The organism is Bradyrhizobium sp. NBAIM08 (genome assembly GCF_020193935.1).
Lineage (GTDB): Bacteria > Pseudomonadota > Alphaproteobacteria > Rhizobiales > Xanthobacteraceae > Bradyrhizobium > Bradyrhizobium yuanmingense.
This window is the reverse complement of record NZ_JADYVR010000004.1, coordinates 446,242-502,286: the sequence shown is the minus strand read 5'-3', so window position 1 is coordinate 502,286 and position 56,045 is coordinate 446,242. Positions and strand designations below refer to the sequence as shown.

General features: G+C 65.3%; 51 protein-coding genes, 1 other RNA gene and 1 pseudogene (2 of these 53 only partly in view). 25 read left to right on the top strand and 28 right to left on the bottom strand.

What is annotated here, in order from left to right; genetic code table 11:
* The 3 genes from I6F37_RS17065 to I6F37_RS17055 form a co-directional block, all read left to right on the top strand.
* Positions 1–269, top strand: partial view of a HugZ family protein gene (locus I6F37_RS17065; protein WP_036026441.1) — the end only. The gene continues 481 nt to the left of window position 1, outside the view; only the last 269 of its 750 coding nucleotides appear in the window; the start codon falls outside the window, past its left edge; the stop codon is at positions 267–269.
* Between the two features lie 64 nt (positions 270–333).
* Positions 334–2,922 (top strand): CHAT domain-containing tetratricopeptide repeat protein, encoded by a 2,589-nt coding sequence (locus I6F37_RS17060; RefSeq protein ID WP_036014233.1) that lies wholly within the window; start codon positions 334–336, stop codon positions 2,920–2,922.
* A gap of 286 nt (positions 2,923–3,208) precedes the next feature.
* Positions 3,209–4,825: a phosphoenolpyruvate carboxykinase gene (locus I6F37_RS17055; protein ID WP_225152071.1), complete on the top strand. Its 1,617-nt coding sequence runs from the start codon at positions 3,209–3,211 to the stop codon at positions 4,823–4,825.
* Positions 4,826–5,000: 175 nt separating this feature from the next.
* Here the strand turns inward: I6F37_RS17055 and I6F37_RS17050 are convergent, their stop codons facing one another.
* The 3 genes from I6F37_RS17050 to I6F37_RS17040 all read right to left on the bottom strand — a co-directional run bounded on the left by I6F37_RS17050 (position 5,001) and on the right by I6F37_RS17040 (position 8,776).
* Entirely contained in the window at positions 5,001–5,816 is an 816-nt protein-coding gene (locus I6F37_RS17050) for an acyl-CoA thioesterase II (protein ID WP_036014176.1), read from the bottom strand.
* A 3-nt stretch (positions 5,817–5,819) separates the two neighbouring features.
* On the bottom strand, positions 5,820–6,161 hold the full coding sequence (locus I6F37_RS17045) for a hypothetical protein (RefSeq protein ID WP_036014232.1): 342 nt from the start codon (positions 6,159–6,161) through the stop codon (positions 5,820–5,822).
* Between the two features lie 98 nt (positions 6,162–6,259).
* On the bottom strand, positions 6,260–8,776 hold the full coding sequence (locus I6F37_RS17040) for a glycogen/starch/alpha-glucan phosphorylase (RefSeq protein ID WP_225152069.1): 2,517 nt from the start codon (positions 8,774–8,776) through the stop codon (positions 6,260–6,262).
* A gap of 203 nt (positions 8,777–8,979) precedes the next feature.
* Here I6F37_RS17040 and I6F37_RS17035 point away from each other — a divergent pair, with 203 nt between their 5' ends.
* Positions 8,980–9,213, top strand: coding sequence for a hypothetical protein (locus tag I6F37_RS17035; protein ID WP_225152067.1), 234 nt, complete (start codon positions 8,980–8,982; stop codon positions 9,211–9,213).
* A 23-nt stretch (positions 9,214–9,236) separates the two neighbouring features.
* Here I6F37_RS17035 and I6F37_RS17030 read toward each other — a convergent pair whose 3' ends face one another.
* Positions 9,237–10,100 carry a LysR family transcriptional regulator gene (locus tag I6F37_RS17030; protein WP_036014167.1) on the bottom strand — a complete coding sequence of 288 codons (864 nt, stop codon included), beginning with the start codon at positions 10,098–10,100 and terminating at the stop codon, positions 9,237–9,239.
* Positions 10,101–10,209: 109 nt separating this feature from the next.
* On the opposite strand from I6F37_RS17030, the gene I6F37_RS17025 reads away from it, so the two are divergent.
* On the top strand, positions 10,210–11,121 hold the full coding sequence (locus tag I6F37_RS17025) for a DMT family transporter (RefSeq protein ID WP_036014164.1): 912 nt from the start codon (positions 10,210–10,212) through the stop codon (positions 11,119–11,121).
* A gap of 115 nt (positions 11,122–11,236) precedes the next feature.
* Here I6F37_RS17025 and I6F37_RS17020 read toward each other — a convergent pair whose 3' ends face one another.
* The 6 genes from I6F37_RS17020 to I6F37_RS16995 form a co-directional block, all read right to left on the bottom strand.
* Complete coding sequence (locus I6F37_RS17020; protein WP_036014162.1) at positions 11,237–12,007, bottom strand: TIGR02186 family protein; 771 nt, start codon at positions 12,005–12,007, stop codon at positions 11,237–11,239.
* Complete coding sequence (locus tag I6F37_RS17015; RefSeq protein WP_225152064.1) at positions 12,004–12,921, bottom strand: sulfite exporter TauE/SafE family protein; 918 nt, start codon at positions 12,919–12,921, stop codon at positions 12,004–12,006. The genes I6F37_RS17020 and I6F37_RS17015 overlap by 4 nt, the downstream gene beginning before the upstream one ends.
* 196 nt (positions 12,922–13,117) lie before the next feature.
* The gene (locus I6F37_RS17010) at positions 13,118–14,053 is read right to left on the bottom strand and encodes a transporter substrate-binding domain-containing protein (RefSeq protein ID WP_036014158.1); all 936 of its coding nucleotides are present in this window, start codon (positions 14,051–14,053) and stop codon (positions 13,118–13,120) included.
* An 89-nt stretch (positions 14,054–14,142) separates the two neighbouring features.
* Complete coding sequence (locus I6F37_RS17005; protein WP_036014156.1) at positions 14,143–14,733, bottom strand: SCO family protein; 591 nt, start codon at positions 14,731–14,733, stop codon at positions 14,143–14,145.
* A gap of 24 nt (positions 14,734–14,757) precedes the next feature.
* Entirely contained in the window at positions 14,758–14,952 is a 195-nt protein-coding gene (locus I6F37_RS17000; protein WP_036014155.1) for a hypothetical protein, read from the bottom strand.
* Between the two features lie 145 nt (positions 14,953–15,097).
* A complete protein-coding gene (locus I6F37_RS16995; protein WP_036014153.1) occupies positions 15,098–15,619 on the bottom strand; it encodes a hypothetical protein in 522 nt (173 codons plus the stop codon).
* Between the two features lie 281 nt (positions 15,620–15,900).
* On the opposite strand from I6F37_RS16995, the gene I6F37_RS16990 reads away from it, so the two are divergent.
* The 7 genes from I6F37_RS16990 to I6F37_RS16960 all read left to right on the top strand — a co-directional run bounded on the left by I6F37_RS16990 (position 15,901) and on the right by I6F37_RS16960 (position 23,690).
* Positions 15,901–17,559 (top strand): FAD-binding dehydrogenase, encoded by a 1,659-nt coding sequence (locus I6F37_RS16990; protein WP_225152063.1) that lies wholly within the window; start codon positions 15,901–15,903, stop codon positions 17,557–17,559.
* 3 nt (positions 17,560–17,562) lie between these two features.
* Positions 17,563–18,480 carry a PHB depolymerase family esterase gene (locus tag I6F37_RS16985; RefSeq protein WP_036014144.1) on the top strand — a complete coding sequence of 306 codons (918 nt, stop codon included), beginning with the start codon at positions 17,563–17,565 and terminating at the stop codon, positions 18,478–18,480.
* A gap of 128 nt (positions 18,481–18,608) precedes the next feature.
* The gene (locus tag I6F37_RS16980; RefSeq protein WP_036014142.1) at positions 18,609–18,959 is read left to right on the top strand and encodes a RidA family protein; all 351 of its coding nucleotides are present in this window, start codon (positions 18,609–18,611) and stop codon (positions 18,957–18,959) included.
* A 113-nt stretch (positions 18,960–19,072) separates the two neighbouring features.
* Positions 19,073–19,438, top strand: a complete 366-nt coding sequence (locus I6F37_RS16975; protein ID WP_036014140.1) for a nuclear transport factor 2 family protein — start codon at positions 19,073–19,075, stop codon at positions 19,436–19,438.
* A gap of 250 nt (positions 19,439–19,688) precedes the next feature.
* Positions 19,689–22,274, top strand: a complete 2,586-nt coding sequence (locus I6F37_RS16970; protein WP_036014138.1) for a ligase-associated DNA damage response DEXH box helicase — start codon at positions 19,689–19,691, stop codon at positions 22,272–22,274.
* Positions 22,275–22,316: 42 nt separating this feature from the next.
* Positions 22,317–22,988 carry a ligase-associated DNA damage response endonuclease PdeM gene (gene pdeM, locus I6F37_RS16965; RefSeq protein ID WP_050995974.1) on the top strand — a complete coding sequence of 224 codons (672 nt, stop codon included), beginning with the start codon at positions 22,317–22,319 and terminating at the stop codon, positions 22,986–22,988.
* 270 nt (positions 22,989–23,258) lie between these two features.
* On the top strand, positions 23,259–23,690 hold the full coding sequence (locus I6F37_RS16960; protein ID WP_036014134.1) for a hypothetical protein: 432 nt from the start codon (positions 23,259–23,261) through the stop codon (positions 23,688–23,690).
* A 61-nt stretch (positions 23,691–23,751) separates the two neighbouring features.
* Here I6F37_RS16960 and I6F37_RS16955 read toward each other — a convergent pair whose 3' ends face one another.
* Together I6F37_RS16955 and pyrE are read right to left on the bottom strand one after the other, a co-directional pair.
* On the bottom strand, positions 23,752–24,555 hold the full coding sequence (locus I6F37_RS16955) for a DUF2865 domain-containing protein (RefSeq protein ID WP_036014132.1): 804 nt from the start codon (positions 24,553–24,555) through the stop codon (positions 23,752–23,754).
* A 217-nt stretch (positions 24,556–24,772) separates the two neighbouring features.
* Complete coding sequence (pyrE, locus tag I6F37_RS16950) at positions 24,773–25,336, bottom strand: orotate phosphoribosyltransferase (protein WP_036014130.1); 564 nt, start codon at positions 25,334–25,336, stop codon at positions 24,773–24,775.
* Positions 25,337–25,520: 184 nt separating this feature from the next.
* On the opposite strand from pyrE, the gene I6F37_RS16945 reads away from it, so the two are divergent.
* The gene (locus tag I6F37_RS16945; protein WP_036014128.1) at positions 25,521–26,147 is read left to right on the top strand and encodes a glutathione S-transferase family protein; all 627 of its coding nucleotides are present in this window, start codon (positions 25,521–25,523) and stop codon (positions 26,145–26,147) included.
* Positions 26,148–26,153: 6 nt separating this feature from the next.
* Here I6F37_RS16945 and I6F37_RS16940 read toward each other — a convergent pair whose 3' ends face one another.
* From I6F37_RS16940 to I6F37_RS16930, 3 genes are all read right to left on the bottom strand, one after another.
* On the bottom strand, positions 26,154–26,789 hold the full coding sequence (locus tag I6F37_RS16940) for a LysE family translocator (protein ID WP_036014126.1): 636 nt from the start codon (positions 26,787–26,789) through the stop codon (positions 26,154–26,156).
* A 270-nt stretch (positions 26,790–27,059) separates the two neighbouring features.
* Positions 27,060–30,158 carry a DNA polymerase I gene (gene polA, locus I6F37_RS16935; RefSeq protein WP_036014123.1) on the bottom strand — a complete coding sequence of 1,033 codons (3,099 nt, stop codon included), beginning with the start codon at positions 30,156–30,158 and terminating at the stop codon, positions 27,060–27,062.
* Between the two features lie 248 nt (positions 30,159–30,406).
* Positions 30,407–31,474, bottom strand: coding sequence for an acyltransferase family protein (locus I6F37_RS16930; protein WP_036014121.1), 1,068 nt, complete (start codon positions 31,472–31,474; stop codon positions 30,407–30,409).
* A 203-nt stretch (positions 31,475–31,677) separates the two neighbouring features.
* Between I6F37_RS16930 and I6F37_RS16925 the strand changes: the two genes are divergently transcribed.
* From I6F37_RS16925 to I6F37_RS16910, 4 genes are all read left to right on the top strand, one after another.
* The gene (locus tag I6F37_RS16925; RefSeq protein ID WP_036014119.1) at positions 31,678–32,994 is read left to right on the top strand and encodes a UDP-glucose/GDP-mannose dehydrogenase family protein; all 1,317 of its coding nucleotides are present in this window, start codon (positions 31,678–31,680) and stop codon (positions 32,992–32,994) included.
* 118 nt (positions 32,995–33,112) lie between these two features.
* Positions 33,113–35,587 (top strand): ATP-dependent helicase HrpB, encoded by a 2,475-nt coding sequence (hrpB, locus tag I6F37_RS16920; RefSeq protein WP_225147242.1) that lies wholly within the window; start codon positions 33,113–33,115, stop codon positions 35,585–35,587.
* Between the two features lie 127 nt (positions 35,588–35,714).
* Positions 35,715–36,227: a TIGR02281 family clan AA aspartic protease gene (locus I6F37_RS16915; protein ID WP_225152061.1), complete on the top strand. Its 513-nt coding sequence runs from the start codon at positions 35,715–35,717 to the stop codon at positions 36,225–36,227.
* A gap of 194 nt (positions 36,228–36,421) precedes the next feature.
* Positions 36,422–37,921, top strand: coding sequence for a phosphomannomutase/phosphoglucomutase (locus tag I6F37_RS16910; protein WP_225152059.1), 1,500 nt, complete (start codon positions 36,422–36,424; stop codon positions 37,919–37,921).
* A gap of 162 nt (positions 37,922–38,083) precedes the next feature.
* Here the strand turns inward: I6F37_RS16910 and I6F37_RS16905 are convergent, their stop codons facing one another.
* The 4 genes from I6F37_RS16905 to I6F37_RS16890 form a co-directional block, all read right to left on the bottom strand.
* Positions 38,084–38,593 carry an Lrp/AsnC family transcriptional regulator gene (locus I6F37_RS16905; protein WP_025032510.1) on the bottom strand — a complete coding sequence of 170 codons (510 nt, stop codon included), beginning with the start codon at positions 38,591–38,593 and terminating at the stop codon, positions 38,084–38,086.
* A 97-nt stretch (positions 38,594–38,690) separates the two neighbouring features.
* Complete coding sequence (locus I6F37_RS16900) at positions 38,691–39,608, bottom strand: sugar kinase (RefSeq protein WP_036014111.1); 918 nt, start codon at positions 39,606–39,608, stop codon at positions 38,691–38,693.
* Positions 39,609–39,620: 12 nt separating this feature from the next.
* A complete protein-coding gene (gene nudC / locus I6F37_RS16895; RefSeq protein WP_036014109.1) occupies positions 39,621–40,565 on the bottom strand; it encodes an NAD(+) diphosphatase in 945 nt (314 codons plus the stop codon).
* Between the two features lie 10 nt (positions 40,566–40,575).
* A complete protein-coding gene (locus tag I6F37_RS16890) occupies positions 40,576–40,995 on the bottom strand; it encodes an HIT domain-containing protein (RefSeq protein ID WP_036014107.1) in 420 nt (139 codons plus the stop codon).
* Positions 40,996–41,195: 200 nt separating this feature from the next.
* On the opposite strand from I6F37_RS16890, the gene ffs reads away from it, so the two are divergent.
* The 5 genes from ffs to I6F37_RS16865 all read left to right on the top strand — a co-directional run bounded on the left by ffs (position 41,196) and on the right by I6F37_RS16865 (position 44,697).
* Positions 41,196–41,292: signal recognition particle sRNA small type (ffs, locus tag I6F37_RS16885), an RNA gene on the top strand.
* Positions 41,293–41,387: 95 nt separating this feature from the next.
* Positions 41,388–43,223 carry a DNA polymerase III subunit gamma/tau gene (locus I6F37_RS16880; protein ID WP_036014106.1) on the top strand — a complete coding sequence of 612 codons (1,836 nt, stop codon included), beginning with the start codon at positions 41,388–41,390 and terminating at the stop codon, positions 43,221–43,223.
* A gap of 26 nt (positions 43,224–43,249) precedes the next feature.
* A complete protein-coding gene (locus I6F37_RS16875) occupies positions 43,250–43,570 on the top strand; it encodes a YbaB/EbfC family nucleoid-associated protein (protein ID WP_157283374.1) in 321 nt (106 codons plus the stop codon).
* A gap of 1 nt (position 43,571) precedes the next feature.
* Positions 43,572–44,174 carry a recombination mediator RecR gene (recR, locus tag I6F37_RS16870; protein ID WP_036026497.1) on the top strand — a complete coding sequence of 201 codons (603 nt, stop codon included), beginning with the start codon at positions 43,572–43,574 and terminating at the stop codon, positions 44,172–44,174.
* 88 nt (positions 44,175–44,262) lie between these two features.
* The gene (locus tag I6F37_RS16865; RefSeq protein WP_036041781.1) at positions 44,263–44,697 is read left to right on the top strand and encodes a hypothetical protein; all 435 of its coding nucleotides are present in this window, start codon (positions 44,263–44,265) and stop codon (positions 44,695–44,697) included.
* A 134-nt stretch (positions 44,698–44,831) separates the two neighbouring features.
* Here the strand turns inward: I6F37_RS16865 and I6F37_RS16860 are convergent, their stop codons facing one another.
* The 3 genes and pseudogenes from I6F37_RS16860 to I6F37_RS16850 form a co-directional block, all read right to left on the bottom strand.
* On the bottom strand, positions 44,832–46,193 hold the full coding sequence (locus I6F37_RS16860) for an MFS transporter (RefSeq protein WP_225152056.1): 1,362 nt from the start codon (positions 46,191–46,193) through the stop codon (positions 44,832–44,834).
* 195 nt (positions 46,194–46,388) lie between these two features.
* A pseudogene (locus tag I6F37_RS16855) lies at positions 46,389–46,690 on the bottom strand (GIY-YIG nuclease family protein).
* A 133-nt stretch (positions 46,691–46,823) separates the two neighbouring features.
* The gene (locus tag I6F37_RS16850; RefSeq protein ID WP_225152054.1) at positions 46,824–48,023 is read right to left on the bottom strand and encodes a DNA recombination protein RmuC; all 1,200 of its coding nucleotides are present in this window, start codon (positions 48,021–48,023) and stop codon (positions 46,824–46,826) included.
* A 169-nt stretch (positions 48,024–48,192) separates the two neighbouring features.
* On the opposite strand from I6F37_RS16850, the gene def reads away from it, so the two are divergent.
* The 3 genes from def (at position 48,193) to truA (ending at position 50,597) form a co-directional block, all read left to right on the top strand.
* Complete coding sequence (gene def, locus I6F37_RS16845; protein ID WP_225152052.1) at positions 48,193–48,720, top strand: peptide deformylase; 528 nt, start codon at positions 48,193–48,195, stop codon at positions 48,718–48,720.
* A gap of 77 nt (positions 48,721–48,797) precedes the next feature.
* Positions 48,798–49,721, top strand: a complete 924-nt coding sequence (fmt, locus tag I6F37_RS16840) for a methionyl-tRNA formyltransferase (RefSeq protein ID WP_225152050.1) — start codon at positions 48,798–48,800, stop codon at positions 49,719–49,721.
* Between the two features lie 138 nt (positions 49,722–49,859).
* The gene (truA, locus tag I6F37_RS16835; RefSeq protein WP_057027809.1) at positions 49,860–50,597 is read left to right on the top strand and encodes a tRNA pseudouridine(38-40) synthase TruA; all 738 of its coding nucleotides are present in this window, start codon (positions 49,860–49,862) and stop codon (positions 50,595–50,597) included.
* Between the two features lie 173 nt (positions 50,598–50,770).
* Here the strand turns inward: truA and dapE are convergent, their stop codons facing one another.
* The 6 genes from dapE to argB form a co-directional block, all read right to left on the bottom strand.
* A complete protein-coding gene (dapE, locus tag I6F37_RS16830) occupies positions 50,771–51,937 on the bottom strand; it encodes a succinyl-diaminopimelate desuccinylase (RefSeq protein WP_225152048.1) in 1,167 nt (388 codons plus the stop codon).
* A complete protein-coding gene (locus I6F37_RS16825) occupies positions 51,934–52,578 on the bottom strand; it encodes a DUF805 domain-containing protein (RefSeq protein ID WP_225152046.1) in 645 nt (214 codons plus the stop codon). Before I6F37_RS16825 ends, dapE begins: the two co-directional genes overlap by 4 nt.
* 146 nt (positions 52,579–52,724) lie before the next feature.
* On the bottom strand, positions 52,725–53,570 hold the full coding sequence (gene dapD / locus I6F37_RS16820; protein WP_225150856.1) for a 2,3,4,5-tetrahydropyridine-2,6-dicarboxylate N-succinyltransferase: 846 nt from the start codon (positions 53,568–53,570) through the stop codon (positions 52,725–52,727).
* Positions 53,571–53,769: 199 nt separating this feature from the next.
* Complete coding sequence (locus I6F37_RS16815; RefSeq protein WP_036014081.1) at positions 53,770–54,459, bottom strand: pyrimidine 5'-nucleotidase; 690 nt, start codon at positions 54,457–54,459, stop codon at positions 53,770–53,772.
* 194 nt (positions 54,460–54,653) lie between these two features.
* Complete coding sequence (locus I6F37_RS16810; RefSeq protein WP_036026517.1) at positions 54,654–55,640, bottom strand: DUF1036 domain-containing protein; 987 nt, start codon at positions 55,638–55,640, stop codon at positions 54,654–54,656.
* Positions 55,641–55,801: 161 nt separating this feature from the next.
* Positions 55,802–56,045, bottom strand: partial view of an acetylglutamate kinase gene (argB, locus tag I6F37_RS16805; RefSeq protein ID WP_036014067.1) — the 3' portion only. The gene runs 644 nt beyond the window's last position; 244 of the gene's 888 nt are visible here — the last part of the coding sequence; its start codon lies beyond the right edge, outside the window; its stop codon occupies positions 55,802–55,804.

Here is a 56,045-nt window from a genome sequence, read left to right as displayed (position 1 = left end):
TGCTGGCGGCGGAGGAGGGCGCCGTCGAGCACATGAACGCCGACCATCGCGACGCCCTCAATCTTTATGCCACGAAGCTGCTCGGCGCCACCGAGGGCGACTGGCGCTGTACCGGCTGTGATCCTGAAGGCCTCGACATGCAGGTCGGCCAGGCAACGCTGCGGCTGGACTTCCCGGAGCGGGTGACGGATGGCACGGCGCTTCGCAAGATGCTGGTCCGTCTCGCTGGCGAAGCGCGCACGAAGGTGGACCAGGGCGCAACCGCTTGAACGCGGCTACCGATCGCCGCGACCCATGACCGTGATGGTTTTCGGGCTCGCAGCGAGAGGGGTCATGACGCGTCAACGTTTGGCATGGACGGCGGCTCTCGCGCTCGCCATCACCACCTTGCTCGCCACGCCAGCCCTTGCGCAGAAAGGTCTCGCCGCCGAGAGCGCGCGGCTCACCGCGCTCATCGGTGCCGGAAAATATTCGGAAGCGCTGCCGTTGGCGCAGGCGATGGTCGCCAGCCTGGAGAAGGACAACGGCCGCGATCTCTCGGGCGCGTTGAACAATCTCGGCCAGGTCCATGCCGGTCAGGGACGGGACGATCTGGCTGAGCCGCTCTACAAGCGCGCGATCGCACTCATGGAAAAATCGCTCGGCTCCGACAACGCCCTGGTTGCGGCCGAGCTGACCAATCTTGCCGCGCTCTATCAGCGGCAGGGTCGCTTCGCAGAGGCCGAGCCGCTGTTCAAGCGTGCACTTGCCGTGCGCGAGAAGGCGCTGCCGCGCGAGCATCCCGACGTCGGTCAATCCCTCAACAATATCGCCACGCTCTACGCCAAGCAGCAGCGTCCGGCCGATGCCGAGCCACTGTTCCGCCGTGCGCTCGCGATCTATCAGAAGGCTGCCGGTCCCGAGCATCCCGCGGTCGCCACGGTCCTGAACAACATCGGACAGGTCGAGCGCGACCTCAATCGCGACGCCGGTGCCGAAGCGCCGATCAAGCGCTCGCTCGCGATCCGCGAAAAGGTGCTGGGGCCTGAACACCCCGACGTCGCGCGCTCGCTCAATAATCTCGCCGGGCTCTACCAGCACCAGCAGCGTTTTGCCGATGCCGAGCCGCTGTATCGTCGCGCGCTGGCGATCCGCGAACGCGCGCTCGGGCCGGATCACCCTGATGTTGCGACTTCGACGAGCAATCTTGCCGACTTTCTGCAGGCGACGGGGCGGACGGCGGATGCCTTGCCGTTGGCGCAGAAGACGCTTGCGGCCAATCGTGCGCAGCTGCGCGTCGTGCTGCCGATCCTGTTCGCGGCACGGCAGCAATCGCTGCTGCCGAGCGAGAAGGCGCTCGACGATGCGCTCGCTGCGATCCAGCGCGGCACGCAATCCTCTGCCGCTTCTGCCGTGAACAAGCTCGCGGTGCGGCTCGCCGCCGGCAGCGACCGGCTCGCCGAGCTCGTGCGCAAGGATCAGGATCTCGCGGCCGAGTCCGAAGCGCTCGACAAGGCGATCATCGCTGCAGTGTCGAAGCCATCGGCGCAGCGCGACGTCGCGGCCGAGCAGCGCAGCCGCGTGCGGATCGCGGCGATCGCGGGCGCGCGCAATGGATTGCAGAAGACGCTCGCCGTCGAGTTTCCCGACTATTCCTCGCTATCCAACCCGCTGCCGCTGACCGTCAAGGACATCCAGCCGCTGCTGGCGTCCGACGAGGCGATGGTGGTCTATTCCGTCGTCGACAGGCGGAGCTATGTCGTCGCGATCACGCGCGAGAGCGTCGACTGGAAGGAGATTCCGCTCGGAGCGGACGCGGTCGCACAGAAGGTCACGGCCTTCCGCAGCGGGCTCGATGTCGGCAAGGCGCGCGATGCATCCGGCAAATCGGGATTGTTCGACCTCGGTCTTGCCAACGAGCTCTATGTCGCGCTGCTCGGCCCGGTTGAGGCGCTGACCAAGGACAAGCGCAACCTGCTGGTCGTGCCGTCGGCGGCATTGACCGCATTGCCGTTTCATCTGCTGGTCACAGAGAAGCCACAGGCTGCGATCCCGGACCGGCTCGAGGGCTATCGCAGTGCTGCCTGGCTGCTGCGGCGTCAGGCCGTTTCGGTCCTGCCGTCGGTGATCAGCCTGAAATCGCTGCGCGCTTTTGCCCGCAGGGATCAAAGCGTCAAGCCGATGACCGGTTTCGGCGATCCCGTGTTCAACCCTGCAGCCGAAGGGCCTGCCGACCGGCGTGCCGCGAACGGCAAGGTCGCCGCACGCAGCATCGCGACGATCGCCTATGCCGACTTCTGGCGCGGCGCAGGCGTGGATCGTGCGCGGCTGGCCCAGGCGCTGCCGCAGCTGCCCGATACCGCCGACGAATTGAACGCGGTGGCGAGGGACGTCGGCGCTGCCGAGGCTGACATCCATCTCGGCCGCGACGCCAGCGAAACGACGCTCAAGCGTGCAGCGCTTGCCCAATACGGCATCATCTACTTTGCCACGCACGGCCTTGTCGCCGGCGACGTCAAGGGATTGGGGGAGCCCTCGCTGGCGCTCTCCATCCCCGACCAGCCGACGGAGCTCGACGATGGTCTTCTCACCGCGAGCGAAGTGGCCCAGCTCAAGCTCAATGCCGATTGGGTTGTGCTGTCTGCCTGCAACACCATCGCGGGCGACAAGCCCGGTGCCGAGGCGTTGTCGGGATTGGCGCGCTCGTTCTTCTACGCAGGTGCTCGCGCGCTCCTGGTGTCGCATTGGGCCGTGGATTCGGAGGCTGCGACCCGCTTGACCACGTCGACGTTCGAGCTGCTGAAGAACGAGCCAAAGCTCGGCCGCGCCGAAGCCTTGCGCCGCGCGATGTTAACCTATCTCGACGACGCCTCGTCGCCGCGCAACGCTTATCCCGCGATGTGGGGACCGTTCGCGTTGATCGGAGAGGGCGAGGTAAGATAGGGGTGTTGACGCAGTGATTGTGCGTCGCAATAACCTGACATAACGCGCAGATGTGCATTTGGTTGCGCGATCATCCGCACTTTCTCGATGCGGCCTTTCAGAGCTGACATGCGCGGCGTTTGGCGCGGTCCTTGAATAAACCAAATCCTGCGGGATCAGCTTGGCAACGCCGGCGTTCATCATTATTAGGTCGTTCAGCCGAGGCCGAACGGCCCATATTCACGGTGATCGCGACGGCGCCAAACTTGGCCGCGCTTGATGTCGCGGGTTCTAGGAGGGATTTTTCGTGCAAGAGACGGGCGTGCGCAACGGTGCCTTCGGCGCCGACAAATTCGGCTTAAAGAATCTCAAGCAGGTTCACTGGAATCTGGGTGCGCCACAACTCTATCAATACTCGCTGGCAGCGGGTGAGGCGGTGCTCTCCGCCGACGGCGCGCTCTGCGCCGACACCGGCGAGTTCACCGGGCGCAGCCCGAAGGACAAGTTCACGGTGCGCGACGCCACCACCGACAAGAAGATGTGGTGGGCCGGCAACCAGTCGATCACCGCAGAGCAATTCGAGACACTCTACCAGGATTTCCTAAAGCACGCCGAAGGCAAGCGCCTGTTCGCGCAGGACCTCTATGGCGGCGCCGACCCGGCCTACCGGATCAAGACGCGCGTCTTCACCGAGCTCGCCTGGCACTCGCTGTTCATCCGCACGCTGCTGATCCGCCCCGAGGCGATCGAGCTGCCGACCTTCGTGCCGGAGCTCACCATCATCGACATGCCGAGCTTCCGCGCCGATCCTAAACGCCATGGCTGCCGCTCGGAGAACGTGGTCGCGATCGATTTCGCCCGCAAGATCGTCCTGATCGGCGGGTCTTATTATGCCGGCGAGATGAAGAAGTCGGTCTTCACGACGCTGAATTATTATCTGCCCGAGCGCGGTGTGATGCCGATGCACTGCTCGGCGAATGTCGGCGCCAACGGCGACACCGCGATCTTCTTCGGCCTGTCGGGCACCGGCAAGACGACGCTGTCGGCCGATCCCAACCGCACGCTGATCGGCGACGACGAGCACGGCTGGGGCCCGAACGGCGTCTTCAATTTCGAAGGCGGCTGCTACGCCAAGTGCATCAAGCTGTCGCAGGAAGCCGAACCTGAGATCTATGCCGCCTCGACCCGCTTCGGCGCGGTGCTCGAGAACTGCGTGCTCGATGAGGACACCCGCGTCGTCGATTTCGACGACGGCTCCAAGACCGAGAACACGCGTTCGGCCTATCCGCTCGACTTCATCCCGAACGCCTCGCGCACCGGCCGCGCGCCGCAGCCGAAGAACGTGGTGATGCTGGCCGCCGACGCCTTCGGCGTGCTGCCGCCGATCGCCAAGCTCTCGCCGGCGCAGGCGATGTATCACTTCCTGTCCGGCTACACCGCCAAGGTCGCCGGCACCGAGCGCGGCCTCGGCAACGAGCCGCAGCCGGAATTCTCGACCTGCTTCGGCTCGCCCTTCCTGCCGCTCGATCCATCCGTCTACGGCAACATGCTGCGCGACCTCATCGCCCAGCACAATGTCGATTGCTGGCTGGTCAACACCGGGTGGACCGGCGGCAAGTATGGTGTCGGCTCGCGCATGCCGATCAAGGTGACGCGCGCGCTGCTCACCGCCGCGCTCGACGGCTCGCTTCGCAACGTCGAATTCCGCACCGACAAGTATTTCGGCTTTGCGGTCCCGACCGCGCTGCCGGGGGTGCCGGCCGAGATCCTCAACCCGGTCAACACCTGGAAGGACAAGGACGAGTTCGACAAGACCGCCCGCGCCCTGGTCGGCATGTTCCAGAAGAATTTTGCCAAGTTCGAAGCACAGGTGGACGCCGAGGTGCGCGCGGCTGCCCCGGACGTGAAGCTGGCCGCGGAGTAAGGTCGCTCGGTCTTGGATGCGAAGAGGGCGGCCTCGCGGCCGCCCTTTTTGCTTGTGGCGAGATCCCTCCACCGTCATTGCGAGGAGCCCTTGCGACGAAGCAATCCAGACCGCCTCCGCGGAAAGATCTCTGGATTGCTTCGCTGCGCTCGCAATGACGAGTTCGCGGAAGCAGCTACGCCTTGAAATACGCGATCTGCGTCGTGGTCGCGAGCAGCCGCCCGTTCGGCGACCACAGCTCGGCGTTCTGGTCGGCGTAGCTCTTGTGCATGATCTTCGAATCCGCCGTCGCCAGCACGCGCGTGATGTCTTCAGCCGCGAGCTCCTCGGCGTCGGTGTGGAAATAGGTCGTCAGCGACACCGTGCCGAACGGCACCAGCTCGCGCCGGGCGTGGAAAATGCGGCCGAAGAAGGCGTCCGACATCGACATCAGCGATAGCATGTCGAGCTTGCGCGGCGTGCGGTCGCTGATCCAGATCTTCGAGTAGGTGCTGGCGGGCTCGGCCTGCGGCGGGCCGATCCGCATCTCGCCCTCGACGAAGCGGAATTCATACTGGTTGGCCCAGGATGCCGAGATCTTCGGGAATGGCAGCGTCTGCTCGAACGGCTTGGCATCCGGATATTGCGCCACCCTGTGCTCCCAGGACGGACGGCGCTCGGCGAACACCGCGGTGGCGAGCGTTGCGACCTCGCCGCCGCCCTGGCTGAGCTCGACGCTCCAGTGCTGGCTGGAGCGGTTGGCCTTGACGAGGCGCACGTCGAGATCGAACGGACCATTGGCGATCGGCGCGCAATAATTGACGGTGAGGGCCAGCGGATCGCCGGCGGCTTGCGGATGCTCGATCAGCGCCCGCAAAATGGTCGCGGCGGTGGCGCCGCCGAACGGGCCGACAAAGGCCCAGTAATCGTCGCTGGTGTGCCCCTGCCAGCTGCTGTCACCAGCGGTGATGCGCGTGGCCTCGTCGAATGGGTGCAGGAGCTTGGCGTGCATGGGTTAGACCTCTACTGAGCTTCCGTCCCAACGACGAAACTCCATCGTCTCGTCATCGGGGCCATATTGCCGCGAACTCAAGGCATCATCCGCTGGATCGTCTGTAACCCAGACGTCTGTGATCGAGCCTCCTATGCGCTTTACAGCGATGATGCTCTTGCCGCTCGTCAGGTGGGCGACGAAGTCGTCGATGGCAGTTTCCTCGTCCTTCCCGGAGAGACTGGCGAGGATGCTGCCGTGCGTGTGCCAGGGGAAGCCGTCGAAACCCAGCGTCCAGTCCCCATCGGGACAGATGACGAGGAATCGAAACTGCCCATCCGGGGTGACATACTCGCCGACAGGCACGATCAACTCCGGCCAGAAAAATCTCAAGCCGTGATATGATGGCTATCCTGCTAAAGCAATAACCTCGCAGGTAAGGCCGCTTCCACGCCGCGGAAAAATCAGCCTGCGGCGTCGCGCAGGTTCGGCAGCAACGGCGTGGTCGGATTGACCGGCACGTTCCAGATTTCCTCGGCATATTCGCGGATGGTGCGGTCGGACGAGAACCAGGCCATGCGCGCGACATTGAGGATCGAGGCGCGGGTCCAGGCTGGCTTCACCTGCCAGCGAGCATCGACCGCGCGCTGCGCCTCGTAGTAGGAATCGAAATCGGCGCTGACCATGTAATGGTCGAGATAGCGCAGCGCGTGCGCGATGGATTCGAAGCGGCCGGGGTCGCCGGGCGAGAACTCGCCAGCGCCGATCGCGTTGATAGCACGCTGCAGCTTCGGCGACCTGCGGATCACGTCGGAGGCATCCAGCCCCTGCTTGCGCCGGATCATCACGTCGCCGGCCTCCATGCCGAAGATCGCGATGTTCTCGGTGCCGACATGGTCGCGGATCTCGATATTGGCGCCGTCGAGCGTGCCGATGGTGATGGCCCCGTTCAGCGCCAGCTTCATGTTGCCGGTGCCGGAGGCTTCCATGCCCGCGGTCGAGATCTGCTCGGACAGATCGGCCGCGGGAATGATCACCTCGGCGAGGCTGACATTGTAGTCGGGCAGGAACACGACCTTGAGCTTGCCGCCGATCGCGGGATCGTTGTTGACGATTTCGGCGACGTCGTTGATCAGCTTGATGATCAGCTTGGCGTAGCGATAGCTCGCCGCCGCCTTGCCGGCGAAGATCTTCACCCGCGGCACCCAATTGCCGTTGGGCTCGTCCTTGATCGCCTGGTAGAGCGCGACCGTCTCGATGACGTTGAGCAATTGGCGCTTGTATTCGTGGATGCGCTTGATCTGCACGTCGAACAATGCGCCCGGGTCGACCCTGATGCCGAGCCGTTCGCCGATCAGGCGGGCGAGCTGGGCCTTGTTGTGGTGTTTGACGCTGCGGAACTTCTTCTGGAACTCGACGTCGCTGGCGCGCGCCTCGATCAGCGAGAGCTGGGTCGGATCGTCGAGCACGGCATCGCCGCAGCTCTCGCGCAACAAATCCGTCAGCTTCGGGTTCGCCAGCATCAGCCAGCGTCGGAAGGTGATGCCGTTGGTCTTGTTGGTGATGCGTCCGGGATAGAGATGGTTGAGGTCGTGGAACACGGTCTCGCGCATCAGGTCCGAATGCATCGCCGAGACCCCGTTGATGCGGTGCGAGCCGACGAAGGCGAGTTGGCCCATGCGCACGCGGCGGCCGCTCTTCTCGTCGATCAGTGACACTGAGGCGCGGAAGTCGATGTCGCCCGGGCAGCGCGCTTCGGCGAGCGCCAGATGCTGCACGTTGATGCGGTAGATGATCTCCAGATGCCGCGGCAGCAGCCGCTCGAACAGCTCGACCGGCCAGGTCTCCAGCGCCTCCGGCAGCAGCGTGTGGTTGGTGTAGGAGAGGGTGGCGACCGTGATCTTCCAGGCCTCGTCCCAGCGGAAATTGTGGAGGTCGACGAGGATCCGCATCAGCTCGGTGACGGCAAGGCTCGGATGGGTGTCGTTGAGCTGCACCGCGACCTTGCCGGCGAGGTTGCGCAGCTGGCCGTCGGAGGCGAGATGCCGCTTCACCAGGTCCTGGAGTGAGGCGGAGACGAAGAAATATTCCTGGCGCAGCCGCAGCTCGCGGCCCGCCGGGCTCTCGTCGTTCGGATAGAGGAACTTGCAGATCGCCTCCGCGCGCGCCTGCTCGGCGCTGGCGCTGACGTAATCGCCTTTGTTGAAGGCATCTAACTTGAGCGGATCGGGCGAGCGCGCCGACCACAGCCGCAGCGCGTTGACGTGGTGGCCGCGCCAGCCGACGATTGGCGTGTCATAGGCGATTGCCTGCACGGTTTCAGCAGGATGCCAGATCGAGCGGTCGCGGCCCTTGTCGTCGACATGCTCGACGCCGCCGCCGAAATTGACGTCGTAGATCACCTCGGGTCGCTGCAATTCCCAGGGATTGCCGAAGCTCAGCCATTCGTCGGGATATTCCTGCTGCCAGCCCTGATTGATGATCTGGCGGAACAGGCCGTAATCGTAGCGGATGCCGTAGCCGATCGCGGGGATCGACAGCGTCGCCATGCTCTCCATGAAGCAGGCGGCGAGCCGGCCGAGGCCGCCATTGCCGAGCGCCGCATCCGGCTCGCATTTGCGCAGCTCCGGCAGCGAGACGCCGAGATCGCCGAGCGCGACCTCGAAGATCTTGAGCAGGCCCATGTTGTTGAGCGCGTCGGTAAAGAGCCGGCCGATCAGGAATTCGAGCGAGAGATAGTAAACCCGCTTGCGGCCCGCGTCGTAGCTGTGCTTCTCGGCCGTGAGCCAGCGATGCACGATGCGGTCGCGCAGCGCGAGCGCCGCGGCCTGGTACCAATCGTGCCTGGTCGCCATGCCAGCGTCCTTGCCGATGGCAAGGCGCAGCTTTGCCAGGATTGCGCCCTTGATCTCGGCCAGCGCGAGTTCGTCGATGGGCTGCCCGGAGGCCGGAAAACTGGGCTGGAACGATGAATCCTGCAAAGCCGTTACTTCCTAGGTCGAAACAACTCTTAACTGTACGCGTCCTGCCCTTGCACCGGAACTGTCGCCCGCGAGGCCGTGCACTGCGCTGGCGCAAATTTATGCAAGGAATGGGCCGAATTGGGAACCCGGAGGAGCACGGAGAAACCCAGATTCGGTGCTAGATTACGAAAGATTCAGCCATCAGTGTGGAGAAGCGGACCGTGAGACTGCTGATCGAAATCGCCACTGCGGCCCTGCTCGTCGTCTGCATCAGCGCCACCAGCGCGGCGTTCGCCGCCAGCACGACCGGTCGCAGCGCCGACGGCCTCAGCTGCGGCTTCACGGTGCCGCAGAAGGCGTCGCCCGCAGCCCGCTGCGCTGCGATCAAGCGCCAATGCGGCGGCAAGTTCTACGCAAGCGCGTGCGGCGACAAGCTGATATCCGCAGCGAATTGAGAGCCGTAGGAGCTTTGGTGAGCTCAAGCCGCCTTGCTCTGCACCGTATCGCAAAACTCCGCGAGACGGTCCGCAAGCCGCAGCGTCGCCGGGCTCGCATCCGGCGAAGCCATCAGTGCAACCTCGGTCTTGCTGATCGGCGCAAAGCCGTCCTTCGCCGTCAGCACGCGGTGGTCGGTCTGGATCGCCATCTCCGACAGGATGCTGAGGCCCATGCCGGCGGCGACCGCGGCCTGAATGCCGGCGAGGCTCGATGAGGTGTAGGCGGTGTGCCAAGCGCGGCCGGCCGTTTCCAGCGCGTGGATGGCGCCGGCGCGGTAGATGCAGCCGAGCGGAAAGCCGATCAGCGGCACCGACGGCACGTTGACGTCGACCGGGTGGCTCTTGCTGGTGACCCAGTGCACCCGCTCCGGCCACACCGCGATCGCGTCCTTCGCGCCAGCCTCGCGCTTGTAGAGCGCAAGGTCGAGCTCGCCGCGTTGGAGATCGCGGGCGAGATGCTTGCTCTGGTCGGCGCGCACGTCCAGCCGCAATCCCGGATGCGAGCGCGAGAACGCGCCCAGCAGTTTTGCCAGCCGGTATGCGGCAAAGTCCTCGGGGATGCCGAGCCGGATCGCGCCATCGCTATCAGGCTGGCGCAGCACGTCGCGCGCCTCCTCGGCCAGCGAGAGCAATCGCCGCGCATAGGACAGCAGCCGCTCGCCGGCCTCGGTCGGGCGCACGTCCTTGCCGTCGCGGTGCAGCAGCACCTGACCGACATCCTCCTCCAGCCGCTTGATCTGCTGACTCACGGTCGATTGCGTGCGGTGGACGCGCTCGCCGGCGCGGGTGAAGCCGCCGGCCTCGACCACCGAGACGAAGCTGCGCAGCAGCTCAAGATCGAGCACGGCCGCCTCCATTAAGAAATCCACTGGACGCGAGTTAATCATTTAATTTCCAAATGGCAAGCGGCCTCCCTAGATCGAGGGCAGAAAAAAACATCCGAGAATGCCCCTCATGTCGCTCGCCAGCTCGCTTCCCGCCCCCCGCAGCCGCTTCAACACATTGCCGCTCGCGATCGGCCTGTTCTGCCTGCTCTGGAGCTACGCCTTCATCGCTGGCAAGATCGGCGTCACCCATTGCCCGCCGCTGATCCTGCTCGCCGCGCGCTTCTCGCTCGCGGGTATCTTGATCCTGGGCGCCACGTTGATCCGCGGCGAAGCCTGGTCGTTGTCGTGGCGCGATGCCGCGATCTTCGCGTTGCTCGGCATCGCCAACAATGCGCTCTATCTCGGCCTCGGCTACACCGGCCTGCAATCGGTCTCCGCCGGCCTCGGCGGCCTGATCGTGTCAGCCAATCCGGTGTTCACCGCGGGCCTTGCCGCGCTGCTGCTCGGCGAAGGCATGACCTGGCGCAAGGCGAGCGGCCTCTTGCTCGGCATCATCGGCGTGACCGCAATCGTCTGGCACCGCCTGTCGGTCGGCACCGATTCGCTGCACGGCATCGTCTTCACGCTGGCCTCGCTCGCTTCGATCGTGGCCGGCACCATCCTGTTCAAGCTGCTGGCGCCGAAGGGATCCCTGTGGATCGGCAATGGCGTGCAGAACCTCGCGGCCGGCATCGTACTGACACCGGTCGCGCTCACCTTCGCCGATGTCGACGCGATCGACTATACGCCGAGCCTGATCGGCGCCTTCGCCTTTCTCGTGCTCGGCGGCTCGATCATCGCTTCTTGGCTCTGGTTTCGTCTCTTGAAGACGTGTGGCGCCACCGCCGCCAGCGCCTATCATTTCCTGATGCCGCCGCTCGGCATGCTGTTCGCATTCCTCGTCCTCGGCGAGCACATCGAGGCGCGCGACCTGCTTGGCATCATTCCGGTCGCGCTCGGCATCTATCTGGTGACGCGGCCGGCGAAGGCGGTGGTGTAGGTGGAGGCCCCGCTGTTCACTATCGTCATTGCGAGGAGCTCTTGCGACGAAGCAATCCAGACTGCCGCAGCGGAGGCAGTCTGCATTGCTTCGCTGCGCTCGCAATGACGGGGGGCTAGTCCTTCCTGAACACGATCGAGGCCATCCACCCCGTCATCAGCGCCATCGCAACGGTGGCGAGGCCGTAGATCAGGCCATTCTGGCGGGCAGTGGTGGCGACGAACTGCTCGAAGCCGACCTTGACGATCTCGAACGCGGTCTCGGTCTTGCCGATGAACGCGCCGTTGGCGAACAGCTTGATCTCGATCTCATAGGTGCCGATCGGCACCTCCGCAGGCAGCGGAATGCCGGTGCGGAACAGCGTCGGCGTCAGGAACGTGACCGCGCTTCCGTCTTCGCGGTAGAGCCCGCGCTGGGTGCGCAGGCGAATGAAGGCCGAGCGGAACGCATCGTTGGGCACCACGTCGGCAAAGTCGCCGCTGACCCGCTGCGTCAGCAGCACGTTGTTGAGCCCGATCTGCTGCCGCCGCGCGATCTCGGGCGAGGTGATGGCGTCGAGCGGGCGGTTGGCGAACAGCGCGAGATAGCTCGGCACCTGCAGGAATTGGCGGTAGTCGGTGTTGATCCAGATGCCGAAGGTGCGCTCCTTCCGCCGCGTCACCATGTCGGCGCGCGGGCCCATCACGGTGACGACGAGATCGTAGGCCGTGCGGTCCGCGGGCGTCGTCGTATCCTTCTCGACCGAGCCGAACAGCACCAGCTCCTCGCCGGAATAGTTCGGCGTCACCGTGACCCGGTGATTCGAGACCGACACAATCAGCCGCTCGGCCCGCGCAGCGCCGCCGAGCAGCAGGACGAGGACGATGGCGAGAAGCATGCGCCTCATCGGCTCACTCCGAGCTCACGGATGGTGAAGAGATCGGAGGGCTGGATCACCAGCTCGATCGCGAAGCGGATTCCGACCGAGAGGATGAGCAAGCCCAGCAGCAGCCGCAGCTGCTCGCCGCGGATCTTCTGGCCGGCACGGGCGCCGAACTGCGCGCCGGTGACGCCGCCGACCATCAGGATCAGCGCCAGCACGGCATCGACCAGGTGATTGGTCGCCGCGTGCAGCATGGTCGCGAACAGCATGGTGACGACGGTGAGAACCATCGAGGTCCCGATCACCGTCGAGGTCGGCACCCTCAAGAGATAGATCATGATCGGCACCAGGATGAAGCCGCCGCCTATACCCATGATGGCGCCGATGAAACCGATCACGATGCCGACGATCACCACGGGGATGACCGAGAGATAGATCTTCGAGCGCTTGAACCGCACCTTCAGCGGCAGGCCGTGGATCCAGTTGTGGGTGCGGCGCGGCGGCAGCGCCCCGCGCCGGGTCCGCATCAAGGCGCGCAATCCTTCCGAGAACATCAGGCTGCCGACCGTGGTGAGCAGCACGACGTAGGAGAGCGCGATCATCAGATCGAGCTGGCCGAGCGCCCGCAGCTGGGTGAAGGTCCAGACGCCGAGCGTCGTGCCGGTCACGCCGCCGCATAACAACACACTCGCCAGCGCCGGATCGATCGCGCGCCGCCGCCAATAGGAGAGGGCGCCGGAAAAGGAGGAGGCCGCGATGTGGCTCGCCACGGAAGCCACCGCGACCGCCGGCGTGATGCCGATGAAGATCAAAAGCGGCGTCATCAAGAAGCCGCCGCCGATGCCGAACATGCCGGAGACGAAGCCGACCGCCGCGCCCATGGCGAGCACCAGGAAGACGTTGACCGGAAGATCGGCGATCGGGAGGTAAAGCTGCATTGAACCTGCGCACCGGCGAGACGGATCGACGAACGCGGAATGCTCGCGGAGAGGACGGAACGATTGCCGCGTCCTTCAATAGCGGAATTCGCGGGCGGGCGGGACCGGGAATTTCAGGCGTGGTGAATGGGTATGACGCGCGCGTGATGATCTCTGCGATCGTCCGCACTCCCGCTGCAGGCGGAGAGGCGAAAGGTCAGAACGGACTGACCGAGAAATACCGTAGCCAGAGATCGGTGTAGCGGCCTTTTTCCCAGATCCGGAACATCGCCCAGTTCAGGGCCTGGCGCAGCACGTCGTTGCCCTTGCGCACGGCGATGCCGATGCCCTCGCCGAAGAAACGGCTCTCGACGAACGGACCGCCGGAGAAGGCGCAGCAATCGGCCGAATCCGTGCCGTTGATCCAGAACGCCAGCGAGATGGCGTCGCCGAAGATGAAGTCGACCTCGCCCCTGCGCAGAGCTGCGCGCATCGCATCGTCATTGGGGTAGGCGTGCAGCTCGGCGTCGGTGAACATCGCCTTGAGATACGCCTCGTGCGCCGAGCCGGCGATGGCGCCGACCTTCTTGCCCTCGAGATATTCGGGGCGGATCTCCGGCATCACCGCATCCTTGCGCGAGACGAAGCGCGCCGGCACGCGGTAATAGGGATCGGTGAAGTCGACGCGGGCGCGCAGCTGCGGGCTCACCGCCATGGAGGCGATGATGGCATCGCCCCGGTTGGAGGTGAGCGCATCGACCAGCGTCTCGAAACGCCGCATCTGCACCGTGCAGGTGACCTTGATCTCCTCGCACAGGGCGCGGGCGAAATCGACGTTGAAGCCGGCCGGATTGCCGTCCGCACCGGTGTAGTTGAACGGCGGATAGTCGGTCTCGGTCAGGAAGCGGATCACGGTCAGGCGGGACAGGTCCGGCCGTTCGGGGCGCCGGCGCGGGTCCCAGAACCCGGGCACCGCCTGCGGGGCGGCCTGGGGCGCCGCCTGAGGGGTGGTCTGTGGCGCAGCCGGAGGCCGCTTGGCGGGAGCTTGCGCGTTCGCCTCGGTGAGGCCGCCGAGCAGGCAAAGGCCAGCAGCCAGCCCTGCCAGCAAGCCACGGACAGATTTGAGCGATTTCGCCTGTTGCGATGGAGCCATCGGCCGAAGGAATGAATTTCGTCGGGATCGGAGGGCCTTATAGACCATCCCGCCGGGAACGCGAGCGCCGATTGTGGCCAGCGTGAAGCTCAGAGATACCGCTTCAAATCAACCGCTGCCTCTTCCGGCGTCCGCTTCAAATTGAACGGCGAGACGAACCTGCCCTCGCGGTCCATCAGGTAGATCAGCGCGGTGTGGTCCATCGTGTAATCGCCGTCCTTGGTCGGGACCTTTTTGGCATAGACCCGGTAGGAGGAGATCACCTTGGCGGTCTCGGCGGGGTCGCCGGACAGGCCCTGGAGGTGCGGATCGAAGCTCGACAGGTAATCCTTCATCGTCGCCGGCGTGTCGCGCTCGGGATCGACCGAAATGAAGATGGCATTGACCTTGTCGGCGTCCTTGCCCAGCGCGCGCAGCACTTCCGAGATCTCGAACAGCGAGGTCGGGCAGACGTCGGGGCAATGGGTGTAGCCGAAGAAGATCAGGGTCGGCTTGCCCTTCAGGCTCTTGTCGGTGACGGCCTTGCCGTTCTGGTCGGTCAGCTGGAACGGGCCGCCGATCGCGGCCGGCTGTGCCACCTTGCCGACCCCGCCCATCGCCCAGAACATGATCAGGAGGCCGACGACGAGGCTTGTAGCGAAGGCGGTCGCGATCACCAGCGGACGGGTGGCGGAGCTCATGGGCGGAAAACTTCCTGTCGCAGGTCAGAAGCAGGCGGCAAAGCCGGTCCTGATCATTTCGAAGAACACCTGGCTGCCATAGTGGAACCAGAGCGCCAGCGCGCCGATCACGGCGAGACCGCCGATTGCAGCGCCCGCCCACAGCAGCACGGATGGCATCCGCCCGGCAGTGGGCGAATTGTCCGATAGCCGATGTGCCGGGTGCAGCGGTTGAGCCATGACAACGATCGGGACGAAGGCCCCGGTTCCCTGGCTTTCAGATAGGCTTTGCGCCGGCTGCCGGCAAGGCGCCGCCAGCAGGCAAGGCTCCGCCAGCTGGCAAGACGCCGCGGCGGCGCCAAAGGACGCCGCCAGCCTGTGGATGTCAGTGGAGGAGCTGGCCCCGGGCGGATTCGAGCGGCTCCGCTTGCGGGAGCGACCGGCGCGACGGCCTGGTCGTCGAGGCCTGCGCGTCCAGGTAGCACGGCTTGTACATGGCCTGGAGCTGCTTGCCCCTCAGGAAGAGCATCCGCGGGGTGAGGCCGCCCCGCTGGCCGATCCAGCGCCTGATCTGCGAGGGATACATCGCATAGAGCATCTGGGTCGCTTCGGGATTGGTGATGGCGCGGCCGTTGGCGCCGAAATCCCAGGCGGCATGGAAGCCCAGCGTCGCATGCGAGGTCACGCAGATCCGGTCGTGCGGGATAGCACCGAGAACGATGGTACAGGCCGAGGCGCAGAGGCCATCGATGATGACCGTCTCGCCCGATTGCCTGAGGTCCTGGTACTTGTCGACGTAGGTTCCGATCCGGCCGCCGCGGTCATCCGCGATCCGAACCACCGCGTGAGAAGCCCCCATGCCTGCGATCAAGAGAACCGCCGCAAGCAACCCCGTCAGAAAATTCATTTTCCCCCGCCCCAGTCGAATTCGAATCTGTGTGTCAGGTGATGATGCACGGCTAGCGTCGGTCGTAACCGAGGCTTTGTCTAGGCAGGCCTGCTGGCTCAAAACAAATTAAATCCAGTGTTGCGTCCGCGCTGCACCCGGCCGGTCTCCATCCCAAAGTGGAACAAGTTAACGAGGTCTTGCGCGCCATACCCTTGATCTCAGTTGCAACCGCTGGCTTCAATCCGGGCAACTACAGGGGGGAACCCTTGAGGAGGAGAAGAACTTGGAGGGGGAAGCGCATGGTTGAAGAAACGGATGTCATCGTCGTCGGTGCGGGACTGTCGGGCCTCGTTGCCGCCACTGAGATCGCTGATGCGGGCAAGCGCGTGATGGTTGTCGACCAGGAAGGCGAGCAGTCGCTGGGGGGCCAGGCGTTCTGGTCGTTCGGCGGATTGTTCCTGGTCGATTCGCCGGAGCAGCGCCGGCTCGGCATCAAGGACTCCTACGAGCTTGCCATGCAGGACTGGCTCGGCACCGCCGGCTTCGACCGCGACGAGGATTTCTGGCCGCGCCAATGGGCCGAAGCCTATGTGGCCTTCGCGGCCGGCGAGAAGCGCGGCTGGCTGCGCGCGATGGGCCATCGCTTCTTTCCCGTGGTCGGCTGGGCCGAGCGCGGCGGATATGATGCGATGGGCCACGGCAATTCGGTGCCGCGCTTCCACGTCACCTGGGGCACCGGCCCGGGCATCGTCGAGCCGTTCGAGCGCCGCGCGCGCGAGGCGATGAAGACCGGCCGATTGATCTTCCGATTTCGCCATCGCGTCGATGCGCTCTCGGTCACCAATGGCACGGTGGATGGCGTCAGCGGCGTCGTTCTTGCGCCCGATGATGCAGAGCGCGGCAAGAGCTCCTCGCGCAACGTGGTCGGCGACTTCGCACTGAAGGCGCAGGCCGTGATCGTCGCCTCCGGCGGCATCGGCGGCAACCACGAGCTGGTGCGGCAGAACTGGCCGAAGCGGCTCGGTGAGCCCCCGAAGTTCATGATCTCCGGCGTGCCCGAGCATGTCGATGGGCGCATGATCGGCATCACGGAAAAGACCGGCGCGCGGCTGATCAACCGCGACCGCATGTGGCACTACGTCGAGGGCATCCAGAACTGGAACCCGATCTGGCCGCGTCACGGCATCCGCATCCTGCCGGGTCCTTCCTCAATGTGGTTCGACGCCACAGGCACGCGGCTGCCGGCGCCGCTATTCCCGGGCTCGGACACGCTCGGCCAGCTCAAATACATCACGTCGACCGGCTACGACTATTCCTGGTTCATCCTGACCCAGAGCATCATCAAGAAAGAGTTTGCGCTGTCGGGCTCGGAGCAGAACCCGGACCTGACCGGCAAGAGCTGGCGCATGACGCTTCGCCGCGCCACCAACAAGGGCGCGCCGGCGCCGGTGGAGGCGTTCAAGAGCCATGGTGTCGACTTCATTGTCCGCGACAAGCTCGATGAGCTCGTTGCGGCCATGAACAAGCTCGCCGGCAGCGATCTCCTCAAGCTCGAGCACATCAGGATGCAGATCGAGGCGCGCGACCGCGAGATCGCCAATCCCTACGTCAAGGATGCGCAGGTCATGAACATCCACAATGCGCGCCGCTATATCGGCGACAAGTTGATCCGCACCGCTTCTCCGCACCGCATCCTCGATCCCGCGCATGGGCCGCTGATCGCCGTGAAGCTCAACATTCTCACCCGCAAGACGCTGGGCGGCTTCGAGACCGATCTCGACTCCCGCGTGTTCGGGGAGGAGGGCCGCGTCATTCCCGGCCTTTACGCCGTCGGCGAGGCCGCCGGCTTCGGTGGCGGCGGCGTGCATGGCTATCGCTCGCTGGAAGGCACCTTTCTGGGCGGCTGCCTGTTCTCGGGCCGCAATGCGGGCCGTGCCGCCGCCAAGGCAGTGGGCTAGACCATGCGGCGGCGGATGCGCATCGCCACGCTGATCGCTGCTTTGACGGCAGCTTCGGCTGCGTCCGCCGATACGGTCGATGTCAACGGGGTGAAGCGCTCCTACACCGCGCAACTGCCGGCCAAGCGGCCCGCACCGCTCGTCATCGTGCTGCATGGCAAGACCCAGCGCGGCGCCGACATGGTCACGCGGACGGCCTGGCCGCAGGTTGCCAAGCGCGAGGGCCTTGCCGTTGTGTTTCCGGACGGGCTCAACAACGCATGGGCGGACGCGCGCACCAAGGCGGGGCCGGCCCTGCGCGGACCACCGGTCGGCACCGATGACGTCGCCTTCATCGCAAGGCTGGTCGAGAAGCTGGTGGCCGACGGCACGGCCGATGCGAAGCGCGTCTACGTCGCCGGCGTCTCCAATGGCGGTGCCATGGCGATGACCATGGCCTGCGCGCGGGCCGATCTGTTTGCGGCGGCTGCGAGTGTGATCATGAACCTCAACGACGAAGCCGCCGTCACCTGCCATCCGTCGCGGCCGCTGCCGATGCTGCTCATGAACGGGACGGAAGATCCGCTGGTCCCTTATGAGGGCGGGCGCGGATCGAGCTATTTTGCCGCAGAGGGATTCTGGTCGACGGATGAGACGCTGGCGTTCTGGCGCAGGCTCAATGGCTGCGAGACCGACGACGCCGGGATCACCGACATGCCCGACGCGGCGCCCGCGGACCAGTCCACGGTCACGCGTATCAGCTCGCGCTGTCCGGCTGGGCACGACGTCGTGCTCTATCGCATCAACCACGGCGGCCACCGCATGCCAGGCTTTGCTCCGGATGCCCGATTCCCGAAGGTCGCCAGGAACCTGCTCGGACCGCAGAACGGCGACATCGACGGCGCCGAAACGATCTGGACGTTCTTCAGCCGGTTTCCGTGAACGGCGTTGCTGCCCCACGCATGCGTGCCGGGCAACGCATGCGTGGCAGGCAACGCACGCGTGCCAAGGGGTGGCACAGTGCAAACCGCTGGGCTAGACAGGGCCGCCATTCCAGCCAGGAGATCCAGATGAGCATTCAGCGTTTAGAAACCGGCCCGCGCATGAGCCAGGTCGTCGTGCACGGCAACACCGTCTATCTCGCCGGTGTCGTCGCCAACAAGGCGGCCGGCGAAAGCGTGACGAAGCAGACCCAGGACATCCTGGCGACCATCGACGGTCACCTCGCCAAGGCCGGCACCGACAAGTCGAAGCTGCTCTCGGCCACGATCTACATCACCGACATGAAGACCTTCGCAGAGATGAACGCTGTGTGGGACGCCTGGGTCTCGCCCGGCAATACGCCTGCGCGCGCCACCGTCGAAGCCAAGCTGGCCGCCCCGCAATACACCGTCGAGATCATGGTGACGGCGGCGAAGTAATTTTTGCGAAAACCTCACGCGCGTTGATGACCTCCGAGGTAATCGATCAACGCGCGTGAACCTTCGATAGTCACAGTCAGCCGGACAACACGGCGCCATCGAAGGAGAGAACCATGACCGACCCCGTCACCATCGCCCGCCGCTACATCGAGCTCTGGAACGAGCGCAGTGCCGGCCGCCGCCGCGAGCTGCTGAGCGAAAGCTGGACAACGGATGCGAGCTACGTCGACCCCGTGATGAAGGGCGACGGCCAGGACGGCATCGAGGCGCTGATCGCAGGTGTGCAGCAGCGCTTTCCCGATTTCACATTCAAGCTGATCGGCGAGCCCAACGGCTACGGCGATCACATCCGCTTCTCGTGGGGACTTGGCCCTGACGGCGCCGACAGCCCGATCAAGGGCACCGATTTCGCCGTGCTGAAGGACGGCCGGATCAGAAGCGTGACCGGATTTCTCGATCAGGTCCCGGCCGGGGCGTGAGAGCGCTGGCCCTCGTCGCGCAGGCGAGGAGAGGACCGAAATTTGGACCTCACAAGCGGTCGTCATGCCCGGGCTTGTCCCGGGCATCCACGTTCTTCGTGCCGCGGGTAAGACGTGGATGGCCGGGACAAGCCCGGCCATGACGATGTCGAGTCTATCGTGCCTCAAATGGACAGCGCGTGTGCGATCGCCCTGTCGCAGGCCATAGCCCCCCTCGACGAAGCCATCCCTACGGCTTACCTGTCATGCCGTGCCGCCCCGTCTCCTCCAGACATCGACCGAGCCGGCCGCCCTGCTGCCGGATCGCTTTCGGGCCTGGTTCGCAGCCCGCGGCTGGTCGCCGCGCGCGCATCAATTGGCGCTGCTGGAGAAGGCGCGCGAGGACCGGTCCGCTCTCCTGATTGCGCCGACCGGCGCCGGCAAGACGCTGGCCGGATTTCTGCCCACGCTGGTCGAGCTGTCGACGCAGCCGCTGACACGCGACGCGGGTGCGAAGAAGAACCTCGTCTCCACCGGCCGCAGCGTGCAGCGCAGCGGCGGCCTGCACACCCTCTACATCTCGCCGCTCAAGGCGCTCGCCGTCGACATCGCGCGCAACCTTGAGCGTCCGATCGCCGAGATGGACTTGCCCATCAAGGTCGAGACCCGCACCGGCGATACGCCGGTGTCGCGCCGTCAGCGGCAGCGGCGCTATCCGCCCGACGTGTTGCTGACGACGCCCGAGCAGCTCGCGCTGCTGCTCTCCTCCGACGACGCACCGTTCCTGTTTTCCTCTCTCAAGCGCATCGTGCTCGACGAGCTGCACGCGCTGGTCACGTCCAAGCGGGGCGATCTGCTCTCCCTCGGGCTGGCGCGATTGTGGCGCCTCGCGCCGCAGATGCGCGCGATCGGCTTGTCCGCGACCGTAGCCGAGCCAGAGCAGCTCGCGCGCTTCCTGGTGCCGCAGCCCGACGGCAAGGAGCGGGCAGCCGACATCGTCGTCGCCGGCGGCGCCGCGCCGCCCGTGGTCGAGATGCTCGATACGCGCGAGCGGCTGCCCTGGGCCGGTCACAGCGCGCGTCACGCGCTCCCTGAAATCTACGAGCTGATCAAGGCCAACAAGACCACGCTGGTCTTCGTCAACACCCGCAGCCAGGCCGAGATGCTGTTTCAGAATCTCTGGAGCATGAACGACGATGGCCTTGCCATCGCGCTGCATCACGGCTCGCTCGACGTCGCCCAGCGCCGCAAGGTCGAAGACGCCATGTCGGCGGGCCGGCTGCGCGGCGTGGTCTGCACCTCCTCGCTCGACCTCGGCGTCGACTGGGGTGACGTCGATCTCGTTGTCAATATCGGCGCGCCAAAAGGCTCCTCGCGTCTGATGCAGCGCATCGGCCGCGCCAATCACCGCCTCGACGAGGCTTCCCGCGCGGTGCTGGTGCCCGCCAACCGTTTTGAAGTGCTGGAGTGCCGCGTCGCCATCGACGCCATCGCCGAGAATGCGCAGGATACGCCGCCCTTGCGCACTGGCGCGCTCGACGTGCTGGCTCAGCATGTTCTGGGCTGTGCCTGTGGCGAGCCGTTCTTCAGCGACGAGCTCTATGGCGAGGTTCGCACCGCCGCGCCCTACGCAAGCCTGTCGCGGCAGGATTTCGACGACGTCGTCGATTTCGTCGCCTCCGGCGGCTATGCGCTGAAGACCTATGAGCGCTTTGCTCGCATCAAGCAGGACAAGGAGGGACGCTGGCGCGTCGCCAATCCCAAGGTGCGGCAGAGCTACCGCATGAATGTCGGCACCATCGTCGAGGACGACATGCTGAAGGTGCGGCTGGTGCGTTCGCGCGGCAGCGGTGCAGGATCCACAGGCGTGATCGCACGCGGCGGCCGACTGCTCGGCGAGATCGAGGAAGCCTTCATCGAGGGCCTCTCCCCCGGCGACACATTCGTGTTCTCGGGCGAAGTGGTGCGCTACGAGACCCTGGTCGAGGACCAGGTCTATGTCTCGCGCGCGCATGACAAGGACCCGAAGGTGCCGTCCTACATGGGCGGCAAGTTTCCGCTTTCGACCTATCTCGCCGAGCGCGTGCGCCGCCTGCTCGATGATGGCCGCGCCTGGGGCGGCTTGCCGGAGCAGGTGCGCGACTGGCTGTCGCTGCAGAAGGATGTCAGCAGAGTGCCGGCGGTCCGCGAGCTGCTGGTCGAGAGCTTTCCGCGGGCCAACAAGCATTATCTCGTTTGCTACCCCTTCGAGGGCCGTCTCGCGCATCAGACCTTGGGCATGCTGCTGACGCGCCGGCTGGAGCGCGCTCGCGCGCGTCCGCTCGGCTTCGTCGCCAATGAATATGCCGTGGCGATCTGGGGGCTCGGTGATCTCTCCTTCATGATCCGCGATGGGCGGATCGACCTCAACGCGCTGTTCGATCCTGACATGCTCGGCGATGATCTCGAAGCCTGGCTCGCCGAATCCGCGCTGATGAAGCGAACCTTCCGCAACTGCGCCATCATCTCCGGCCTGATCGCGCGCCGCCACACCGGGGAGGAGAAGAGCCGCCGTCAGGTGCTGTTCTCGACCGATCTCGTCTACGACGTGTTGCGCAAGCACCAGGCCGATCACGTCCTGCTCCGCGCTGCGCGCGCCGATGCCGCCACCGGCCTGCTCGATTTGCGCCGGCTCGGCGACATGCTGATGCGCATCCACGGCCGCATCACGCACCGGGAACTCGACCGCGTCTCCCCGCTCGCCGTGCCCGTGATGCTGGAAATCGGCCGCGAGTCAGTTTATGGCGAAGCTGCAGACGAGCTTTTGGCGGAAGCCGCCGACGAGCTCGTCAAAGAGGCGATGGATAGAAGCGGGTAAGACGTGACGGCAGGCGCGCTGATTTCGGGAGATGTCGAGGACATGCGCGTTTCCAGAGTCACGATCAGCGATGTGACCTTTGCGGCCGATCTCTCCGGCGCGCTGTTCTGGGACGAGCAGCGCCTGCTCGTCGTCTCCGACCTGCATCTCGAGAAAGGCTCGAGCTTCGCCACGCGCGGCGTCCTGCTGCCGCCTTACGATACCATTGCGACGCTCGGCCGGCTCGCTGCTGTCATCTCCCGCCATGATCCGCGAGTGGTCATCGCGCTCGGCGACAGTTTTCACGACCGCAGCGCGCATGAGCGCCTGTCCGCCGAGGACCGCGACGCCTTGGCCGCACTCCAGACCGGCCGCGACTGGATCTGGATTTCCGGCAATCACGACCCCATGCTGCCGCGCGATCTTGGCGGCACCATCGCGGACGAAGTCGCAATCGGCCCGATCACCTTCCGCCACGAGCCGACCGGCGCCCACGGCGAGATCGCCGGCCATCTGCATCCGAAGGCGCGTGTCTCGGCGCGTGGCCGCTCGATGGAGCGCCGCTGCTTCGCCAGCGACGGGATGCGGGCGGTGATGCCGGCATTCGGTGCTTACGCGGGGGGCCTCAGCGTCCGCGATCCAGCCTTCGCAAAGATCTTTCCGGCGAATGGCTTTGTCGCCCATCTCCTCGGCGACCGCCGCGTCCACGCCATTGCGGCCTCGCGCTGCCATTGAGGCGCCGGCTGCATTAGGACAGCACTACGACCGGTATTTTTCCGGAATCGCGCAAAGCCCGCTGTCGGTATTAACGTCCGCGCTTGCCGGGGCTGGATTTCATCCCGAACAAGATTGCAACCGGCAAAGGGGTCGCCTCGGGCGGCCCCTTTCGATTCCACGCGCGCCCAGAACAAATTAAGAACACTTTAGCAAGTCTTTGATATATCATTGTGATTCGGCGCCTCGCCGATACAATATCTAGCGTCTGTCCGACTTTGCGAGGACTACATGTCCACCATTGCCTTCGACCAGTTTGCCCTCACCCGGATCGCCGATTTCGCGCGCTCGCTGTCACGGCTGCATCAGGCCGCGCGGCGCCAGAGGGTCGATGACGACCAGTTCGACCGCGAGTTCAACGCGGTGTGCCAGTCGATCTGGGGCTACACCATCGACGATGTCAGCGACGATCTGTTCTCGTCCGAGGATCATCTGTTTCTCGACACGCTGGACGAAGCGCATGCGCGCATCTTCGCGGCGGAGCAGGGCTATGACCTCGTCGGCGATCAGGGCATGCTGACCGATTGGTGGGGCTTCTGCTGGATGATCCTGGCCGAGAAGTGCGGCCTCCTGACGCCGGAGAACCGCGCCTCCGCGCGCGCCGCGATCGAGGAGAAATATCTGGCGGCGCCGAATGTGATCGGCGTGATCATCGGGAGGTAGTGCCGCAAATTCCGTCATTGCTTCGCTACGCTCGCAATGACGGTGTGGTTACAGGTGAGGCTTACTCCAACCCCGCCCGCTTCGCCGGCTTCGCGGCGGTCTTCGGCACTGTCACGTCCGGCAGCGGCTCGCGCACGATCTCGTTTGACGCTGGCGCATCTGCCGACACCGTCTCGGCGCGCACCGGCGCCACCTTCATCTCGCCGAGCCGCGCTCGAACCTGCGCGGTGAGGCCGGGATAGGAGGCAACCGGGGTGAAGTCCGCAGCCTGGTCGTTGCCGACGCGGACGCCGGTATAGGCGACGAGGCCGTCGCTGGTGGCGATCACGTCGCCGGCCTTCAGGGAGGAATCCAGCGCAAGGTCGACCGGGGCAAGACCGACGGGTTCACGGCCGTTGCAGGTGCAGTCGGCGCGCAGCGCCTTGCGGTAGGCGAACGCGTTCTCGCTGTCGGCATAGCGCTCGCCGGTCTGTGAATAGGCACCGTCGATCGACGAGCCGAAATAGACCTTGGTCGCGCTGGCAGGACAGAACGCCTGACACATCTGCGCGGGTGAGACGAGACCGCGCATCAGCGGAAAGTATTTCCCGTCGCAACTGCGTACGCAGAAGGCCGGTCCCGAGCCACCGGCCGCGGCCGAGCGGGTCGGCGGCACATATTGCGGCGTGGCGCCATTCTGCTGGCTGCTGAAGGGATCGACGTGGGAGTTCGCCGGCGGCACCTCGCGCTGCGGCCGCTGCTGCATTCCGCCGAAGAGGAAATCGAACAGGCCTTCGGCTGCAACCGAGGTCGGCGCCGCCAGCAGCGGCGCTGCCAGCATGGCGGCCACAAGCGAAGCGCGACGCCGCCGGCGCGCATGGGACATGACTGTACGCAATGCTTACTCCACCCGACGCTACTGAATCGGCTGGGACCGAGCGATCTCAGCACACGATTCACCATAAAGCGGGATGGTAAATGAGCAGTTGAGCGTAGGCGGTTTCAAGACGAGGCGGTGGCCTCTTTAAGGCCGGGCGCAGCTTTGGACGGGTGGTTGCTACCGGGACACATTGAGGCACAACGGCGGAGAAATTTCCGCCACTTCACCCCTTCAAGAATTCCGACGCCTTGTACAGCGAGCGGAACGGCAGGCCAGCCGCACCGAACGTGTCGGTGGCGCCTTCCTCGCGATCGACCATGGTCAGCACCAGCACGACATTGGCCCCGGCCTCGCGCACCGATTCCACCGCCTTCATCGCCGAGCCGCCCGTGGTGGTGACGTCCTCGACGATCACGACGCGCTTGCCCGCCAGCGTCTCGCCCTTGGGCAGGCCCTCGATCGCGAGCTTCGCGCCGTGCTCCTTCGGCTTCTTGCGCACGAAGAAGGCCGCGATCGGATGCCCCTTGATCCAGGAGATCTGCGCCAGCGCGCCGGCGAGCGGCACCGCGCCCATCTCGAGCCCGCCGATAAAATCGAGCTGGTCGTCCTTGAGCGCCTCGTAAGTCAGCTCGGCGAGCAGCGTTGCGCCCTCGGGGTCGAGCATGGTCGGCTTGAGGTTGAAGTAGAAATCGCTCTTGCGGCCCGACGCGAGCGTCACCTCGCCGCGGCCGAATGAGCGCCGGCGGATGATCTCGAACAGGCGGGCGCGGGAGGCGGATTTCGACACGGCGGTCCCTCAAACAGCGTTTTTGGTGGGGGCGGAATTTATCCGCGACCGACGCGACATTCCAGAGGGGGCGTCTCCCGTCAACAGGGATCGGCCATCCCGGCCCAAAGGTTGTGAGGGCGCAACCTTCTGGAGTAGGTGAGGGGGCAAGCCTTCGGGCACGCCTCTTGGGGAAGGACACGGAATGACCATCGAGCTCTATACCTGGAACACGCCGAACGGCCGCAAGATCTCGGTCGCGCTGGAGGAGATGGGGCTGCCCTATAAGGTGATCCCGGTGAACATCACCAAGGGCGAGCAGATGGCGCCCGAGTTCCTCAAGCTCTCGCCCAACAACAAGATCCCCGCGATCGTCGACCCCGAGGGGCCTGAGGGCAAGCCCGTCAGCATCTTCGAATCCGGCGCGATCCTGCTCTATCTCGGCGAAAAGACCGGCAAATTCCTGCCGAAATCGCTTATCCAACGCATTCCGGTCTACGAATGGCTGATGTGGCAGATGGGCGGCTTCGGCCCGATGCCCGGCCAGGTACACCATTTCATCGCACTCGAGAACGAGCAGGACCGGGCCTACGGCCTGAAGCGCTTCATGGCCGAGACGCGCCGGCTCTATGGTGTGCTCGACCGCCGCCTCGAGGGGCACGACTTCGTCGCCGGCGAGCTCTCGGTTGCCGATTTTGCCATCCTGGGCTGGGCTTGGCGCCATCCTCGCCACAAGGTTGATCTGGCCGACTTCCCCAACGTCAAGCGCTGGTACGAGGCCCTGATGGCGCGCCCGGCCGTGAAGCGGGGGATGGAGGCGAAGCTGGATTGAGCTTCTTCACACCCTCTTCGCTTCTACCGCCATCCGCACCGCGAGCCCGGCCAGCACGGTGCCCATCAGCCAGCGTTGCACCAGCATCCAGCTCGGCCGGTTCACCAGGAACAGCGCGATCGATCCGGCGGCGAGCGCGATCATCGCGTTGACGCTGACGCTGATCGCGATCTGGATCGCGCCCAGCACCACAGACTGCGTCAGCACGCTGCCCGCCGCGGGATCGATGAATTGCGGCAGCAGCGCCAGATACAGCATCGCGATCTTCGGGTTGAGCAGGTTGGTGATGAAGCCCATCACGAACAATTTGCGCGGGCTGTCGACCGCGAGCTTCCTCACCTGGAACGGCGAGCGTCCGCCCGGCTTCACCGCCTGCCAGGCGAGCCACAGCAAATAGCCGGCACCGGCAAAGCGCAGCGCGTCATAGGCGAAAGGAATGGCGAGCAACAGCGCCGTGATACCGAACGCCGCGCACAGCATGTAGAACACGAAGCCGAGCGCCACGCCGCCGAGCGAGACGATGCCGGCCGCGCCGCCTTGCGTGATCGAGCGCGAGATCAGGTAGATCATGTTCGGTCCCGGCGTGAGCACGAGGCCGAGGCTGACGAGGGCGAAGCCGAGCAAGGCGGAGGTGTGGGGCATGGTTGAACCGGTGCGGGAGATGCAAAGGTTCTAATACGCGCGGGATCGCGCGGCCATCGCGCAATTGATCGGAGGACAATCGAGGTCTTGCGCCGGTGTGCTCCCTCGCCCCGGTTCTTACGGGGCCGGGACGAGCTTCGCTCGCCCTGAGAGGGTTGGGGTGAGGGGCTTTCTCCACACGGGCGGTCGTCGATAGACCTGCACCCCCTCACCCGGATCGGAAGGGCGATCCGACCTCTCCCCGCAAGCGGGGAGAGGTAAGGAAGTGCGCTAATGCGCCTCGTCCCAATTGTTCGCGGCGCGGGCGTCGACATGCAGCGGCACCGAGAGCAGCACGGCCGGGAACGGCGCATCCTGCATCACCTTCTGCACGACGGGGAGCGTTGCCTCGACCTCGTCGTCCGGCACCTCGAAGATCAATTCGTCGTGCACCTGGAGCAGCATTTGCGCCGAGAGCTTCTTCTCGGTGAGCGCATCCTCCACGCGCGTCATGGCGCGGCGGATGATGTCGGCGGCGGTGCCCTGAAGCCGCGCGTTGATCGCGGCGCGCTCGTTGAAGGCGCGCACCGAGGCATTCGAAGCCTTGATGTCGGGGTAGTGGCACTTGCGGCCGAACAGCGTGGTGACGTAGCCGTGGTTGCGGCAGAAATCGCGCGTCTCGTCCATATAGGCGCGGATGCCGGGGAACCGCTCGAAATACTTCTTGATGTAGGCGGAGGCTTCCTCGCGCGCGATGCCGAGCTGGTTGGCGAGGCCGAAGGCGGAGATGCCGTAGATGATGCCGAAATTGATCGCTTTCGCGCGGCGGCGGATCTCGCTCGGCATGCCCTTGATCGGCACACCGAACATTTCCGACGCGGTCATGGCGTGAATGTCGAGCCCATCGCGGAACGCCTGCTTCAGCACCGGAATATCGGCGATCTCGGCCAGCAGCCGCAGCTCGATCTGTGAATAATCGGCCGAGACCAGCTTGTGCCCGGGCGTGGCGATGAAGGCGCGGCGGATCTTGCGGCCGTCCTCGGTACGCACCGGAATGTTCTGCAGGTTCGGCTCGTTCGACGACAAGCGCCCCGTCGTGGTCGCAGCCAGCGCGTAGGTGGTGTGCACGCGGTGGGTCTGCGGGTTGACGTAGGTCGGCAGCGCGTCGGTGTAGGTCGATTTCAGCTTGGAGACCTGGCGCCACTCCAGAATCTTCTTCGGGAAGTCGTGGCCCTGCTCGGCGAGCTCGTCGAGCACCTGTGCGGTGGTCGACCACGCGCCGGTCTTGGTCTTGGTGCCGCCAGGCAATCCCATCTTACCGAACAGGATGTCGCCGATCTGCTTGGGGCTGCCGACATTGACCGGCTCGCCCGCGATCTCCTGGATCTCGGCCTCGACGCGCGCTGCGGTCTGGGCGAAGTCGCCGGACAGACGCGACAGCACCTGGCGATCGATCGAGATGCCGCGCCGCTCCATACGCGCAAGCACGGAGACCAGCGGCCGCTCCAGCGTCTCGTAGACCGCACTCATGTGCTCGGAAACCAGGCGCGGCTTCAGCACGCGCCACACCCGCAACGCGATGTCGACGCCTTCGGCTGACAGCGGTGCGGCCTTGTCGATCGGCACCTGGTCGAAGGTGATCTTGCCCTTGCCGCTGCCGAGCAGCTCGCTGTCCTTCAGCATGGCATGGCCGAACCAGCGCTCCGACAACGATTCGAGCGCATGCGAGCCGCGGCCGGCATCGAGCACGTAGGAGATCAGCAGCGCATCGTCGATGTTGCGCAGGGTGATGCCGTGCTGCGCCAGCATCACGGCCGTGAACTTGACGTCGAAGCCGATCTTGAGGATGCCCGTCGATTCCAGCACCGGCCGCAGCGCTTGCAGCGCGTCGTCATGCTTGACCTGGTCCGGCGCGAGGCCGGCATCGAACAGGCCGGCGCCGCCGCCGGATTGCTTGTGCGCCAGCGGCACGTAGCAGGCCTCGTTCGGCGCCAGCGCCAGCGCGATGCCGCAGAGATCGGCCTGCATCGGATCGATCGAGCTCGCTCTCGTCTCGATCGCGACATGGCCGGCGTCATGGATGCGCGCAATGAAGGCGTCGAGCTCCTTCAGCGTCTTGATGGTCTGGTATTTGCCGCGATCGACAGGAAGCTTGCGCAGCGCCTCTTCGCGCGCGACGGCGAGCGAGATCGGCGCACCCTTCGGGCTCGCAGCCTTGTCCTCCTTGCCTGCCGATTTGTTGGGCTGGTTCGGCCGGGCTGGCGCCGGAGTTCCCGTGCCTGGTGTGGGCACGACGTCCGAAGGCGGCAGCGTCGTGAACACGCTGGCGCCGCTGGCGTAGCCGGGATCGGCATCGACATTGGCAGGATCGATCTGCGCATATTCGGCGACGCGCCGCGTCAGCGTCGTGAATTCCATCGCCTTGAGGAAGGCGATCAGCTTGCGCGCGTCGGGCTCGTGGACGGCGAGGTCGTCCAGCGGCACCTCCAACTCGACCTTGTCGTCGAGCAGCACGAGTTGCCGCGAGATGCGCGCCTTCTCCGCATTCTCGAGCAGCGCCTCGCGCCGCTTGGGCTGCTTGATCTCGCCGGCGCGGAACAGCAATTGGTCGAGATCGCCATATTCGGTGATCAGCTGCGCCGCGGTCTTGATGCCGATGCCGGGTACGCCCGGCACGTTGTCGGTGGAATCGCCCGCGAGCGCCTGCACCTCGACCACCTTGTTCGGCGGCACGCCGAACTTCTCGATCACCTCTGATATGCCGATGCGGCGGTCCTTCATGGTGTCGTACATCGTGACGCAATCGGTGACGAGCTGCATCAGGTCCTTATCTGACGACACGATGGTGGCGCTGGCGCCGCGCTCGCAGGCTTGGCGCACATAGGTCGCGATGAGATCGTCGGCCTCGAAGCCGATCTGTTCCAGGCAGGGCAGGTCGAAGGCGCGCACGGCTTCGCGGATCAGCGCGAATTGCGGAATGAGATCGTCGGGGGCCGGCGGCCGGTGCGCCTTGTAGTCCGGATAGATCTTGTTGCGGAAGGTGATCTCCGACTTATCGAAGATGATGGCCAGATGCGTCGGCCGATTGTCCTCGGGCATCTCGCGGAGCAGCTTCCACAGCATGTTGCAGAAGCCGAGCACGGCGTTGACCTGGAGCCCGTCGGATTTGCGGTTCAGCGGCGGCAGCGCGTGATAGGCGCGGAAGATGTAGGAGGAACCATCGACCAGGAAGACGTGGTCGCCCTTTCCGGCCGCCTTTGCCGCGACCGGTTTGGCAGCAGCTGTCGCAGCTTTGGCAACAGGCTTGGTGTCAGTGGCCGCCTTGGGCGCGGCTGTGGTGTCGGCTTTGGCGCTGGTCTTCGGAGATGTCTTCGGCGAGGTTTTGGGCATGGGCCGCAATGTATGAATTTTTGCGGGCTTTGACAGCCTTGGGCAGCGGATTTTTGGCGCGATTCCCACACCATCGTCGTCCCGGACAAGCGCGCCCTAAGCGCGCGCAGATCCGGGACCCATAGCCACAGGATGTAGTTTTGCGAAGACTCGGGGTTGCCATCTCCCGCCATAACCGCTTCCTGGGGTTATGGATCCCCGCCCCGTGCGCAATTGCACACTATGGGGATGGCCTCGGGGAGGGAGCGCTACTCGGCCGCCTGCAATCGCACGCCAGGCTTCTTCGGCGCGATCCAGAATGCCTCCGGCCGCTCGAACAGGAAGCGCGCATTAAGTCGCAACGCGGCCTGCCAGATCACAAGCGATCCAAGCACGCCGGCGATAGTGACGAGCAGCGACACCGTGCCGATATCAGGAATGATGCCCGTGCGCAGCAGCAGCGTTCGCGTCGCCGCCATCGGCAGGAAGAAGGCGAGATAGATCACGATCGAATGCTCGCCGCAGAAGCGGAGGAAGTTGAGCCAGTGCGCCCGCGCGAGCAGCGTGCCCGCCGCGATGATGGCGCAGGCGCCGGCGAAGCCGAGCGCGAGCGAGACGATCGCCCACTCGCTGGCGCCCGCTGCGACGAGGCCGGCATTGATCAGCGCCCAGGCAGCGAGCGCTGCAAGCGCCAGCGCCGGATGCTTCCGCGCCCGGTCCGACAGGGCGAACACGTAGGGCGCGAACAAATAGCCCGAATAGAAATAGACGAAGCGTGCGCAGAACTCGTCGATGGCGGTCCAGCCGGTCGTGATGTGCGCGGTCTCCAGCGCGGCGGCGACGAGCCAGACCGCGAGCGATGGGACCTTGCGTGTCAGTTTCGTGACGACGAAGAAGACCGGCAACAGATAGATGAACCACAGCGTGCCGAACGGCTCGATGAAGGATTCGAGATACAGCAGGCCGACGTGCTGCCAGCTGGTCTCGGCCGCAAAGGCCGGGGCCTTGAAGCCGAATTGGATTGTCACCCAGACGACATAAAAATAGGCGAAATGCACCACCTTGCGGTCGAGATAGGTTCGCCAGTCCCGATCGATCACCAGAGACAGGAACAAGCCCGAAATCAGAAAGAAATCCGGCATCCGGAACGGCTTTGCGAAGGCTACGAGCACGTGCATGAACCCGGTCTGCCCGGCGGCAAGCTCCACCCCCAGCACCGAATGCATCATCACCACCATGACGATGCAGATACCCTTGGCGTAGTCGACCCAGTCGATACGCGCGCCCGAAGCGGCCGTGGAGGGGCTGGCCGCCGCGATTGTGCCTGATCGTGCCATGGTGTCCCTTTTCGAGGCGCGTTCCGCCCGTGCCTGTGCGGGCCTGGGGCAGTTTGGAGCCCAGTAGTTTCCGACTTCTTTACCGGTTCAAATCGCGGGCCGGTTTTTGCATGCGGACTGTTCCATGGCCTCGGGAAAATGCTAAACCGCCCCGGATTGGGCTGAGTTGGACGTCCGTTAACCAAGCTGGAACAGGATTTTTCATGCGAATTGCGATGATCGGCACGGGCTATGTGGGATTGGTGTCCGGCGCCTGCTTTGCGGATTTCGGCCACGACGTTACCTGCGTCGACAAGGACGAGAGGAAGATCGCGGCACTCCATCGCGGCGAGATCCCGATCTACGAGCCTGGCCTCGACGAGCTGGTCGCGAACAACGTGAAAGCCAAGCGGCTCGACTTCACCACCGACCTGAAGCAGCCGGTCGCCGATGCCGATGCCGTGTTCATCGCGGTCGGCACGCCCTCGCGCCGCGGCGACGGACACGCCGACCTGTCTTACGTCTACGCCGCCGCGAAAGAGATCGCGCGGTCGCTGCAGGGCTTCACCGTGGTGGTGACGAAATCGACCGTGCCGGTCGGCACCGGCGACGAGGTCGAGCGCATCATCCGCGAAGCCAATCCGTCGGCCGATGTGGTGGTCGCCTCGAACCCTGAGTTCCTGCGCGAGGGCGCGGCGATCCGCGATTTCAAATTCCCGGACCGCATCGTGGTCGGCACCTCCGAGGAGCGCGGCCGCAAGGTGATGGGCGACATCTACCGTCCGCTGTCGCTGAACCAGGCGCCGCTGATGTTCACCGCGCGCCGCACCGCCGAGATGATCAAATACGCCGCCAACGCGTTCCTCGCGACCAAGATCACCTTCATCAACGAGATCGCCGATCTGTCCGAGAAGGCCGGCGCCAACGTTCAGGAGGTCGCGCGCGGCATCGGGCTCGACAACCGCATCGGCACGAAATTCCTGCATGCCGGTCCCGGCTTCGGCGGCTCGTGCTTCCCGAAGGACACGAAGGCTCTGATCAAGATCGCGCAGGACTACGACGTCTCCTTGCGCATCGTCGAATCGGTGCTGGCGGTCAACGAGAACCGCAAGCGCGCGATGGCGCGCAAGGTGAGCCAGGCGCTCGGCGGCAATCTGCGCGGCAAGACCGTTGCGGTGCTGGGCCTCACCTTCAAGCCCGACACCGACGACATGCGCGATGCGCCGTCGATCCCGCTGGTAACGGGCCTGATCGACATGGGCGCGAAGGTGAAGGCGTTCGATCCCGTCGGCATGGAGCAGGCCAAGGGCGAATTGCCCGATATCACCTATTGCGAGGACGCCTATGCCTGCGCGCAAGGCGCCGACGCTCTCGTCATCGTCACCGAATGGGTCCAGTTCCGCGCGCTCGATCTCGACCGGTTGAAGGCGACCATGGCGCAGCCGGTCGTCGTCGACCTCCGCAACATCTACCGCCCCGAAGACATGGAAGCCGCCGGCTTTGTGTACGAGAGCGTCGGTCGTCCGCCAGTGCAGGGCTGATCGTTCCCAGCTCCACATAAATTCGTCATGGCCGGGCTTGTCCCGGCCATCCACGTCTGTTTTCTGGTCGAGGACGTGGATGCCCCGGACAAGCCCGGGCATGACGAGTGGATGGATCTTGCCCCGCAGCTTCGACACGCCCCTCCCGATCGATGCCGTGCTCGACGATTTGTCGCGTACGCTGGAGGCTAGCAACGCCGCAGTGCTGGTGGCCCCTCCCGGCGCCGGCAAGACCACGCGCGTGCCGCTGGCCTTGCTCGATGCGCCGTGGGCCAAGGACAAGAAGATCATCGTGCTGGAGCCGCGCCGCATCGCCGCGCGCGCCAGTGCCGACCGCATGGCCAAATCGCTCGGCGAGCGCGCCGGCGAAACCGTGGGCTATCGTGTCCGCTTCGGCTCGAAGATCTCGCGCGCGACGCGCATCGAGGTGGTGACCGAGGGCATCTTCACCCGCCAGATCCTCGACGATCCCGAACTAACAGGCGTTGCCGCGATCCTGTTCGACGAATTCCATGAACGCTCGCTCGACGCCGACATGGGCCTCGCGCTGGCGCGTGATGCGCAAACCGGCTTGCGCGAGGATTTGCGCATCCTGGTGATGTCGGCGACGCTCGACGGTGCGCGGGTGGCAAGGCTGCTCGGCGATGCCCCCGTCGTCGAGAGCGAGGGCCGTGCGTTTCCGGTCGAGACACGCTATCTCGGCCGCAAGGCGGATGCACCGATCGAGCGGCAGATGGCGGATGCGATCGCATCTGCGCTGCGCGCCGATAGCGGCTCGGTGCTGGCCTTCCTGCCAGGCGCCGCCGAGATCCGCCGCACGCAGAATTTCCTCTCCGAGCGCGTGCAGGACGCCTCCGTCGAGATCGTGCCGCTGTTCGGCGCGCTCGATGCCGCCGTGCAGGATCGCGCCATCGCGCCGGCACCCAAGGGCACGCGCAAGGTGGTGCTGGCAACCTCGATCGCGGAGACCTCGCTCACCATCGAGGGCGTGCGTATCGTCGTCGATAGCGGTCTTGCCCGCGTGCCGCGCTATGAGCCCGATATCGGCCTGACCCGGCTCGAGACCGTGCGCGCCTCGCGCGCGGCGGTGGACCAGCGCCGCGGCCGTGCCGGCCGCACCGAGCCCGGCGTCTGCTACCGGCTCTGGGACGAGCCGCAGACCGCATCGCTCGCGCCGTACACCCAGCCGGAAATCCTCAGCGCCGACCTGTCCTCGCTGGTGCTCGATCTCGCGCAATGGGGCGTCAGCGATCCCGCGGCTCTATCGTTCCTCGATCCGCCGCCGCAGCCGGCCTGGAAGGAAGCCAAGAGCCTGCTGAGCGAGCTAAACGCGCTCGACGGCGACGGCCGCATCACCGCCGAAGGCAAGAGCTTGCGTGCGCTGGCGCTGCCGCCTCGGCTGGCGCGCATGATCGTGGATTCGCATCGCGCCGGCGAGGGCCAGGCCGCCGCCGAGATCGCGGCCATCATCACCGAGCGCGGCCTTGGCGGCGACAGCGTCGATCTCGAGCACCGCCGCGACCAGTTCCGCCGCGACCGCTCACCACGCGCGGCAAGCGCGCGCGATCTCGCGCACCGCTGGGCTTCGCAGGTCGCGGCGTCGGAGAAGGTGGCGCAGCAGGAGGATCTCTCGACCGGCCTGATGCTCGCCTATGCGTTCCCGGACCGCGTCGCGCGCAATCGCGGCAATGGCAGCTTCGTGCTGGCCAACGGCCGCGGCGCCTCTGTCGAGCAGACCTCCTCGCTCGCCCGTGCGCCCTACATCGCGATCGGTGAGATGACGGGGACGGCGGCGAGCGGTCGCATCTTGCTCGCCGCGCAAATCACCGAGGACGAGATCGAGCGGCATTTCGCCGAGCATATCGAGACCGCCGACGAGATCTCGTTCGATCGCGGCGCGATGGCGCTGCGGGCGCGGCGCAAGCGCGTGCTGCACGCGATCACGCTGTCCGAGGCGACGCTTTCAGTATCGCCCTCGGAGGACACCGCGCGCATCTTCGCAGATGGCCTGATCGCCGCGGGCCTCGACCGGCTGCCCTGGTCGAAAGCCGCCAAGCAATGGCGTGATCGCGTGATGTTCCTGCGCAAGGCCGAGGGCGACAGCTGGCCCGATTTGTCCGACGACGGTCTGATCGCGCGGCGCGACGACTGGCTGGTGCCGGCGCTCTCCGACAAGATCGCGCTCAAGGACATCTCCGCGGGCGATCTCTCCGACGCCCTGATGGCGCTCTTGCCCTGGGAGATGCGCACGCGGCTCGACCGCGAGGCGCCGACGCATTTCGAGGCGCCGACCGGCACTATGCTCGCGATCGACTACGAGGCCGAGCAGGGGCCGACCATCGCGGTCCGGCTACAGGAATTGTTCGGCCTCAACACCCATCCCTCGATCGCCGCCGGCAAGGTGCCGCTGGTGCTGGAATTGCTGTCGCCGGCCCAGCGTCCGGTGCAGGTGACGCGCGATCTGCCCGGCTTCTGGCGCGGCAGCTACGCCGCCGTCCGCTCCGACCTGCGCGGCCGCTACCCGCGTCACCCCTGGCCCGACGATCCCGCGAGCGCCGTGCCGACAAGGCGGGCGAAGCCGCGCGGGACGTGAGAACTCGCAACCGGCATTAACCCTCCGCTCATCCTTTTCGTCAAAATGACAGGAGCCCCGGCGTGCCTGCGCTCGCCGCCGGCCTCGTCGCGTGATGAAATCGAGCTTTCGGCTCGGAAGTGGTGTGATGCGTAACATTATGATCATCGCGGCCGTTATGATCGGCCTCGGCACCTTCATGGCGCAGATGGCGGACAAGATGAGCTCGGCTTCCGCCACGTCAGTGCCGCGCACGACGGTCGCAGTCGCGGCCACAGCGCCGGCCCGCGGCCGCAGCCTGGCCATTGGACGTGACGGCCGCGGTCATTTCCAGACCGAGGGCCGGATCGACGGCCAGCGCATCGGCTTCATGATCGATACCGGCGCCTCCGTCGTGGCGCTGAACGAGACCTCGGCCGCCCGCTTTGGTCTCCGTCCCTCGCGTGGCGAGTACAACGCCACCGTTTCCACCGCCAACGGCACCATCAAGGCCGCGCGCACCCGAATCGCCATGCTCGACGTCGGCGGCCTCATCGTGCGCGATGTCGATGCCATGGTGCTGCCGGACGAGGCGCTGTCGGAAAACCTGCTCGGCCTCTCCTTCCTGTCCCGCCTGAAGCGTTTTGAGTACGCCAACGGGCAGATGGTGTTGGAGCAGTAGAGGCGAGCCGCGCGACCGCGCGGTCGTCAATTTCAAGAAGATATTCTTGCTCCGGCCGCCCTTCCGGTAACGTTTCTTCGTTACCAAACTGCCGCAATTATCGGCCATAAGCCTTCATTCCCGCCTTTCGCTGCGGTTTGGCATTCGCTAAGCCTGCAGCAACTCCCGCCCCCCCCTTTCACGAGACCGACTCAATGTTCCCGAAGCCGAAATCCGTATTGTTGCCCAACACCTACGCCTTCGAATCCGAGCCGATGGTGAAGCCGACAGGCTTTCGCGAATACGACGCGCGCTGGTTGTTCCAGAAGGAAATCAACCTGATGGGTGTGCAGGCGCTCGGCATGGGGCTCGGCGCGCTGATTGCCGAGCTCGGCGTCAAACAGGAGATCATCACCGGCCACGATTTCCGCGGCTACTCGGCCTCGATCAAATACGCGCTGATCTCCGGCCTGATGGCGGCGGGCTGCAAGGTGCACGATATCGGTCTTGCGGTGACGCCGATGGCCTATTTCGCGCAGTTCGATCTCGACGTGCCCGCCGTTGCGATGGTTACGGCCTCCCACAACGACAATGGCTGGACCGGCGTGAAGATGGGCGCCAACCGCCCGCTGACCTTCGGCCCTGACGAGATGACGCGGCTGAAGGAGATCGTCCTGAACGCGGAATTCAAGAACAAGGCCGGGGGCTCCTACCAGTTCCACGAGAACTATCCGGCGCGCTACATCGCCGACCTCACCTCTCGTCCGAAGCTCAAGCGCAAGCTCAAGGTGGTCGCGGCCTGCGGCAACGGCACCGCCGGCGCGTTCGCGCCGCAGGTGCTGGAAGCGATCGGCTGCGAGGTGATCCCGCTCGACACCGAGCTCGACCACACCTTCCCGAAATACAATCCGAATCCGGAAGACATGGAGATGCTCCACGCGATCCGCGACGCAGTGCTGCAGCACAAGGCCGATGTCGGCCTCGGTTTCGACGGTGACGGCGACCGCTGCGGCGTGGTCGACAACACCGGTGAGGAGATCTTTGCCGACAAGGTCGGCGTGATGCTGGCGCGCGACATGTCGGCGATCCACAAGGACGCGCAGTTCATCGTCGACGTGAAGTCCACCGGCCTGTTCATCACCGATCCGGTGCTGCAGAAGCAGGGCGCGAAGACCGCCTATTGGAAGACCGGTCATTCCTACATGAAGCGCCGCACCAACGAGACCGGCGCGCTCGCGGGCTTCGAGAAGTCCGGCCACTTCTTCTTCAACAAGCCCTATGGCCGCGGCTATGACGACGGCCTGGTCTCGGCGCTCGCGATCTGCGACATGCTCGACCGCGCGCCCGGCAAGTCGATGGCCGATTTGAAGAACGCGCTGCCGAAGACCTGGTCGTCGCCGACCATGTCGCCGCATTGCGCCGACGAGACCAAATACGGCGTGATTGACAAGGTGGTGAAGCACTTCGAAGACCTTCAGGCCAAAGGTGCGAAGATCGGGGACCAGGCGATTCGCGACCTCGTCACCGTCAACGGCGTCCGCGTCACGGTGGAAGACGGCAGCTGGGGCCTGGTGCGCGCCTCCTCCAACAAGCCCGAGCTCGTCGTCGTGGTCGAGAGCCCGGTCTCGGAGCAGCGCATGCACGACATGTTCGAGATGGTGAACAGCGTGCTGCGCACGCATCCCGAAGTCGGCGAGTACAATCAGAAGATTTGAGGAGCACCTGAGAGAGGCGATCCGTCCCTCTCGCTCCGCTGTCATGCCCCGGCTTGACCGGGGCATCCAGTACCCCGCGGCTTCTCGATTCTATCACCGGCGTCTCTGGAATACTGGATCGCCCGATTAAATCGGGCGATGACACTTTCCGTGTGGCGTAAATTAAGCCGCCACCACCGCCGGGATCGGTAGCGCCGTTACCGACTTGATCTTCTCCATCGCGAAGCGCGAGGTGACGTTCTTCAGCGGCACGGCGCTGATCAGCTTCTTGTAGAACACGTCATAGGCCTGCATGTCCGCGACCACGACGCGCAGCATGTAATCGACGTCGCCGGCCATGCGATAGAACTCCATCACCTCCGGCATGGCGCTGACGGCCTCGGCGAATCGCTTCAGCCAAGCATCCGAATGGTCGGAGCTCTCGACCGACACGAACACGGAGATGCCGAGCCCGATCTTGTTCTGGTCGACGAGGGCGACGCGCTTGATGATCACGCCGTCGGCCTCCAGGCGCTGGATGCGCTTCCAGCAGGGGGTCGAGGACAGGCCGACTCGGTCGCCGATCTCGGCGACGGAGAGGGAGGCGTCTTCCTGGAGCACCATCAGGATCTTGCGGTCGATGGCGTCGAGGCGGCGGCTGGTCTCGGGAATCTGGACAGCGACATCAGTCATTTGAAGAACTTTGTTTCATTTCAGGGGCAGATTTCCCTGATATAGAGAAAATCTTTCCACGGCAAGCCCATAATCTCGGTGCTTCCATGGAATCGCTCTACGGGTGATCGCGCAAAAACCTTTCAACTTCAACGCGTTGCGGGGCGGCTAGGCCGCCGCCATGGCGGGTGCATTTCAGCGCCGCGGCGGCCGCGGCGAATCGCATCGCTTCCCGCAACCCCTTACCCTCAGCGAGGCCGAGCACGAATGCGCCATGGAAGACGTCGCCGGCTCCGAGCGTATCGACCGCCTGGACCGGGAAGGCTGGTGTTTCCTCCAGCGCGCCAGCTTGGTTAAGCCAGATCGTACCGCGCGGGCCCCTTGTGGCCGCGAGGAAGGCGGGCGTCAGCTCCGCCAGGCGCTTCAAGGCCGCGCCGTCGTCAGCGATGCCGGCCGTCTCCTGCAGCTGGGCGCTGGCGAACAGCAGATGCGAGGCGGCCGTGAGCAGGCCGTCCTGCAGCGCCATCGCGCGGTCGACGCCGACGATGACGGGAATGCCGCACCGGCGTGCCTCGGCGCAAAGCGAGGTGGCGAACGCCGCGCAGCGGCTTTCGACGAGCACCGCCTGACAATCGGCGACAAGCGCCTCGGCCTCGGGCAGCCTCACGGTCCACAGCGCGGGATCGCGATAGATGGTGAGCGTCCGCTCGCCGGAGGGCTCGATCATGATCGCCGAGACCGGCGTGCTCAGGCCAGGCATGCGCACGATGTGCGTGGTCTCGATGCCCTCTTGCGCCATCTGCGCCAGAATGAAAGCGCTCGACGTCTCCCGCGCATCACCCATCGGCCCCGCGAAGGCGACGCGGCCGCCGAGCCGCGCCATCGCGATGGCGGCGTTGAGCGCGTTGCCGCCGCAGATCTCGGCGAGATGGCTGGCGTTCGCCTTGCCGCCGCGTTCGGGCAAGGCCTCGACGCGCAGGATGAGGTCGCGCACCGGCATGCCGATGCAGAGAATGCGCGGCGCGATCCCGGCCATCGTCGGCTCGGCTCAGGCGCTGCTCTTGTCGTGCACCCAGCGGCCGAGCAGATGATGGGCGATGGCGAAGGGATGCGGACCGGCGAGCCCGTCAGGATGCGTCCGCGTCAGCATCTTCGCCGCCTCCTCGCGCGTGAACCAGCGCGCGTCTTCCAGCTCCATCCGATCGACGACGATGTCCTCGTTCAACGCCCGCGCGCTGCAGCCGATCATCAGCGACGACGGATAGGGCCAGGGCTGGGTCATGTAGTATTGCACGTCGGTGCAGCGGATCCCGGACTCCTCAAAGATCTCGCGGCGCACCGCGTCCTCGATGGTCTCGGCCGCCTCGACGAAGCCGGCGAGGCAGGAATACATCCCTGCCGGAAACTGCTTCTGGCGTCCGAGCAGGCACTTGTCGCCGGACGCCACCAGCATGATCACGACCGGATCGGTGCGCGGAAAATGCTCGGCCTTGCAACTCGGGCAGTCGCGCTTCCAGCCGCCTTCCTTCATGCTGGTGCGTACGCCGCAATTGGCGCAATAGCCGTGGCGCTGATGCCATCCCACCATCGACTTCGCCATCGCGACGGCCGAGAGCTCCTCGGGCGGGATCGCGCCCTGCATCGCCATGCCGCGCAACTCCGTCACGGTATAGTCTTCGCGGCCGACCAGCTTCTCGGCGGCGGCCTGCGACAGGCCCATGCCGAACACGGCCGCACCGTCGCGAAGCCCGAGGAGCACCGTGCCGGGATTGGCGCCGCATTTCAGCGCCTCGTCGATTCCGAGCAGTGCGCGCACCTTGTCGCCCTCGCGCTTCACCAGCAGCGAGTCGCGATAGACCACGTAGGCGCGCGAGGATGGCTTCTGCTCCAGCGCGAACAGCTTTTCGTCGTCGCGGCGCAGATGCGCGGCGCGGTCGAGGACGTTGGTGACGAAGGCCGGCTGCCCCAGCGGAAACGCGTTGAATGCTGACATTATTGTTCTTTCAACCCAACCAGATCTTGCGGCGAAGCGCGCTGATGAAATTCTGAACCTCCGCGGCGTCGTGTGCCAGCGGCGGCATCACGCCCCACACCGGCCGCGGCCAGGCGGCGTCACTGGTGCGGCGTGCGATGATGTGGACATGCAGCTGCGGCACGAGGTTGCCGAGCGCGGCGATGTTGAGCTTGTCGCATTTGGTGATCTCCTTCAGCGCGCGCGAGACGCGGGAGATCTCCGTCATCAGCTGCGCCTGCTGCACCTCGTCGAGATCGATGATCTCGACCGTCTCGGCGCGCCGCGGCACCAGCAGCAGCCAGGGATAATGCGCGTCCTTGATGACCAGCACCTTCGACAGCGGCAGGTCGCCGATATCGATGGTGTCCTCTTTCAGGCGGGAGTGCAGCGACCAGGCGGGTTCGGGCATGAAGGCTTCTCTGGATTGATTCTTACCGTCGCAGAGACCACGCCCCCAGACAACATGCGTATGCGCCGTGGTCCTTATGCGCCGGACCCGGTGGGACAGGCCGAATGAGGGCGAATTCGGCGCCGGAAGTCCTCAAGCGCCGTCGGAACAGCCCCAGACCCCGCTTGCTTTCCGCTCCCTTTGGCCCCAAATAGGGACCGGGAGATTGGCGGTGGACGAGCCACTCGCCAACCGGGTCAGGTCCGGAAGGAAGCAGCCCTAACGAGGTCCGGATCGGGTCGCTCGTCAGTCTCCTACCTGTTTTTCGAGCGAACCAGCGCCGGCGGCACCAGCCGCCAGCGCGCTCCTTTCCGCAAAAGCCGGCCAAGAGACATTTCATTGCGGATCGACCGATGACCGACGCTGGCGCCCCTCCCGATCCCGACAGCGCCGGCCAGGCCGGCAATGCGCCCTACCGGGTGCTGGCGCGCAAATACCGCCCATCCTCGTTCGACGACCTGATCGGCCAGGAGGCCGTGGTCCGTACCGTCTCCAATGCGTTCGAGACCGGCCGCATTCCGCAGGCCTGGATTCTCACCGGCGTCCGCGGGGTCGGTAAGACCACCACCGCGCGCATTCTCGCCCGCGCACTCAACTACGAGATGCCGGATGGATCGGTGAAGGGGCCGACCATCCACATGCCGACGTTGGGAGTTCATTGCCAGGCCATCATGGAAAGCCGGCACATGGACGTGCTGGAGATGGACGCCGCCTCGCATACCGGCGTCGACGACGTCCGCCAGATCAATGACAGCGTGCGTTATGCCCCCGCCAGCGCCCGCTACAAGGTCTACATCATCGACGAAGTCCACATGCTGTCGACGGCGGCGTTCAACGCCTTCCTGAAGACGCTGGAGGAGCCGCCGGAGCACGCCAAGTTCGTGTTCGCGACGACGGAGATCCGCAAGGTTCCGGTCACCGTGCTGTCGCGTTGCCAGCGCTTCGACCTGCGCCGCGTCGAGGCCGACGTGCTGATGAAGCACCTCGCCAGCATTGCGGCGAAGGAAAACGTCGAGATCGAGCCGGAAGCGCTCGGCATCGTTGCGCGCGCCGCGGAGGGCTCGGTGCGCGATTCGCTGTCGCTGCTCGACCAGGCGATCGCGCATGCGGCGGGGCAGGTGAAGGCCGATGCCGTCAGGCAGATGCTGGGCCTTGCCGACCGCACCCGGGTCATCGACCTGTTCGAGTCGCTGGCGCGCGGCGACATCGCGTCCGCCTTCAAGGAGTTCCGCGACCAATACGATGTCGGCGCCGATCCCATCGTCGTGCTCTCGGACCTCGCCGAGTTCGTCAATTTCGTCACCCGTGTGAAGGTCATCCCGGCGACCGCCGACAACGTCGCCTATGGCGAGACCGAGCGGGTGCGCGCCAAGGAGTTCGCCTCCAAGATCTCGATGCGCGTGCTGTCGCGGATGTGGCAGATGCTGCTTAAGGGCATCGCTGAGGTGCAGGCCGCAACGCGTCCCGCAGCCGCGGCCGAAATGGTGCTGGTGCGCATCGCCTATGTCGCCGACCTGCCGACGCCCGACGAAGCGATCAGGATGCTGGAGCAGAACGGCGGCGGCTCGCCGGTCGTGAACGGCGGAAGTAGCGCGCGCAGCGGCGCGCCGGCCGCGCCGGTTGCCTCCGCAGCGCCGATGTCGGCTGCGCCCGTGCGCATGCCGACAGCCTCGGCTCCAGCGTTTGGCGGTGGCGCCCGGCCGCAGATGGCGGCGCCCGCGCCGGATACGCAAGGGGCGGCGCCCCAGCTGCGCATCGCGAGCTTCACCCAGCTGGTTGCGCTCGCAGGGCAGAAGCGCGACATCATGACCAAGAGCGCGCTCGAAGGCGACATGCGCCTCGTCCGTTTCGAGGAGGGGCGGCTGGAAGTCGCGCTCGAGCCCAACGCTTCCAAGACCATGATCTCGGAACTTGCGAAGAAGTTCGAGCTGTGGACCGGCCGCCGCTGGACCGTGATCGTCTCCAACGAGCAGGGCCAGCCGACTTTGCGCTCGGTGAACCAGGCGGCTAAGCAGGAGCATGCCCGTACCGCGGAAGCCGATCCGCGCGTGCAGGAGGTGCTGTCGCGTTTCCCCGGCGCCAAGGTCGTCGAGGTCCGCAGGCTTGCTCCCGAGACGCCGGAAACCGATATTAACGCCGACTATGGCAGCGACGATCCGCCCGACGGTTCCGACGGCGACGATCTCTGAACCATTCTTTCCAAGGACACGCACCCATGGCTGATTTTCTCGGCATGATGAAACAGGCGGCGCAGCTGCAATCCAAGATGCAGGAGATGCAGGACCAGCTCGCCAACGTCGAGGTCGAAGGCATCTCCGGCGGCGGTCTCGTCGCCGTGCGCATGACCGCGAAGATGGACGTCAAGGGCATCAAGATCGATCCTTCGCTGATGAAGGCCGAGGAGCGCGAGGTGCTGGAAGACCTGCTCGTCACCGCCCTCGCTGATGCGCGCCGCAAGGCCGAGACCGCCATGCAGGAGAAGATGCAGGCCCTCACCGGCGGGCTCGGCCTGCCGCCGGGGCTGTTCGGCCAATAAAATGGGCGCTGTTGCAGGTCCCGAGATCGAGCGGCTGGTCCAGCTGCTCGCGCGGCTGCCGGGCCTCGGTCCGCGCTCGGCGCGGCGCGCGGCGCTGCATCTGATCAAGAAGCGCGAAGCACTGATGATGCCGTTGTCGAGCGCCTTGCAGGTGGCGCTGGACAAGGTCCAGGTCTGCAAGACCTGCGGCAACATCGACACGCAAAATCCCTGCACCGTCTGCACCGATCCGAAGCGCGATCCTGCGATCATCGTCGTCGTCGCCGATGTCGCCGACCTCTGGGCGCTGGAGCGGGCCAATGCGACCCAGGGGCGCTATCATGTGCTCGGCGCGACATTGTCGCCGCTCGACGGCGTCGGCCCGCAGGATCTGACCATCGACGCGCTGGTGGCGCGCGCCCATGATTCGCAGGTGCACGAAATCATCCTGGCGCTGAATGCGACGGTGGACGGCCAGACCACGGCGCATTACATCACCGACCTGCTTCAGGACGCCAATGTGAAGGTGACGCGGCTCGCCCACGGGGTTCCCGTCGGCGGCGAGCTTGATTATCTCGACGAAGGTACGCTATCGGCTGCGATGCGGCAGCGCACCCTGTTCTAGAGCGTTTTCGAGCGAAGTGGATACCGGTTCGCGTGAAGAAAACGCGTCAAAACAGGAATCTCCATCCAGACTTTACGGAACGGACGACATGACGAAACTTTTCGCCACGCGATGGGCTTTGGTCGCGACGATGCTGATGCTGGTGACCCCGGCCATCTCCGCGCAGCAGGGCGACGCGGCGCTGCCGCCGTCCAAACCCGGCAAGCCGATCAACACTGGCGATGTGCTCTCCGGCGAGCTCAACGCGATGAAGGTGCGCGACGTCAAGAACGGCAAGCGCGTCGCGACCTACCAGATCACGTCGGAACCGCGCCGCCTGCCGCCGCCGAACGGGCTCTGCAATCTCGAAACCGGCCCCGAGACGTTCCAGCTCGTCACCTCCAGCGAGGCGCAGGCCGCCCAGCTGAAATCCTTCGTCGGCAAGGAGATCTCCGTGAAGGTGGACGAGGTCGCCTGCGCCAGCGATCCCGGCCAGATGAGCGAGGCCGTGATCACGAAGTGGAGCCTGATCAAGAAGCAGTAGGGGTGGAGTCGTCTCCCCGATTCCGGTGTCATCGCCCGCGAAGGCGGGCGATCCAGTACGCCGCAGCTTCTCGGTCGATCACGACTGTCTCGGAGTACTGGATGCCCCGCCTTCGCGGGGCATGACAGGGGTGCCTACACCCGCACCGGCCCCAGTGCCTCGAAATGCCCGCGCTTCTGCAAGTACGCCAGCAACATCAGGCTCGGGATGGCGACGAGGACGGAGATCGCGAAGAACATCGGCCAGCCCGTCGCCTTCGCCAGATAGCCTGCGCCCGACGACAAATAGGTCCGTCCCACCGCGGCGAGCGCCGTCAGCAGCGCATATTGGGTCGCCGTGTGCAGCGGGTTCTGGCACAGCGCCGAGAGATAGGCGACGAAGATCACGGTGCCGATGGCGTTGCAGAAATTGTCGGAGGTGATCGCGAGGGTCAGCGCCCATTCGTTGACGCCGACAATCGCAAGCCACGAGAACGACAAATTGGACATCGCCTGCACGATGCCGCCGATCCACAGGCTGGTCGCGAGCGAATAGCGTCGGGCCACGAAGCCGCCGGCAAAGCCGCCGGCCAGGGTCGCGATGATGCCGACGCCCTTGACGATCACGGCATAGTCGTTCCGCGTGAAGCCGATGTCGATGACGAACGGCACGGTCATGTTGCCGGAGAACGCGTCGGTGAACTTGAACAGCACGACGAAGGCGAGCACGACCCATGCTTCCTTGCGTCGCAGGAATTCCGAGAACGCGCCCAGCGCCGCATGGAACACCCGCGTGAGCGCGCCCTCGTCCTGCGTGGCGGCCTCGGCGCGCGCGGATTGTGCGGGCTCGGTGGCGGCGAGCGCAGTCGCCGTGCCGATCAGCACCAGAGCCGCCATCACCACATAGCCCCACATCCAGGCGGCGCCACGCGGGACGATCGCCTCGAAGCCGGTGACGATGAACAGGGCGCCTGCAGTCGAGACCAACATGCCGATGCGATAGGCCGCGACATAGGCGGCCATGCCGGCGGCCTGCTCGCTTTCGGGCAGGCTCTCGACGCGGAACGCGTCGACCACGATGTCCTGCGTCGAGGACATCGTCGCGACCAGCAGCGCGCCGAGCGCGACCAGCAGCGGCGAACGTGCCGGATCGGTCAGCGCCAACAGCAGAATCGCGCCGATCAGCAGCAGCTGCGCAAACACCAGCCACCCGCGGCGACGTCCGAAGGCCTGCGTGAACAACGGCACATGCAGCGCATCGACCAGCGGCGCCCACAGGAACTTGAGCGTGTATGGCGTTCCAACCAGCGCAAACAGCCCGATCGTTCCAAGATCGACCCCGGCTTCGGCCATCCACACCAGCAGCGTCGATCCCGACAGTGCCAGCGGCAGCCCCGAGGAGAAGCCGAGAAACAGCACGATCAGCACCCGCGGCTGCAGGTAAACGGCAAGGATGTCGCGCCAGGAGGGCGAGGCGGTGGAAGTCGCGGCGGGGGAGGTCGCGTCGGGTGCGGTCATGGGGGGCGTGTTAGCAGATTCTGGGAGAAAAGACTCTCGCGGTAGCTGGTGAGACGGGAGAGCTTCCATCACGCTCGGTGTCATCGTCCGCGAAGGCGGGCGATCCAGTACTCCGCGGCGTCTCGGTTCAACCACACGGGCTGCGGAATACTGGATGCCCCCTCTTCGCGGGGCATGACATTGAGCATGACGCCATCATGATGGTCCGGCTATCCCAGGATAGAGGTCATCCCAGTTTGGGTTATGCTGCTCGATCAAGCGGACCTTCCAGGCCCTATTCCACTTCTTCAACCGCTTCTCCCGCTTGATCGCATTCTCGGGATGGTCGAACTGCTCGAAATAGACAAGTCGGGCGACGTCGTACTTCTCCGTGAAGCTTTCGATGACCTTCAACCTGTGCTGCGCCACCGGCGGATGAGATCGTTCGTCACGCCGATATAGAGCGTACCGCCAATTCGGCTGGCGAGAATGTACACGTAGTACTGGCGTGGATCCATCTTCGCCTTCCATTCCGCCGTCATCGTCCGCGAAGGCGGGCGATCCAGTAAACACCGGCACGTCGGCTTAACAACGATCGTCACGGCGTACTGGGTGCCCCGCCTTCGCGGGGCACGACAGTGTGCCCTAGTCTCACTCCCCCGCCTGGAGCTTGCGCGGAAACAGCTCTGCCGCTCCCGTCGCCACCAGCCGCGGTGTCTCCGGCGCATCGCTCTTGCTGAAATCGAGCTCCTCGATGCGGCCTGCGCGCTTTTCGATCTTGTCGGCGGAGATCAGCACTTGGCGGACGTCCTCGTTCACGTCGGCAAAATGCTTTTGCAGCTTGAGCACGCGGTCGCGCAGGCGCCCCAAATCGTCGCCGAGCTTGATCACCTCGGTGCGGATCTGGTCGGCGGCGTCGCGCATGCGCGCGTCTTTCATGATCTGCTGCATCACCTGGATCGCGAGCATCAGCAGCGACGGCGACACCAGCACGACGCGGGCGCGATAGGCCTTCTGGATCACGTCGTCGAAGCCGTCATGGATCTCGGCATAGACCGATTCCGACGGCACGAACATCAGCGCCATCTCCTGGGTCTCGCCGGTGACGAGGTATTTTTCCGCGATGTCGCTGACATGCTTCATCACGTCGCCGCGCAGCCGCTGCGTGGCAACGCGCCGCTCCTCGTCGGTGCGGGCGTCGTGCAGCGCCGTCATCGCCTCCAGCGGAAACTTCGCGTCGATGCAGAGCGGGCGCTGGTCGGGCAGGAACACGACGCAGTCCGGTCGCTTGCCGGTCGAAAGCGTGAACTGGAACTCGTATGAGCCTTTGGGCAGACCGTCCTGGACGATCGCCTCCATCCGCGCCTGGCCGAAGGCGCCGCGCGACTGCTTGTTGGCGAGTACGTCGCGCAGAGTGGTCACCTGCGTGGTGAGGTCGGTGAGGTTCTTGTGCGCGTTGTCGATGATGCCGAGCCGTTCATGCAGCGCGCGCAGGCTCTCGATGGTGTTGCGGGTCGAATGTTCCATGGACTGGCCGACCCGATGCGTCACCGAATCAAGCCGCTCGTTGACCGCGCGCGCCATCTCGGCCTGGCGGCCGGCGAGCGCCTGGGTCATGGCGTCGACCCGCCCCGAGGCCTCGCTCTGGGCGTGCAGCACCTGGGCGAGCCGCTCCTCGAGCTCGTCGGCACGGATTGCGTTCGCCATGGCGAGTTCCGCGCCACGCCGCCCCGAGCGCGCGATCACAACCGCAATCACAACCAGCAGGATGAGGACGAGCGCACCGAAGCCGATCAGCGCATCGACGATGCGCACCGGCCAGTCGCCCAGCATGACAATGATCTCGTTCATGCCGCCTTGTAGCCGATTCGCTGCGCTCTCGCGAACGAAGAGGGAACATTCTGGGTTAACCGGCCCCTAATTTTCATGGCTAATGAAAGGTGAAGTTTTATGGTTAGCGAGGGGTTAAGGGGTTCCGGCCCGCATTGACCGCATCCGGCGCGCGGCTTAAATCGCGGCCATGGCCCTCAGAGAAATCATCATCCTGCCCGACAAGCAGCTGCGCCTGGTCTCCAAGCCGATCGAGAAGGTCACTTCGGAGATCCGCAAGCTTGCCGACGACATGTTCGAGACCATGTACGACGCGCCCGGCATTGGGCTGGCGGCGATCCAGGTCGCGCAGCCGCTGCGCCTGATCACGATGGACCTCGCCAAACGCGACGAGAACGGCGAGACCAAGCCGCTGCCGCGCGTCTTCATCAACCCCGAGATCATCGCCTCGTCCGAGGAACTGTCGGTCTACGAGGAAGGCTGCCTCTCGATCCCGGAATATTACGAGGAGGTCGAGCGGCCCGCGAAGGTGCGCGTGCGCTTCACCGATCTCGACGGCAAGGTGCACGAGGAGGATGCCGAAGGCCTCTACGCCACCTGCATCCAGCACGAGATCGACCATCTCAACGGCGTGCTGTTCGTCGACTATCTGTCCAAGCTCAAGCGCGACCGCGTCATGAAGAAGTTCGAGAAAGCCGCCAAGCGCGCGGCGGAGTGATAATTCCTCCGCCGTCATGGCCGGGACAAGCCCGGCCATGACGAGTACCTTGCTCGTTTCAAGGATTGTCTCGTCACATGCCCCTCCGCCTGATCTTCATGGGCACGCCCGATTTCTCCGTGCCGACGCTGCTCGAGCTGGTCGCGCATGGGCACGAGATCGCGGCGGTCTACACCCGCGCGCCCAAGCCGGGCGGCCGGCGCGGCCTGCAATTGCAGCCGACCCCGGTCGAGGAGGCCGCGCGAAAGCTCGGCATTCCCGTGCTGACGCCGAAGACGCTGAAGTCCGAGCAGGCGCTGGCGGAGTTCCGCGCGTTCGATGTCGACGCGGCCGTTGTCGTCGCCTACGGCATGATCCTGCCGCAGGCGATCCTCGATGCGCCAAAACTCGGCTGCTACAATCTGCACGCATCGCTGTTGCCGCGCTGGCGCGGCGCCGCGCCGATCAACCGCGCCATCATGGCTGATGATGCCGAGAGCGGCGTGATGGTGATGAAGATGGATGTCGGCTTAGATACCGGCGACGTCGCCATGGCCGAGCGCATCGCAATCACCGACGGCATGACCGCGCTCGACCTGCACGATCGTCTGTCCCGCCTTGGCGCCGACCTGATGGTGCGCGCGATGGCCGCGCTCGAACGCGGCGGGCTCCAGCTCAAGGCGCAGAGCGAGGACGGGGTCACCTATGCCGCCAAGATCGAGAAGGCCGAGGCGCGGATCGATTGGAGCAAGCCGGCGCGCGCGGTGCTGCGCCACATCCACGGCTTGTCGCCGTTTCCCGGTGCCTGGGCCGAGCTGGGGGATGCGCGCGTAAAAATCCTGCGTTGCGAGTTGGCGCAAGGCTCCGGCGCGCCTGGCGAAATGCTCGACGATCAGCTTACCGTCGCCTGCGGCGACGGCGCCATCCGCATCATCGAGCTGCAGCGCGAGGGCAAGGCCCGCATGCAGGCCGCGGACTTCCTGCGCGGCGTGCCGTTAAAGGCGGGATCCAAATTCACCTGACACTGTCATACCCCGCGAAGGCGGGGTATCCAGTACGCCGAGGCTTCTCGGTCAATCGGATAAGCTGCGGAGTACTGGGTTGCCCGCCCCAGTGCGCAACAGCGCACAAGGCGGGCAATGACGACGAAACTGGACACGATGCCCCGCTACAAGCTCACCATCGAATATGACGGCGCGCCATTCTTCGGCTGGCAGGTGCAGGACACGCTGCCATCGGTGCAGGGCGCGCTGCAAGCCGCGGTGAAGGCGATGACTGGTTCGGATCTGCGCGTGCACGGTGCCGGCCGCACCGATGCCGGCGTGCATGCGCGCGGCCAGGTCGCCCATGTCGACGTCGACAAGCAGTTTCCGCCGGGCCGTTTTCGCGACGGGCTCAACGCGCATCTGCGCCCGCATCCGATCGCGGTGCTCGAGGCCGAGATCGTGCCCGACGATTTCGAGGCGCGCTTCTCGGCGGTCAAGCGCCACTACCGCTATCGCATCGTCAACACTCGCGCCAATCTCGCGCTCGATGTCGGCCACGCCTGGCGCGTGCCGCGCAAGCTCGATGCCGACGCAATGCACGCGGCGGCGCAGCGCCTGCTCGGCAAGCACGATTTCACCACCTTTCGCGACACCGAGTGCCAGGCCAAATCGCCGGAGAAGACGCTCGACCAGCTCGACGTGATCCGCGATGGCCGCGAGATCAACGTCATCACCTCGGCGCGCTCGTTCCTGCACAGCCAGGTGCGCTCGATGGTGGGATCCCTGGTCTGGGTCGGCGAGGGCCGCTGGACCGCCGACGATCTCTCCGCCGCACTCAAAGCCCGCAACCGCGCCGCCTGCGGCATCGTCGCCCCGCCCGAGGGGCTGTATTTGATGAAGGTGGATTATTAGGCGAGCGGCGCAGAGAGCGGGCACGCTCTCCCCAAACCTCGGTGTCATGCCCCGGCTTGACCGGGGCATCCAGTACGCCGCGGCCTCTCGGCTCAATCACTGCCGTCTCTGGAATACTGGATCGCCCGGTCAAGCCGGGCGATGACGGTCGTGTTTGTGGAGGCAACACTGCCTCAAGCAAAATACCGCGCCAAAATCCCGCGATACACCTTCGTCAGCCTCTCCAGATCCGCCACCGGCACGCGCTCGTCGACCTGGTGCATGGTCTGCCCGACCAGGCCGAACTCGATCACGGGGCAATAGCTTGAAATAAACCGCGCATCCGACGTGCCGCCTGACGTCGACAGCTCGGGCTTGCGTCCCGTCACCTCCTCGATCGCGGAGACCGCGAGATCGGTGAACGGACCCGGCTTGGTCACGAACACGTTCGAGTTGGAGGGCTCCCACACGATGCGGGCCTTGATGCGGTTGCCGCAGGCTTTGGCGAGACGCGTCTCCACCAATTCACGCAAGCTCGCCTGGGTGTGGTTGTCGTTGTAGCGGATGTTGAATCTTGCGCGGGCCTCGCCGGGGATGACGTTGAAGGCCTTGTTGCCGACGTCGACCGAGACGAATTCGAGATTGGACGCCTGAAATTGCGCGCTGCCATGGTCGAGCGGCTCGTCGGAGATCGCGACGATCAGCCGCGAGATATCAGGCACCGGATTGGAGGCGCGGTGCGGATAGGCGACGTGGCCCTGCACGCCGTCGACGACGAGCGTGCCGGATTGCGAGCCGCGCCGGCCGATCTTGATGGTGTCGCCGAGCGTCTCGACGTTCGAGGGCTCGCCGAGCACGCAATGGTCGAATTTCTCGCCGCGCTCGGCGACCCATTTCAGCAGCTTGATGGTGCCGTTGATCGAGACGTCTTCCTCGTCGCCCGTGATCAGGAACGAGATCGAGCCCGCACCGTCCTCGCGCGGCTTGCCGCCGTTGGCGGCGAGATGCTCCAGCACCGCGGCGACCGAGCAGGCGATGCCGCCTTTCATGTCGACCGCACCGCGGCCATGCAGCACGCCGTCCTTCACCTCTCCGGAGAACGCGCCGACGCTCCAGGCGCTCTCGTCGCCGGGCGGCACCACATCGGTGTGGCCTGCGAAGGTGATGTGCGGACCGTCGGTGCCGATCCGAGCGTAGAGATTGTCGACGTCGGCGGTGCCTTCCTCGCTGAAGGTCACGCGGTGACAGGTGAAACCGGCAGCGCCCAGGATTTTTTCGAGCACCCCGAGCGCGCCGGCATCGGCCGGAGTGACTGAGGGGCAACGGATGAGGTCGCGGGCGATCGAGAGGGCATCGGTCATGCGCCCCGCTTAACATGCATGCCGCCGGGTGGGCTAGCGCTGGGCGGAACAATTTCGATCTCGCGGCCCTGGTCCCAGCTCTTCGCAGGTGGCGAGGCGGGCGTGGACTCATACGCGATCCCGGCCAGCGGATCAGGCCCGAACCGGTTCTCGCCGACAGTGCCGGGCACGCAGAGCATCTCGACGAGACCCCACAGCCACAGCATCGAAGCGGCGAGGTTGAAAAGAAGCATCACGCTGGTGTCGGGGAGCAGGTCCGAGAACTGGTTGAAAAGGCCGGGCACGAGGAAAAACGGAACGAGCCACCAGCCGCTCCTGTCACGGTCGTGCAGCCGCTTGATCGCCGTTGCCAGATAGACCCACAGGAACAGCGACATGCCGAATGCCCTCAGGATCAGGGGCGCGCGGTCGGTAGACGCGAGTGAAGGGTGTTCCCGGGGATCGGCCAGCTTGAACAGATCGCCAAGGCCGAAATCGAGCTTGAGCGAGAGCTTCAACGATCCGTCGGCATTGGGCAGATGAATGATCTGACCGATCACCTCCAGCAAGCCTGCCAGCAGCGCAACGATCAGCAGCGCCTGCCACAGCAGGGCGCGATTGATGCGGCCGTCGAAGCGGAATAGGTACCAGATCCAGTCCATGCGAGTGGCTCCGGGCGGAATGGCCGCCCGGAAATTGGTCGCGATGGAGGGAGGGTGGGTTCGATCCTAGCAGCGAATGGTGAATGGTGAATGGCAAGTAGGATTGGCGCCCTATTCGCCACTGGCCATTCGCTACTCGCCTTGCATCAATCCCGCAGCAGCTCGTTGATGCTGGTCTTCGACCGCGTGCGCTCGTCGACGCGCTTGACGATCACGGCGCAAGCGGTGCTCGGGCCGATCTGGCCGTTCTTCATCGGCTTGCCGGGCAGCGCGCCGGGCACCACGACGGAATATTCCGGCACTTCGCCCATGAAGACCTCGCCGGTCTCGCGGTCGACGATCTTGGTCGAGGCGCCCAGGAACACGCCCATCGCCAGCACCGCGCCCTTGCGCACGATCACTCCTTCGGCGACTTCCGAGCGTGCGCCGATGAAGCAATCGTCCTCGATGATGACCGGCTCGGCCTGCAGCGGCTCGAGCACGCCGCCGATGCCGGCGCCGCCCGAGATGTGCACGCGCTTGCCGATCTGCGCGCAGGAGCCGACGGTGGCCCAGGTGTCGACCATCGTGCTCTCATCGACATAGGCGCCGAGATTGACGAAGGACGGCATCAAGACGACGTTCTTGGCGATGAAGGCCGAGCGGCGCACCACCGCACCCGGCACCGCGCGAAAACCGGCATCGCGAAAGCGGTTTGGGCCCCAGCCCTCGAATTTCGAGGGCACCTTGTCCCACCAGCTTGCCTTGCCGGGGCCGCCGCCAATGACGTCCATGTCGTTGAGGCGGAACGACAGCAGCACGGCCTTCTTCAGCCATTGATTGACCTTCCACTTGCCGTCGCTGCCGCGCTCGGCAACGCGCGCCTCGCCCTTGTCAAGGATCTCCAGCGACTGGTCGACGGCCTCGCGCACCTCGCCCTTGGTCGTGGTCGAGATGCCTTCACGCGCCTCGAAGGCGCTGTTGATGGTGGATTCGAGGGCTGCAAGGGACATCGTGATTTCCTCTGGGAAGCGCGTGGTTTCGCGAGAATTGGAGCGCTTTTTCGGGATTTGGCGGAGCGGAGTCAAGGCTGCGTTCTGGATCACCACCCGGGAAGACCCGTAGCCCGGATGGAGCGAAGCGCAATCCGGGACAGTCTCTCCGCAGCTACGCCAGCCCCGGATTACGCTGCGCTCCATCCAGGCTACGAAATCACCCCGACAACTTTGCCAAAAACCCCGCCAGATCATCCGTGACGTGGTCGACATGGGCGGCGTCGCGGCCTTCCAGCTCCCAGTCCTCGCGCACCACCTCCTTGGTGCCGTCGGGCACCACCAGCACGGTGGTCATGCCGAGCCGGTAGGGGACGGTGAGGTTGCGGGCGAGGTCCTCGAACATGGCGGCGCGGGTCGGATCGACCGCATGCTGGCCGAGGAACTTGCGGTAGGTCTGCTCCGCCGGCTTCGGTTCGAACTCGGCGGCGATGATGTCGAACACGCCGTCGAAATGGTCGGCGAAGCCGAGCCGCGCCAGCACGGCATCGACATGGTCGACCGAGCCGTTGGTGAGGATCAGCTTGCGGCCCGGCAGCTTTGCGATGGCCGCGCCAAGCGCCGGATTCGGCTCCAGCGGAGAGTGGTCGATCTTGTGGACATAGGCGAGGTAGTCGTCGGCGGAGACGCCGTGCAGGGTCATCATGCCGCGCATCGTGGTGCCGAAGCGGCGATAATAGTCTTTCTGGATCGCCCGCGCTTCCTCCGGGCCGACATTCAGCCAGTTGCAGACGAACTCCCCGATCCGCGCATCGACCTGCTGCCACAGATTGACGTGATGCGGATAGAGCGTGTTGTCGAGGTCGAACACCCAGGTGTCGACATGGTTGAAGCTGCGGGGGAAGGTCATATCGGCATTCTCAACTTGTCGTCCCGGGGCGCGCGAAGCGCGAGCCCGGGACCCATAACCCCAGGGAGGAGTTTTGCGAAGACTCGGGGTGACCAGCTTCCCTCCGCAACCACTCCCTGGGGTTATGGGTCCCCGCCTTCGCGGGGACGACGGCGGAGCTTGTGGATGCTTGCGTGCTGATCATTGCGCCAATCTCACGGCACCGCAAAGCGCAGCGTCTTGCCGCCGCTCGACATGTCTACCGCGCCGAAGCCCGTTGGCGCAAAGCCGCGCGCGCCGCAATCGGTCTGCTCGCTGGTCTCGAACTTGGTCTCGCGTGTGCAGAGCTGCCGGTCGCCGCCCCAGTTCAGCGGCTTGTCCTTCAGCTTGACGATTCGGTTGTCGGCGTCGACCGCCTCGGCGAAGCTGAAAATCTGCTTCGGCTGGCCTGATACATCGGGGTGCAGGCAGGTCTTGGGATCGATGCGATACCAGCCGCGGCTGGTCACGGCCTTGCCGTCGTCGGTCGCGATCGCCGCCATCACCTTGTGCGGCGTGTCGTTGCACCAGGTGAGGCCGGTCGCGGACGGCGTCTGCACGGCATCGACCATGGTCTTGAAGAAGTTCTGCGAGCCCACGATGTCGGACGACAAGCCCCGGCTCTTCAGGAATGCGGCCAGCGCGCTCTGCGTCTTTGGCCCGTCGACGCCATCGATCGGCGCGGCGTCGTAGCCTGCGATCACGAGGAGCCGCTGGATGCCGGCGAGGCGCGCCTGCTCGTCGTCATATTCGGAATCCTCGGCGAGATAAGCGACGAGGTTGCCGTCCGGGCTTTGCGTCGGCGTCACCTGTGTGAAGGGAACCTGCGTCTGGCCGCTGCGGCACTGCCTGGCCGCCGCGATGACGAAATTGTCCTGCGCGACGCACAGCATGTCGTTGCCGCTTTGCGGGATCGGGGACGCGCCGTAGACGCCGAGCGCGCGCGCGTTGAGCAGGATGCGGTCGGCGGTCAGCGTGCCCTGCACCACCACGCGGCAGGCGGCGGGATCGATCCTGAACCAGCCGCGCGTCGCGGTGGCTGCCTTGTCGTCGATGCCGATCGCGGCCTCGACCACATAGGACATGCGGTTGCAGATCTTGAGGTCGGCGATCGCCGGCGCCGAGGAGAAGAAGAAGGAGACAGTTGCGGCAGGCAGCGTCATCAGGAAGCGGGTGAGGGGGGAGCGGCGTAGATGACGCTCTCTCAAATCGTCATTGCCGGGCTTGACCCGGCCATCCACGTCTTTGCCGCGAGAAGAAAGGTCGTGGATGCCCGGGACAAGCCCGGGCATGACGACCTTCTTCCGCTGCTCGCGTTCCCGCATCACTTGTGGATCAGCGTGCCCGTGCCCTGGTTAGTGAAGAGCTCGAGCAGCACCGCGTGCTGCATCTTGCCGTCGATGATGACGACGCCCTCGACGCCCTGCTCCAGCGCGTAGATGCAGGTCTCGACCTTCGGGATCATGCCGCCGGAGATGGTGCCGTCGGCGATCAGTTTTCGCGCGTCCTTCACCGACAATTGCGGGATCAGCTTCTTCGACTTGTCGAGCACGCCGGGCACGTCGGTG

What these genes read in the sequence shown, in the direction of transcription:
- I6F37_RS17060 (WP_036014233.1), top strand. Translation starts at nt 334, where the DNA reads ATGACGCGTCAACGTTTGGCATGGACGGCGGCTCTCGCGCTCGCCATC.
- I6F37_RS17050 (WP_036014176.1), bottom strand. Translation starts at nt 5,816, where the DNA reads ATGCACGCCAAGCTCCTGCACCCATTCGACGAGGCCACGCGCATCACC.
- I6F37_RS17025 (WP_036014164.1), top strand. Translation starts at nt 10,210, where the DNA reads ATGTCGCTCGCCAGCTCGCTTCCCGCCCCCCGCAGCCGCTTCAACACA.
- I6F37_RS17020 (WP_036014162.1), bottom strand. Translation starts at nt 12,007, where the DNA reads ATGAGGCGCATGCTTCTCGCCATCGTCCTCGTCCTGCTGCTCGGCGGC.
- I6F37_RS17015 (WP_225152064.1), bottom strand. Translation starts at nt 12,921, where the DNA reads ATGCAGCTTTACCTCCCGATCGCCGATCTTCCGGTCAACGTCTTCCTG.
- I6F37_RS17010 (WP_036014158.1), bottom strand. Translation starts at nt 14,053, where the DNA reads ATGGCTCCATCGCAACAGGCGAAATCGCTCAAATCTGTCCGTGGCTTG.
- I6F37_RS17005 (WP_036014156.1), bottom strand. Translation starts at nt 14,733, where the DNA reads ATGAGCTCCGCCACCCGTCCGCTGGTGATCGCGACCGCCTTCGCTACA.
- I6F37_RS17000 (WP_036014155.1), bottom strand. Translation starts at nt 14,952, where the DNA reads ATGGCTCAACCGCTGCACCCGGCACATCGGCTATCGGACAATTCGCCC.
- I6F37_RS16995 (WP_036014153.1), bottom strand. Translation starts at nt 15,619, where the DNA reads ATGAATTTTCTGACGGGGTTGCTTGCGGCGGTTCTCTTGATCGCAGGC.
- I6F37_RS16990 (WP_225152063.1), top strand. Translation starts at nt 15,901, where the DNA reads ATGGTTGAAGAAACGGATGTCATCGTCGTCGGTGCGGGACTGTCGGGC.
- I6F37_RS16985 (WP_036014144.1), top strand. Translation starts at nt 17,563, where the DNA reads ATGCGGCGGCGGATGCGCATCGCCACGCTGATCGCTGCTTTGACGGCA.
- I6F37_RS16980 (WP_036014142.1), top strand. Translation starts at nt 18,609, where the DNA reads ATGAGCATTCAGCGTTTAGAAACCGGCCCGCGCATGAGCCAGGTCGTC.
- I6F37_RS16975 (WP_036014140.1), top strand. Translation starts at nt 19,073, where the DNA reads ATGACCGACCCCGTCACCATCGCCCGCCGCTACATCGAGCTCTGGAAC.
- pdeM (WP_050995974.1), top strand. Translation starts at nt 22,317, where the DNA reads ATGCGCGTTTCCAGAGTCACGATCAGCGATGTGACCTTTGCGGCCGAT.
- I6F37_RS16960 (WP_036014134.1), top strand. Translation starts at nt 23,259, where the DNA reads ATGTCCACCATTGCCTTCGACCAGTTTGCCCTCACCCGGATCGCCGAT.
- I6F37_RS16955 (WP_036014132.1), bottom strand. Translation starts at nt 24,555, where the DNA reads ATGTCCCATGCGCGCCGGCGGCGTCGCGCTTCGCTTGTGGCCGCCATG.
- I6F37_RS16945 (WP_036014128.1), top strand. Translation starts at nt 25,521, where the DNA reads ATGACCATCGAGCTCTATACCTGGAACACGCCGAACGGCCGCAAGATC.
- I6F37_RS16940 (WP_036014126.1), bottom strand. Translation starts at nt 26,789, where the DNA reads ATGCCCCACACCTCCGCCTTGCTCGGCTTCGCCCTCGTCAGCCTCGGC.
- polA (WP_036014123.1), bottom strand. Translation starts at nt 30,158, where the DNA reads ATGCCCAAAACCTCGCCGAAGACATCTCCGAAGACCAGCGCCAAAGCC.
- I6F37_RS16930 (WP_036014121.1), bottom strand. Translation starts at nt 31,474, where the DNA reads ATGGCACGATCAGGCACAATCGCGGCGGCCAGCCCCTCCACGGCCGCT.
- I6F37_RS16925 (WP_036014119.1), top strand. Translation starts at nt 31,678, where the DNA reads ATGCGAATTGCGATGATCGGCACGGGCTATGTGGGATTGGTGTCCGGC.
- I6F37_RS16915 (WP_225152061.1), top strand. Translation starts at nt 35,715, where the DNA reads ATGCGTAACATTATGATCATCGCGGCCGTTATGATCGGCCTCGGCACC.
- I6F37_RS16910 (WP_225152059.1), top strand. Translation starts at nt 36,422, where the DNA reads ATGTTCCCGAAGCCGAAATCCGTATTGTTGCCCAACACCTACGCCTTC.
- I6F37_RS16905 (WP_025032510.1), bottom strand. Translation starts at nt 38,593, where the DNA reads ATGACTGATGTCGCTGTCCAGATTCCCGAGACCAGCCGCCGCCTCGAC.
- I6F37_RS16900 (WP_036014111.1), bottom strand. Translation starts at nt 39,608, where the DNA reads ATGGCCGGGATCGCGCCGCGCATTCTCTGCATCGGCATGCCGGTGCGC.
- nudC (WP_036014109.1), bottom strand. Translation starts at nt 40,565, where the DNA reads ATGTCAGCATTCAACGCGTTTCCGCTGGGGCAGCCGGCCTTCGTCACC.
- I6F37_RS16890 (WP_036014107.1), bottom strand. Translation starts at nt 40,995, where the DNA reads ATGCCCGAACCCGCCTGGTCGCTGCACTCCCGCCTGAAAGAGGACACC.
- I6F37_RS16880 (WP_036014106.1), top strand. Translation starts at nt 41,388, where the DNA reads ATGACCGACGCTGGCGCCCCTCCCGATCCCGACAGCGCCGGCCAGGCC.
- I6F37_RS16875 (WP_157283374.1), top strand. Translation starts at nt 43,250, where the DNA reads ATGGCTGATTTTCTCGGCATGATGAAACAGGCGGCGCAGCTGCAATCC.
- recR (WP_036026497.1), top strand. Translation starts at nt 43,572, where the DNA reads ATGGGCGCTGTTGCAGGTCCCGAGATCGAGCGGCTGGTCCAGCTGCTC.
- I6F37_RS16865 (WP_036041781.1), top strand. Translation starts at nt 44,263, where the DNA reads ATGACGAAACTTTTCGCCACGCGATGGGCTTTGGTCGCGACGATGCTG.
- I6F37_RS16860 (WP_225152056.1), bottom strand. Translation starts at nt 46,193, where the DNA reads ATGACCGCACCCGACGCGACCTCCCCCGCCGCGACTTCCACCGCCTCG.
- I6F37_RS16850 (WP_225152054.1), bottom strand. Translation starts at nt 48,023, where the DNA reads ATGAACGAGATCATTGTCATGCTGGGCGACTGGCCGGTGCGCATCGTC.
- def (WP_225152052.1), top strand. Translation starts at nt 48,193, where the DNA reads ATGGCCCTCAGAGAAATCATCATCCTGCCCGACAAGCAGCTGCGCCTG.
- fmt (WP_225152050.1), top strand. Translation starts at nt 48,798, where the DNA reads ATGCCCCTCCGCCTGATCTTCATGGGCACGCCCGATTTCTCCGTGCCG.
- truA (WP_057027809.1), top strand. Translation starts at nt 49,860, where the DNA reads ATGCCCCGCTACAAGCTCACCATCGAATATGACGGCGCGCCATTCTTC.
- dapE (WP_225152048.1), bottom strand. Translation starts at nt 51,937, where the DNA reads ATGACCGATGCCCTCTCGATCGCCCGCGACCTCATCCGTTGCCCCTCA.
- I6F37_RS16825 (WP_225152046.1), bottom strand. Translation starts at nt 52,578, where the DNA reads ATGGACTGGATCTGGTACCTATTCCGCTTCGACGGCCGCATCAATCGC.
- dapD (WP_225150856.1), bottom strand. Translation starts at nt 53,570, where the DNA reads ATGTCCCTTGCAGCCCTCGAATCCACCATCAACAGCGCCTTCGAGGCG.
- I6F37_RS16815 (WP_036014081.1), bottom strand. Translation starts at nt 54,459, where the DNA reads ATGACCTTCCCCCGCAGCTTCAACCATGTCGACACCTGGGTGTTCGAC.
- I6F37_RS16810 (WP_036026517.1), bottom strand. Translation starts at nt 55,640, where the DNA reads ATGACGCTGCCTGCCGCAACTGTCTCCTTCTTCTTCTCCTCGGCGCCG.